49 protein-coding genes and 3 pseudogenes (1 of these 52 running past the window's edge) are annotated in these 57,671 nt (G+C 57.6%); 30 read left to right on the forward strand and 22 right to left on the reverse strand.

The genetic code is table 11. The annotated features are described in order from the left end of the window. Nucleotides 1–176 precede the first annotated feature (176 nt). Nucleotides 177–644, forward strand: coding sequence for a hypothetical protein (locus tag C1N69_RS17395; protein ID WP_053060164.1), 468 nt, complete (start codon nt 177–179; stop codon nt 642–644). 132 nt (nt 645–776) lie between these two features. Here C1N69_RS17395 and C1N69_RS17400 read toward each other — a convergent pair whose 3' ends face one another. From C1N69_RS17400 to C1N69_RS17415, 4 genes and pseudogenes are all read right to left on the reverse strand, one after another. Beyond that, the gene (locus C1N69_RS17400; RefSeq protein WP_155031941.1) at nt 777–1,823 is read right to left on the reverse strand and encodes a bifunctional transcriptional activator/DNA repair enzyme AdaA; all 1,047 of its coding nucleotides are present in this window, start codon (nt 1,821–1,823) and stop codon (nt 777–779) included. Continuing rightward, nucleotides 1,807–2,583 (reverse strand): isocitrate lyase/PEP mutase family protein, encoded by a 777-nt coding sequence (locus tag C1N69_RS17405; protein ID WP_155031609.1) that lies wholly within the window; start codon nt 2,581–2,583, stop codon nt 1,807–1,809. The genes C1N69_RS17400 and C1N69_RS17405 overlap by 17 nt, the downstream gene beginning before the upstream one ends. 115 nt (nt 2,584–2,698) lie before the next feature. Further along, nucleotides 2,699–2,957, reverse strand: a pseudogene (locus C1N69_RS17410) (nucleotidyltransferase domain-containing protein); the annotation flags it as partial. Between the two features lie 109 nt (nt 2,958–3,066). After that, a complete protein-coding gene (locus C1N69_RS17415) occupies nt 3,067–3,375 on the reverse strand; it encodes a hypothetical protein (RefSeq protein WP_155031610.1) in 309 nt (102 codons plus the stop codon). A 407-nt stretch (nt 3,376–3,782) separates the two neighbouring features. On the opposite strand from C1N69_RS17415, the gene C1N69_RS17420 reads away from it, so the two are divergent. Further along, entirely contained in the window at nt 3,783–4,139 is a 357-nt protein-coding gene (locus tag C1N69_RS17420) for a hypothetical protein (protein ID WP_155031611.1), read from the forward strand. A gap of 157 nt (nt 4,140–4,296) precedes the next feature. Further along, nucleotides 4,297–4,854 carry a YceI family protein gene (locus C1N69_RS17425; RefSeq protein WP_155031612.1) on the forward strand — a complete coding sequence of 186 codons (558 nt, stop codon included), beginning with the start codon at nt 4,297–4,299 and terminating at the stop codon, nt 4,852–4,854. Here C1N69_RS17425 and C1N69_RS17430 read toward each other — a convergent pair. From C1N69_RS17430 to C1N69_RS17440, 3 genes are read right to left on the reverse strand one after another with little or no spacing between them, the layout of a single operon-like run. Further along, complete coding sequence (locus C1N69_RS17430; protein ID WP_155031613.1) at nt 4,846–5,637, reverse strand: anti-sigma factor family protein; 792 nt, start codon at nt 5,635–5,637, stop codon at nt 4,846–4,848. The genes C1N69_RS17425 and C1N69_RS17430 overlap by 9 nt on opposite strands. Continuing rightward, the gene (locus C1N69_RS17435) at nt 5,634–6,164 is read right to left on the reverse strand and encodes an RNA polymerase sigma factor (protein WP_155031614.1); all 531 of its coding nucleotides are present in this window, start codon (nt 6,162–6,164) and stop codon (nt 5,634–5,636) included. Before C1N69_RS17435 ends, C1N69_RS17430 begins: the two co-directional genes overlap by 4 nt. 7 nt (nt 6,165–6,171) lie before the next feature. After that, complete coding sequence (locus C1N69_RS17440; RefSeq protein ID WP_155031615.1) at nt 6,172–6,699, reverse strand: tetratricopeptide repeat protein; 528 nt, start codon at nt 6,697–6,699, stop codon at nt 6,172–6,174. A gap of 763 nt (nt 6,700–7,462) precedes the next feature. Here C1N69_RS17440 and C1N69_RS17445 point away from each other — a divergent pair. The 4 genes from C1N69_RS17445 (at nt 7,463) to C1N69_RS17460 (ending at nt 23,479) form a co-directional block, all read left to right on the forward strand. Beyond that, nucleotides 7,463–18,625 (forward strand): BapA/Bap/LapF family large adhesin, encoded by an 11,163-nt coding sequence (locus C1N69_RS17445; protein ID WP_155031616.1) that lies wholly within the window; start codon nt 7,463–7,465, stop codon nt 18,623–18,625. Nucleotides 18,626–18,706: 81 nt separating this feature from the next. After that, entirely contained in the window at nt 18,707–20,110 is a 1,404-nt protein-coding gene (locus C1N69_RS17450) for a TolC family outer membrane protein (RefSeq protein WP_047959294.1), read from the forward strand. Further along, nucleotides 20,107–22,299, forward strand: coding sequence for a type I secretion system permease/ATPase (locus tag C1N69_RS17455; protein ID WP_047959295.1), 2,193 nt, complete (start codon nt 20,107–20,109; stop codon nt 22,297–22,299). Before C1N69_RS17450 ends, C1N69_RS17455 begins: the two co-directional genes overlap by 4 nt. A gap of 10 nt (nt 22,300–22,309) precedes the next feature. Further along, nucleotides 22,310–23,479 carry a beta-barrel domain-containing protein gene (locus C1N69_RS17460; RefSeq protein ID WP_088244439.1) on the forward strand — a complete coding sequence of 390 codons (1,170 nt, stop codon included), beginning with the start codon at nt 22,310–22,312 and terminating at the stop codon, nt 23,477–23,479. A gap of 92 nt (nt 23,480–23,571) precedes the next feature. Here C1N69_RS17460 and C1N69_RS17465 read toward each other — a convergent pair whose 3' ends face one another. Both C1N69_RS17465 and C1N69_RS17470 read right to left on the reverse strand, forming a co-directional pair. Then, nucleotides 23,572–23,898 (reverse strand): DUF1493 family protein, encoded by a 327-nt coding sequence (locus C1N69_RS17465; RefSeq protein ID WP_059386398.1) that lies wholly within the window; start codon nt 23,896–23,898, stop codon nt 23,572–23,574. After that, the gene (locus C1N69_RS17470; RefSeq protein ID WP_059386397.1) at nt 23,892–24,341 is read right to left on the reverse strand and encodes an STM2901 family protein; all 450 of its coding nucleotides are present in this window, start codon (nt 24,339–24,341) and stop codon (nt 23,892–23,894) included. Before C1N69_RS17470 ends, C1N69_RS17465 begins: the two co-directional genes overlap by 7 nt. Before the next feature lie 490 nt (nt 24,342–24,831). Between C1N69_RS17470 and C1N69_RS17480 the strand changes: the two genes are divergently transcribed. The 3 genes from C1N69_RS17480 (at nt 24,832) to C1N69_RS17490 (ending at nt 26,035) form a co-directional block, all read left to right on the forward strand. Further along, on the forward strand, nt 24,832–25,269 hold the full coding sequence (locus C1N69_RS17480) for a hypothetical protein (protein WP_059386396.1): 438 nt from the start codon (nt 24,832–24,834) through the stop codon (nt 25,267–25,269). Nucleotides 25,270–25,437: 168 nt separating this feature from the next. Continuing rightward, entirely contained in the window at nt 25,438–25,617 is a 180-nt protein-coding gene (locus C1N69_RS17485) for a type II toxin-antitoxin system RelE/ParE family toxin (RefSeq protein WP_072049135.1), read from the forward strand. A gap of 70 nt (nt 25,618–25,687) precedes the next feature. Next, entirely contained in the window at nt 25,688–26,035 is a 348-nt protein-coding gene (locus tag C1N69_RS17490; protein WP_045286350.1) for a HigA family addiction module antitoxin, read from the forward strand. 14 nt (nt 26,036–26,049) lie between these two features. Here the strand turns inward: C1N69_RS17490 and C1N69_RS17495 are convergent, their stop codons facing one another. Continuing rightward, complete coding sequence (locus C1N69_RS17495) at nt 26,050–26,808, reverse strand: helix-turn-helix domain-containing protein (protein WP_244956307.1); 759 nt, start codon at nt 26,806–26,808, stop codon at nt 26,050–26,052. 69 nt (nt 26,809–26,877) lie between these two features. On the opposite strand from C1N69_RS17495, the gene C1N69_RS17500 reads away from it, so the two are divergent. Next, a complete protein-coding gene (locus C1N69_RS17500; protein WP_059386395.1) occupies nt 26,878–27,297 on the forward strand; it encodes a hypothetical protein in 420 nt (139 codons plus the stop codon). A gap of 2 nt (nt 27,298–27,299) precedes the next feature. Here C1N69_RS17500 and C1N69_RS17505 read toward each other — a convergent pair whose 3' ends face one another. The 3 genes from C1N69_RS17505 to C1N69_RS17515 form a co-directional block, all read right to left on the reverse strand. Next, a complete protein-coding gene (locus tag C1N69_RS17505; RefSeq protein ID WP_059386413.1) occupies nt 27,300–27,818 on the reverse strand; it encodes a DUF6622 family protein in 519 nt (172 codons plus the stop codon). An 84-nt stretch (nt 27,819–27,902) separates the two neighbouring features. Further along, complete coding sequence (locus C1N69_RS17510) at nt 27,903–29,084, reverse strand: aminotransferase-like domain-containing protein (protein WP_059386394.1); 1,182 nt, start codon at nt 29,082–29,084, stop codon at nt 27,903–27,905. A gap of 20 nt (nt 29,085–29,104) precedes the next feature. Continuing rightward, the gene (locus tag C1N69_RS17515) at nt 29,105–29,992 is read right to left on the reverse strand and encodes a LysR family transcriptional regulator (RefSeq protein WP_155031617.1); all 888 of its coding nucleotides are present in this window, start codon (nt 29,990–29,992) and stop codon (nt 29,105–29,107) included. Between the two features lie 97 nt (nt 29,993–30,089). Between C1N69_RS17515 and C1N69_RS17520 the strand changes: the two genes are divergently transcribed. Then, the gene (locus C1N69_RS17520; RefSeq protein ID WP_025759711.1) at nt 30,090–30,692 is read left to right on the forward strand and encodes a short chain dehydrogenase; all 603 of its coding nucleotides are present in this window, start codon (nt 30,090–30,092) and stop codon (nt 30,690–30,692) included. Nucleotides 30,693–30,797: 105 nt separating this feature from the next. Here the strand turns inward: C1N69_RS17520 and C1N69_RS17525 are convergent, their stop codons facing one another. From C1N69_RS17525 to C1N69_RS17550, 6 genes are all read right to left on the reverse strand, one after another. Beyond that, nucleotides 30,798–32,177 (reverse strand): amidohydrolase family protein, encoded by a 1,380-nt coding sequence (locus C1N69_RS17525; protein ID WP_059386392.1) that lies wholly within the window; start codon nt 32,175–32,177, stop codon nt 30,798–30,800. Between the two features lies 1 nt (nt 32,178). Next, nucleotides 32,179–33,135 carry a carbamate kinase family protein gene (locus C1N69_RS17530; RefSeq protein WP_059386391.1) on the reverse strand — a complete coding sequence of 319 codons (957 nt, stop codon included), beginning with the start codon at nt 33,133–33,135 and terminating at the stop codon, nt 32,179–32,181. Then, the gene (locus C1N69_RS17535; protein WP_045286355.1) at nt 33,132–34,685 is read right to left on the reverse strand and encodes a hypothetical protein; all 1,554 of its coding nucleotides are present in this window, start codon (nt 34,683–34,685) and stop codon (nt 33,132–33,134) included. The genes C1N69_RS17530 and C1N69_RS17535 overlap by 4 nt, the downstream gene beginning before the upstream one ends. Before the next feature lie 11 nt (nt 34,686–34,696). Next, entirely contained in the window at nt 34,697–36,112 is a 1,416-nt protein-coding gene (locus tag C1N69_RS17540) for a YlbE family protein (RefSeq protein ID WP_170940854.1), read from the reverse strand. After that, nucleotides 36,112–37,653: an acyl-CoA synthetase FdrA gene (gene fdrA / locus C1N69_RS17545; protein ID WP_104557543.1), complete on the reverse strand. Its 1,542-nt coding sequence runs from the start codon at nt 37,651–37,653 to the stop codon at nt 36,112–36,114. The genes C1N69_RS17540 and fdrA overlap by 1 nt, the downstream gene beginning before the upstream one ends. A 107-nt stretch (nt 37,654–37,760) precedes the next feature. Further along, a complete protein-coding gene (locus C1N69_RS17550; RefSeq protein WP_059386388.1) occupies nt 37,761–38,366 on the reverse strand; it encodes an ankyrin repeat domain-containing protein in 606 nt (201 codons plus the stop codon). 318 nt (nt 38,367–38,684) lie between these two features. On the opposite strand from C1N69_RS17550, the gene C1N69_RS17555 reads away from it, so the two are divergent. Continuing rightward, nucleotides 38,685–39,614, forward strand: a complete 930-nt coding sequence (locus C1N69_RS17555) for a LysR substrate-binding domain-containing protein (protein WP_025759721.1) — start codon at nt 38,685–38,687, stop codon at nt 39,612–39,614. Here C1N69_RS17555 and C1N69_RS17560 read toward each other — a convergent pair. After that, the gene (locus C1N69_RS17560; RefSeq protein WP_045286357.1) at nt 39,611–39,769 is read right to left on the reverse strand and encodes a YqaE/Pmp3 family membrane protein; all 159 of its coding nucleotides are present in this window, start codon (nt 39,767–39,769) and stop codon (nt 39,611–39,613) included. The genes C1N69_RS17555 and C1N69_RS17560 overlap by 4 nt on opposite strands. A 178-nt stretch (nt 39,770–39,947) precedes the next feature. Here C1N69_RS17560 and C1N69_RS17565 point away from each other — a divergent pair, with 178 nt between their 5' ends. From C1N69_RS17565 to C1N69_RS17575, 3 genes are all read left to right on the forward strand, one after another. Continuing rightward, on the forward strand, nt 39,948–40,247 hold the full coding sequence (locus tag C1N69_RS17565; RefSeq protein WP_045286358.1) for an ArsR/SmtB family transcription factor: 300 nt from the start codon (nt 39,948–39,950) through the stop codon (nt 40,245–40,247). A 9-nt stretch (nt 40,248–40,256) separates the two neighbouring features. Beyond that, on the forward strand, nt 40,257–40,778 hold the full coding sequence (locus tag C1N69_RS17570; RefSeq protein WP_047959305.1) for a rhodanese family protein: 522 nt from the start codon (nt 40,257–40,259) through the stop codon (nt 40,776–40,778). A 79-nt stretch (nt 40,779–40,857) separates the two neighbouring features. Next, nucleotides 40,858–41,037, forward strand: a complete 180-nt coding sequence (locus tag C1N69_RS17575) for a hypothetical protein (RefSeq protein WP_025759725.1) — start codon at nt 40,858–40,860, stop codon at nt 41,035–41,037. A 38-nt stretch (nt 41,038–41,075) separates the two neighbouring features. Here C1N69_RS17575 and stpA read toward each other — a convergent pair whose 3' ends face one another. After that, complete coding sequence (stpA, locus tag C1N69_RS17580) at nt 41,076–41,480, reverse strand: DNA-binding protein StpA (protein ID WP_025759726.1); 405 nt, start codon at nt 41,478–41,480, stop codon at nt 41,076–41,078. 492 nt (nt 41,481–41,972) lie between these two features. Between stpA and alaE the strand changes: the two genes are divergently transcribed. Next, nucleotides 41,973–42,422, forward strand: a complete 450-nt coding sequence (gene alaE, locus C1N69_RS17585; RefSeq protein WP_104557545.1) for an L-alanine exporter AlaE — start codon at nt 41,973–41,975, stop codon at nt 42,420–42,422. Between the two features lie 32 nt (nt 42,423–42,454). On the opposite strand, the gene C1N69_RS17590 is transcribed toward alaE, so the two are convergent. Beyond that, nucleotides 42,455–42,799 carry a DUF2002 family protein gene (locus C1N69_RS17590; protein WP_008502568.1) on the reverse strand — a complete coding sequence of 115 codons (345 nt, stop codon included), beginning with the start codon at nt 42,797–42,799 and terminating at the stop codon, nt 42,455–42,457. Between the two features lie 160 nt (nt 42,800–42,959). On the opposite strand from C1N69_RS17590, the gene C1N69_RS17595 reads away from it, so the two are divergent. The 13 genes and pseudogenes from C1N69_RS17595 to leuA form a co-directional block, all read left to right on the forward strand. Then, nucleotides 42,960–43,286, forward strand: coding sequence for an ElaB/YgaM/YqjD family protein (locus tag C1N69_RS17595; protein WP_025759729.1), 327 nt, complete (start codon nt 42,960–42,962; stop codon nt 43,284–43,286). 252 nt (nt 43,287–43,538) lie between these two features. Continuing rightward, nucleotides 43,539–43,778, forward strand: a complete 240-nt coding sequence (gene nrdH / locus C1N69_RS17600; RefSeq protein ID WP_047959307.1) for a glutaredoxin-like protein NrdH — start codon at nt 43,539–43,541, stop codon at nt 43,776–43,778. Continuing rightward, nucleotides 43,775–44,185: a class Ib ribonucleoside-diphosphate reductase assembly flavoprotein NrdI gene (gene nrdI, locus C1N69_RS17605; RefSeq protein ID WP_021241965.1), complete on the forward strand. Its 411-nt coding sequence runs from the start codon at nt 43,775–43,777 to the stop codon at nt 44,183–44,185. Before nrdH ends, nrdI begins: the two co-directional genes overlap by 4 nt. Continuing rightward, nucleotides 44,158–46,302, forward strand: coding sequence for a class 1b ribonucleoside-diphosphate reductase subunit alpha (gene nrdE, locus C1N69_RS17610; protein WP_155031618.1), 2,145 nt, complete (start codon nt 44,158–44,160; stop codon nt 46,300–46,302). The genes nrdI and nrdE overlap by 28 nt, the downstream gene beginning before the upstream one ends. Before the next feature lie 9 nt (nt 46,303–46,311). Continuing rightward, on the forward strand, nt 46,312–47,271 hold the full coding sequence (gene nrdF / locus C1N69_RS17615; RefSeq protein WP_155031619.1) for a class 1b ribonucleoside-diphosphate reductase subunit beta: 960 nt from the start codon (nt 46,312–46,314) through the stop codon (nt 47,269–47,271). 330 nt (nt 47,272–47,601) lie between these two features. Then, nucleotides 47,602–48,812, forward strand: a pseudogene (proV, locus tag C1N69_RS17620) (glycine betaine/L-proline ABC transporter ATP-binding protein ProV). Continuing rightward, on the forward strand, nt 48,796–49,860 hold the full coding sequence (gene proW / locus C1N69_RS17625) for a glycine betaine/L-proline ABC transporter permease ProW (protein ID WP_155031620.1): 1,065 nt from the start codon (nt 48,796–48,798) through the stop codon (nt 49,858–49,860). Before proV ends, proW begins: the two are co-directional and overlap by 17 nt. A 9-nt stretch (nt 49,861–49,869) precedes the next feature. Beyond that, nucleotides 49,870–50,865 carry a glycine betaine/L-proline ABC transporter substrate-binding protein ProX gene (gene proX / locus C1N69_RS17630; RefSeq protein ID WP_047959310.1) on the forward strand — a complete coding sequence of 332 codons (996 nt, stop codon included), beginning with the start codon at nt 49,870–49,872 and terminating at the stop codon, nt 50,863–50,865. A 170-nt stretch (nt 50,866–51,035) separates the two neighbouring features. Further along, nucleotides 51,036–52,220, forward strand: a complete 1,185-nt coding sequence (locus C1N69_RS17635; protein WP_155031621.1) for an MFS transporter — start codon at nt 51,036–51,038, stop codon at nt 52,218–52,220. A 314-nt stretch (nt 52,221–52,534) separates the two neighbouring features. Further along, nucleotides 52,535–53,065: a transcriptional repressor MprA gene (mprA, locus tag C1N69_RS17640; protein WP_047959312.1), complete on the forward strand. Its 531-nt coding sequence runs from the start codon at nt 52,535–52,537 to the stop codon at nt 53,063–53,065. A 126-nt stretch (nt 53,066–53,191) separates the two neighbouring features. Next, on the forward strand, nt 53,192–54,364 hold the full coding sequence (gene emrA, locus C1N69_RS17645; RefSeq protein WP_094918856.1) for a multidrug efflux MFS transporter periplasmic adaptor subunit EmrA: 1,173 nt from the start codon (nt 53,192–53,194) through the stop codon (nt 54,362–54,364). Between the two features lie 97 nt (nt 54,365–54,461). Further along, nucleotides 54,462–55,926 (forward strand): annotated as a pseudogene (emrB, locus tag C1N69_RS17650) (multidrug efflux MFS transporter permease subunit EmrB). Nucleotides 55,927–56,072: 146 nt separating this feature from the next. Then, nucleotides 56,073–57,671: the 5' portion of a 2-isopropylmalate synthase gene (gene leuA / locus C1N69_RS17655; protein ID WP_095452134.1), read on the forward strand. It continues 57 nt past the right edge of the window; 1,599 of the gene's 1,656 nt are visible here — the first part of the coding sequence; the start codon lies at nt 56,073–56,075; the stop codon falls past the right edge of the window.

Below are 57,671 nucleotides of genomic sequence, written 5' to 3' on the forward strand. Positions count from 1 at the left end.
GAAAGGATGCAATCCAGGTTCCCGGCATGAACAACTTTGCGCGTATTCAGGCTTCAATGGATACCAGAAATTGCCAGACGGCCTTATCATTCAATAGGGGACGTTGGCACAACTATCGATGGCTTCGTCGGCAGTGCTTTTGCTGCATGGGAAACAGGACGTTTGTGGAAGTGATTATGCAACAGGTTAATTCAGTATCTCTGGTTCAGGTTCGCGAAGCTACCGATGTATCCCAGGCTCAATCTGACGTTGTGCTCAATGGTAAAAGCACCGGCATTCTTGTACCGGGGAAGGTGCTTGAAGCAGCAGTCCAGGTTAATGAACAGCGCTACATCCTGTTTCTGACGGATGACATTATTTTTGAAGAATCCCTGACAATTGCCCTTATTGACGTTCATGACGGGCTTAAAGAAATTGTTCATTTAGGAAATGAGTACTCGACAGGAACTTTTGCGGATCTCCAGGTTACTGACGATAGCGTGGATTTCAGGTTTATTGGGGATTATATCTGGACACTGAAAGTATCCGATTCACCTCGTCTGCGGCTTCCTTTTGTTTCGGATCCCAAAGGTGTTAAACGGGCGTCAGGTCTGAAAAAGTACATAACGGTAACTGCCGCACCGGCGTCGGAAAACGTAAGCTGAAGTCACTATTTAACAGAATGAAAAGGCTTTCCGCTAAGCTGGATAAATGCTCCTGAGAAGTATGCAGACTCAGCGACTGATGAAGACCTTAAAGCCCATAAAATTTCCCGGCCACACAGAAACATCACGCCATTAAACATTCTTCCTCTCATGCTCAATAAGCCATTCTTTGCGTGAAATTCCCCCTCCGTAACCCGTCATCGCGCCATCTTTTCCAATTATCCTGTGACAGGGGATCACAATCGCAATCCGGTTTGCCCCATTAGCAGCAGCGACGGCGCGCACAGCATTTGGCTTATTAAGCCTCAGTGAAATGGCCTGATAGTGTGATGTCTGTCCATAAGGAACTGCACGCAGTTCTTGCCAGACGGATTGTTGAAAATCACCGCCCGGAGCATCTAAAGAAAGATCAAACTGTCGGCGCGTTCCGGCAAAATACTCGCCAATCTCTTTTACTGCCTGCCGGGTATGGCTGTTTTCTCCGGTGACAATTCTGGCGTTAAATAACCGCTGAATATCGCGAAATTCTGTTTCTAACATCCGGCGATCGGTAAACTCCAGCAGGCACACTCCCCGCTCTGTTGCACAGACAAACATCGGCCCAAGCGTCGTGGTAAACCGGTGAATAACAATCACCTGGGTTGTCTGAGTCGGCGCTGCGCCAGTAAGCCGCTTGTAGGTATAACCAAACCCGCTCAGGGATTCATAGCCATTGTCCAGCGCAACGTCCGTCGCCGCGCGTCCGCTTTTCAGCTCCTGCAGGGCAATGTTGACCCGCTGCATTCGCTGGAAAGCCTGAAAAGTGATGCCGTGATGTTGCAGGAACCAGCGCCTTACCCGCTCCGGACTGATGCCATGCTGGCGTAGCTCCGCGTCGGTTACGCGGGATTTAATATCGCGCCTGACAAGCGCAAGCGCCTGTTCAACAAATAATGGCGCGCTGTGCGCATTTTCAGCGGGTCGGCAGACCTTACAGGGACGAAAGCCGGCCGCAAGGGCAGATTTGGCATCTTTATAAAACTCGACATTTTCGCGTTTGGGTTTTCGTGCCCGGCATACCGAGATACAGAATACGCCCGTGGTTTTGACGCCAACAAAAAACACGCCAGTATATTCTGAAGCACGCTCAAGTAATGCCTGATACCAGATATCGCATAAATTCTTATCGGTTATTTTCATCACTAAAAAGTCCTTCAAACGTCTGACGAGATCGGATCGCATGCATGACGTCAGACAGCGTTGACTGCATGGCCGAATGAACAAAATTGCCCATTGAAATGCGGCTTACCCCGGCCCGTTTCAGCCTGTCGAATGACGGAAGATCGGGCATGCACATCACATTCAGAGGCAGCCCCGTTGCCTCTGCAATGAGGCTGATGTCTTTCTCTGACGTCAGGCAGGGAACAAAAAGGCCGTCAGCCCCTGCAGCTTTATAGCGCTGACCCCGTGATATTGTCTCCTGCAACGCATCTTTATGCCCGAGCAGGTAAGTATCAGTCCGGATGTTCAGAAACAGGCGACAATTTTCGCTTCTCAGCGCATCACATACTGTGCTCAGAATACGGGAAAAATCAGAGACATCGTCAAGCTGACGCACCCCGTTTATGACTCTGCTGTCTTCAAGGTTAACGCCTGCTACGCCTGTCTGTGCAAGGCGCCTGAGGTTGGCTGCTATCTCTTCGGCTGAATCCCCATACCCTGCTTCCATGTCAACGCTCAGGGGCAGTTTACTGACAGCCTGGATACGGGTGACCATATAAAATAGCTCATCAAACGGCATTCCCTGCCCGTCTTCATATCCCAGTGTGGACGCGATTGCTGCGCTGGACGTTCCCAGTGCCTGATAACCTGCTTCTTGCGCTGCGACAGCACTGGCAGCATCCCAGACGTTAGCGATAAGAAGGGGATCATGCGGGTTGTGGAGGTCTGCAAAGTTCATATTCATATCCTCTCGATAGATTGAAAATGAATCTAAGCATTCCGCCAGAGTGTCACAACCGAAATTCAGACGACCATTTTTTCGCAAACGTCATCTGAACGCGGGGGCGAACCAGAGTGATACCTTTCAGGGTCACGTTCTGGCTTTCAGCATGGCAAGCACCGCCCAACAGGCAGATAAGCAGACGAGGCTCTCCGACATGTTCCCCGGTGAAAGCATGGAGCAGATGGCCCAGTGTTCCGGCGAGCGCAAAGCGCTGCGCCATGAACAAGCGAGCCGCCAGCGAGAAGGGAGTGGATCCGCGAATCAGCCTGAAATGTAAGCCTGAGTTGCTCTGCAAAACTTCTGTGTAACTCGGGTAATGTACTAAGCATACTTTTTCCTGTTCACAAAAAAGACAAAGCATTACAGAATATCGAGTGATTTATATTCAGGCCAGATATTTTTGAAGGAACAGTCATTTTTCATTAAATGAACAGAGGGCTAATTCACTCTTATTAAACGCCAGGCTTTATACGTTAATTTGAGGGGAGTCATCCAACAAAAGATCCCAAAGATAAAGAGTACAGCAACACCTGATGAAATGATATTTTCGCGGGAAGCGAAGCACACCGCCAGGATGAACAGAACCGTGAGTACGATTGAAAGGATGAAAGTACCTTTAAAACGGTTTGATAGTGCCGGAAGCAAAATATCCAATGTGATATTTTGTGTATCCACATAGCGTTTTAGCTTTTGCAGCTCTTCTTCGGTGAAACCCGATCTAAGCAACGTTTCTTCCGTTATTGCCATACCATTCCTCCTCCCTCTAATCAAAGCCAGTATACCGTTACCTTTACAAAAAAAACCGACCAATTGACCAGTACTTTATATTGCTCTCCCCATCCCTTTGACCAACATCAACGACACCTCCCCTTCCCCTGTGGAGAATAAAAAATCCACACCACCCAGCGCTACGGATTAGCCGCCAAACCCGGAAGGAACCTCACCATGTACAGACCCATCGTCGTCATTCTCTTCATTCTCCTGACCCTTGCCGCCCTCATTGAAACAGGCGTTTTATCCTTTGGATAATCCTCAAGAGAAATACCGCTCATCACGGCACATTGATCTCATTACAGTTTTTTCCTAAAGCCATCCCGTTTCGTCTGTGCCAGGCTGAATCACGCTCATAACCGATAACGTTAAATGAGGATATTATGAAAAAAACAATTATCGCATTATCTGCCGTTCTGCTGGCTTCTCCAGTATTTGCTACGACCACACATGCAACTGACGATACCGTCGCGGCGGCGAACGCAAACGCCAACGAGGCGAAGCAAAAACTGCATGAAGAGCAGAACAAAGGTGAAGAGCTGAAGCTGAAGCAGAAACACGCTGCGGAAGGTAAAAGCGAGAGCTTTGGCAGCAAGGTCAGCGAAGATTCCCAGAAAGCCTGGCATAAAACCAAAGAAGGCACCGAGAAAGGGTGGGATGCCACCAAAGAAGGCGCTGAGAAAGGCTGGAACAAAACCAAAGAAGGTGCCAGCGAGCTGGAAAAGAAAGTCACTGAGTAACCCCTCCGAAAGGCCGCCCACGCGGCCTTTTTTATTCCCTGCCGCTTTGCTTCCCAACGTCTACACTACTCACAAGACGCCTCTGATAACGCAAAAAAATCGAATAGATCCCGGGGGTGACGCGTTTACTCCCAGCCCCCCTGACTGAGATCCTGAGATGCTACGACGCCTGGTGATATTGCTGATTCTGGTTTGCCCGTGGGCGTTAGCTGCCCCGACAAGCTACCTTATCGACACCGAAAACACCGCCATTCGGCTTTCGTGGCATGCCTTTGGCGGTATTCTTTCCTGGGCGACATTCAGCGGCGTGACGGGTGCCGTAACGCTCAATCCGGAAAACGACCTCGACGACCATATCCACGTCACCATACCCGTGGCAACCCTGGTGGCCTCAAACAAGCTGCTCACCTGGCAGCTGAAAAGCGATATGTTTTTTGATGCTGAGCACTATCCGACTATCGAGTTCATCAGCTCCCGGGTGGTCGCCCAGGGCGCCGGGCGGTTCAGGGTGTTCGGCACGCTGACCGTACGTAACATCGCCCGCCCGGTGATCCTGGAGGCGGTGGTGAAAGACCCGCATGCGCAGGCCCTCACGCTGGATGCCACCACCGCGATATCTCGCGCGTCCTACGGGATGGATAAATTTGCGCTGGTCGTTGACGATCGGATTGCCATCGCCATTGCGATACAGACGAACACGGTGCCGTCATCCTGAGATCGCGCGCTGCAGCTGTTCCGCGTTTTCCCGCAGGTGAGACGACGGGTTGCGGCCAATCAGGACAAACTGGTAGCCCGCATCCTGCCACCACGCCAGGTTCATAGTGTGCCGCTGCTCCTGACGCAAAGAGGCCGTTGTCTTCTCATCGACAGGAGAGATACAGAGCGCCATCGGGCCGTAGTCGGCGTTGATCCACGCAACCTGCGCGATCGAGGTGGTTTCATAGCGCAGCATCCGCACCATTTTCAGCTCTGCTCCCTGCAGGGTAAGCTGCGCCATCTGCAGTTTTATACCGATATCCTGCGCGGCCCGTTCCAGCCCGCGCTGCAGGACCGGCGCTGCGCTGTCCATATCCAGCAGGGTCTCCACGCTGTACAGGGACATATATTGTGCTTCGAGGTCGCGGATATGGGCGTTCTCATCGTCAGGGGCGGAAGCAGGACGCAGCAGATACCCGAGTCCGGAACCCACCAGCAAAAAACTGACCGAGGCGGCAATCAACGCCCGCCTGCTGACGCCGGGCGGCGTGGAGGCCTGCGGGTCGGGAAGTGCCGCCAGACGCGCCTCCATCTCTGCCAAAGGCGCGTCGTCCAGCAGAGAGGCAAACGCCCCGGCGTAATCCTCGCTGCTTTTCATCAGCTCGGCGGTTCGCCCGGAGAGGCGTTCGTCACGCTTCAACTGTTGTTCAAACTGCTGCGCGTCGGCGCGGCACATCTCGCCATCTATCCATGCCACGATAGCTTCGTCGTTATAGGGCGGTGTAAAACGATGCGAGTTCAAGAGCGTTTCTCCTTTACCGGAGGCAATACATCGGCGGATCTGGCAAGCGTTGCCCGTGCCGTGGCCAGCCGGCTCATCACGGTACCGACTGGCACCGCCAGGGTGTCCGCCGCCTCCTGGTAGGTAAAGCCTTCGACATAAACCAAAAATACCGTGTTGCGCTGGGCTTCAGGCAGCGCGTTAACGCGCTGCATCACCTTCAGGTAATGCAGGTGCGTCTCAGCCTGCTCACGGGTGTCCGGTGCCAGAAGCTCGTCGCTGGCGACAAACCCCTGCCCCTGACGAACGTGCCGTGCCCGAAGCTCAGAGATCCAGATGGAGTGCAGGATCGCGAACAGCCACCTGTCGATGCGTGTACCCGGCGTATACTGGCTGCATCTTTCAAGCGCGCGCACGCAGGTGGACTGAACCAGCTCTTCGGCGATATCCCGGTTTCGCGACAACACCAGCCCATAGCGCCAGAGGCGCGGCAGGTGTGCGGCAAGCTGTTGACGAACCTCACGGCTAGCGATGGGTTTTCCCTCCACGAGAAAATCAGGATTCCGGATGTCCGTTGATGGCGGCCTGCAGGTCACGGTACTCCTCGCAGGAGTGGCCACAAATACCGGCAATCACCTTCAGTTGTTCTTTCGCGAGGTCAGGCCGTCCTTTCACCATCCACGCTTCACCGAGGTATTCCCGGGCTTTGGCATAATCCGGGGCGATAGCCAGCGCACGCTGGTAGTAACCAATCCCTTCATCCGTGCGGCCAAGCTTACGGGTGGCATACCCGCGATAGTTCCACGCTTCTGCCGTGTTGCCGTTTTTCAGGGAATCCAGCAGGTTCAGCGCCGCCTGGTACTCTCCTTTTTTCGCGAGATGGTACGCATAGTTGATTTTATCCTGGTCGCTGAGGCTGCTGCTCTTGTCCGGCACGCATTTCTGCGTGGCGCTGTCATACACCTGTCCGGACGGACAGTCAGGCGTTTTGCTCTCGGTACTATTATCGCCCATGGCCAGCGCCAGCGGAGACAGCAGGGAAAAAATCAGCAGCGGGACAAGACGAAACGAGGTGGTGTTCATATTTAGCTCCTGAGTCAGAAGAGAGTGACATCAGTAAACGCCCGACTGATGATTTTTATTCATTTTCCGGTGAATTTTTTTACGGTCTTAACATCAGGCTGACGTTATCGCGCAGTGAAAATGAATCAGGTTATATTCATTGTGTCTTCTTAACGTTATTCGTTTCGCGTGATAGCAGAAATTCAACCGGGCATAAGAATATATTTCATTTTTCAAGTGATATAATATATCTTATATCAAAAATGTTACCCTAACTTAAATGCACATTAAGCACGATTAAATAGTACCGTTTTTAATTATTTTTAACCCGCCTCCCTACCAATTATCACACTACATCAAAACAGGATTAAACAGCGCCTGGCCTTCACACAAAGATGTTTAAAAACATAAAGATAGATAAGTGATTTTATAAACAACATGAATGCATTAATACACCTTTGATTTTTACCTCGTTATTTCCCAACGCTTAAGTTGCAGATTCAGAGTTTTCTGGCTATATCATTTTTATATCCTCAAAAACCAATTCCTCTATTAATTACAGGGTTTTATACGACGCAAAACACGAATTAAAACTGATCGCTTTCATATGTCATTAGATTCGCTCTGATGTTGCCACTCTGAATCCTGGCGGGCATCGTGCGCCCTAAAAATAACGGTGAGTGCTGCTTTATAACAGCCACTCCGCCGGGAGCGCGCTTTACCCTTCACGCAGATGGCTCATCTCGCTCGCCGTTCACGACAACGCTGCTGGAGTCAAAAATAAATGAGCCAAATCTCTGTTATATCGAAACTTACCGGTGTGGAAACCACCACGGAAGGCACTCAGGTAACCCTGAACCATTCCTCTATCGTTGAGCTTAAGGTTGAGCGAGCTAATGTGGCCGATTTCGCCCGCAGCGGTAACGATCTGGTGATCACGCTCCACTCCGGCGAGGTGATTACCCTTAAAAATTTCTACGTCACCGATGCGCAGGGGGCGAGCCAGCTGGTTCTGCAGGACAGTGAAGGGGTGCTGTGGTGGGTCCAGGATCCCGCCGGTGCGGCCACCTATGAATCCATTGCCTCTACAGACGTCCTGCTTGCGGCGTCAGGCAGTGATGCCGGTGGTGCCGCCATCTGGCCGTGGGTACTGGGTGGCATTGTCGCCGCGGGCGGCATCGCGGCGGCGGCAAGCACCGGAGGCGGTGGTGGTGGAGGTGACGATGACAACAACTCGAACCCCGGCACGCCGACAAACCCTTCCGATCCGGATACCACGCCGCCGAATGCCCCAACCGGCCTTCAGTTCTCTGCGGACGGTAAAACCGTCACCGGTAGCGCCGAACCTGGCAGCACCATCACGCTGAAAGACGCCAACGGCAACGTGATCGGCACCGGCAAAACCGGCAGCGATGGTAAATTCACCGTCGACCTGGGAACACCGCTGACCAACGGCGAACAGATCACCGCCACCGCAACGGATCCGTCGGGAAATACCAGCCCGGGCACGACGGTGACCGCCCCGGACACCACCGCGCCGGATGCCCCGGATATCCTGATCGTGAACGACGATGCGGGCGCCACGGCTGGCCCGCTGGAAAACGGCCAGCGTACTGATGATGCCCGCCCGACCTTCAGCGGCATCGGCGAGCCCGGCAGCACCATCACCCTTTACGATAACGGCAAGCAGATTGGCACCACCAAAGTAGATGCCAAAGGGAGCTGGAGCTTTACCCCCACCAGCGATCTCGCCAACGGCAGCCACACCATCACCACCACCGCCACCGACGCGGCAGGCAATACCAGCCCGGCATCCGGTGCCGTGAACTTTATCGTGGATACGGTCGCGCCAGGCGCACCTGTTATCACCAGCGCAACGGATGATGTCGATCCGGTGACCGGATCAATCAGTAACGGCGGCAGCACCAACGATCGGCGACCACAACTCAGCGGCACCGCAGAAGCGGGCTCCACGGTGACCATTTATGATGGCTCTGTCGCCATTGGCACGGCGGTTACCGGCAGCAACGGCGTCTGGACCTTCACTCCGCCGGTGGATCTCAGCGAAAGCACGCATCAGCTTACCGTCCGGGCAACGGACGCCGCCGGTAACACCGGTCCGGCGTCCCCGGTCTACACCATTACTGTCGATCTCACCGCGCCAGGCACCCCGACTGCGATTGTGCTGAACGATGATACGGGCCTCATTAAAGGGGCGATTACCTCTGGCCTGTTCACCGATGCCTCTCAACCGATTCTGGCAGGGCGAGGCGAGCCCGGCGGGACCATCTCCCTCTACGATAATGGCGTACTGGTGGGCACAATTAAGGTCCAGCCTGACGGCACCTGGAGCATCAAGCCAGACAGCCCGCTTGCAGAGGGGGCCCACTCGATCACCGTACAGGTCACCGACGCGGCCGGTAACACCAGCGCGATGTCGCAGCCGATCACCTTCATTGTGGATACCACTCCGCCAGCCATGCCTGTCATTGCCCTTAACCCTGAGGGCACGCAGATCACCGGCACCGCCGAGCCTAACAGCACCATTGTGATCACCAACAGCGACGGCGTTGAGATCGGCCGCACGACGACAGACGGTAACGGTAATTTCGTTGCCACGCTGACGCCTGCGCAAACCAACGGCCAGGAGATCTCTGTCGTGGCCTCCGACGCAGCAGGTAACCAGAGCCCGGCCGCCACCGTCACCGCCACAGACACCACGCCGCCTCAGGCACCTGGTAACCTGCAGGTCTCGGAGGACGGGCAAAGCGTCAGCGGCACGGCGGAAGCTGGCAGCACCGTCACCATTAAAGGGCCGGACGGCACGGTTATCGGCACAACCACCGCCAATGATGATGGCACCTTCAGCACGCCGATCAGCCCGGCCCAGACCAACGGTGAGGTGCTGACCGTCATCGCGACCGACGGCGCCGGCAATGCCAGCCTGCCGAACACGGCCACGGCACCCGATAACACTCCTCCTCTGGCACCGGACAACGTGGTGGTCTCCGGCGATGGCACCACCGTTACCGGGACTGCCGAAGCGGGCAGCACCGTGACCATTCGCCAGGGGGATGTCATCGTGGGTCAGGCCGTTACCGACGACCAGGGCAACTTTAGCGTGACGCTGAATCCGCCAAAAGCCAACGGTGAAGCCCTGACCGCAGACGCAACCGACCCTGCCGGTAATACCGGGCCAACCACGCCAGCTCTCGCGCCGGACATTACCCCGGCGCAAACCCCGGTGATTGTCTCGGTTGTCGATGACGTCCCGGGCACCACGGGCACCATCGCTCAGGGCGGGCTGACCAACGATGCAACGCCAACCATCAGCGGCACCGGCGAGGCGGGCACGCGGATCTATATCTACAGCGGCAGCGATCAAATCGGCACATTTATCATTCCGGATTCCGGTCAGTGGAGCTTTACCCCAAGCGTACATCTGCATGAAGGCGGCCACGTACTGAGCGCGACGGCCATCGACGCGGCAGGCAACGCCAGTGGAACCTCTAACACCTGGAGTATTACGGTCGACAGCGTCGCCCCTGGCACGCCGGTCATCACGCAGGTGGTGGACAATGTTGAAGGCCGCACCGGTGCGCTTGACGTGGGTGAAACCACCAACGACCCGACCCCGACGCTCAACGGCACCGCCGAACCAGGCGCGACGGTCACCATTCGTCTGGACGGTAACAGCATTGGCACGGCGGTCGCCGACAGCAACGGCGCATGGAGCTTTACCCCCGCCACCCCGATTAACAATGGCCCACATACCTTAACCGTCGTCGCGACCGATGCGGCAGGTAACAGCAGTTCACCTTCCGGCGGCTTTACCTTTACAGTCGATATCACGCCGCCGCCTGCCGCGACCATCGCCACCGTGACCGATAGCGTGGGCGACGTGCAGGGCCCGCTCAGCAGTGGCGATACCACGGATGACACCCTGCCGCAGCTGCAGGGCAGCGCGCCAGCGGGTACCATCATCACCATCTATGACGGCGATACCCTGCTCGGTACCGCTGACCTCGACGGCAATGGCGGCTGGAGCTTTACACCAACGACTCCGCTCACTGAAGGCCCGCATTCGATCACCGTCCATGCCACGGATGCCGCCGGGAACACCACCGTCTCCGATCCGTTCGACCTGGTGGTAGACACCGTCGCGCCTGCCACGCCGGACACCCCGGCCGTCACCGTTAATCCGGATGACACAACGCCAACGCAGCTGAACCCGGGAGAAGTGACCCGCGATACCACCCCAACGCTGAGCGGCACCGGAGAGGCGGGTGATACCGTCGCTATCTATATCGGCGGCGTCAAAGTTGATGAGGTCCCGGTAGGCAGCGACGGCAACTGGAGCTGGACGCCAACGACCCCGCTGGATAACGGCACCTATGACATCACCCTCACCGTCACCAACAAGGATGGCGCGGGCAATGAAAGCGCCCCGTCCCAGCCGGTGACCATCACCATTGATACCGACGCACCGGCCACGCCTGATGCCCCTACCGTGACCGACAGCGTGAGCCAGATAACCGGCCCGGTTGCCGATGGCGAAACCACGAACGATCCGCGTCCGGTACTCAGCGGCACCGGTACGGCAAACGACGTGATTATTATTTATGACAGCATTAATAATCAGCCTGCCACCGAAGTGGGTCGCGTCACCGTAGACAGCAATGGCAACTGGAGCTGGCGTCCTGAGAGCGATATTGACGAGGGAAGCCACCAGTTTACCGCCACAGCGACAGATGAGGCGGGCAACGTTTCGGCCACCTCACCCGGCATTACGATTACCGTTGATACCGTGGCACCGGACGTTCCGGTCATTGGTGCCGTCGGCGGCGGAGCAAATGGCAGTACGATCACGGACGCCACGCCTACCGTCGGCGGAACCGGCGTCAACGGCGAGAAGGTGATCGTCTATAACAACGGCGCCGAGGTGGGACGTGTCGACGTAACCAATGGCGAATGGTCCTTCACCCTGCCGGCCCAGACCGACGGTCCGCTGAACATCACCGTGGCGGGCGTTGACGCGGCGGGTAACGTCAGCGCCACCAGCCCGGTCTTTACCGTCACGCTGGATACCGTTGCGCCTGAAATACCGCAGATTAACGCGATCTCAGACAGCCAGTTCGCAAACGGCACGCTTTACACCCGCGACAGCACGCCAACCCTCACCGGTACAGGCGAACCGAACAGTACGGTGATCGTCTCCGTGGACGGCGTACCATCACCTGTAGTGGTGACGGTACAGCCGGATGGCAGCTGGAGCTGGACCGCGGGCAGTACGCTGTCGGATACCCCCCACACCTTTACCGTCTCTGCGGTTGACCCGGCAGGTAACGCCTCCGGCAGTTCTGCACCGCTTAGCGTAACGGTGGATACCGTCGCGCCGGCAGACCCGATAAATATCAACGTGGCCGCGCAGGGCACGCCACTGACTGGTACGGCGGAAGAAGGTGCCACCATCACCGTAAAAGACGGTAATGTGGTCATTGGTACCGGTGTCGCCGCCGCTGACGGCAGCTTCTCCATCGCACTCAGCCCGGCCCAGCAGGACGGTAAAACGCTGACCGTGATCGCCACCGATGAGGCAGGCAATGGCAGCCCCGGCGCGAGCTATACCGTCACCGGTACGTTGCCGGGCCTGCCGGATGTACCGATCATCACCGACATCACTGACAATATCGGGGACGTAACGGGCAACGTACTGGGTAAAACCTCGGACGATACCGTCCCGGTCATCAGCGGAACGGCCCCTGCCGGCAGTCTCGTCACGCTCTACCTGGACGGCAGTTTGATCCCGCTGGCCACAATTACGGCGGGGTCAGGCGGCACATGGAGCTATCAGCTGCTCGTACCGCTGAGCGCAGGCGATCACTTCTTTGAAGCGACCACCACGGTCCTCCCCTTTACCAGTGGCCGTTCCCCGGCCGCCACGGTGACCATCGACCTCACCGCCCCAGACACCCCAACCATAGGCGCGGTGATTGATGATGTCGCGCCGGGCACCGGCCCATTGACCAACGGCCAGGCCACCAACGACAACCAGCCTACCCTTACCGGCACCGGCGCGGTGGGCGATACCATCTCCGTTTACAGCAACGGCGTGCTGCTGGGGACCACGCAGGTTGGCAGCACGGGCACCTGGAGTTACACGACGCCTGTGCTGGCTGAGGGTAATAACGTCCTGACCATCCGCGAGACCGATCCGGCCGGAAACCAGAGCGGAGATTCGACGGGCTTTACCATCGTGGTTGATACGCTCTCCACCACACCGGTGATCACCAACGTCACCGATAATGTCGGCAACGCCCCCACCACCGTGGTCAGCGGCGATCCGACTAACGACGCGACGCCAACGATTACCGGTACGGCAGATGCGAACAGCGTCGTGACGATCTTCGATGGCGGCACACAGATTGCGGTGGTCACCGCGGATGGCACCGGCGCATGGTCGTTTACCCCTGAAACCGCCCTCGGTGAAGGGCTGCACAGCTTTACCGCTATCGCCACCGATCCGCAGGGTAACGTCAGCCAGGTCTCCAATACCTGGGGCGTGGTGGTCGACCTGACGGCTCCCGGGGTTCCTGTGCTTGATACCGTCAGCGACAACGCGGCGGGCGGAATTGTCGGGAATCTCACGACCGGCCAGGTCACCAATGACGCTACGCCAACCCTCACCGGGAGAGGTACCGCGGGCAGCACCATCCACATTCTGAACAACGGCGTGGAAATTGGCACCGCCCCGGTAGACAGTAACGGCAACTGGAGCTTTACCCCTAACCCGGCGCTGGGGGATGGCAGCTATAACATCCGCATCAACGCCAGCGATGCCGCCGGTAACGTCTCCACCAACTCGCCGGTCTTCGTCTTCACGGTCGATACTACGGGCCCTTCCGCACCGGGGATCACCAGCGTGATTGACGATGTCGGCCCGGTGACCGGTACGCTCACGTCGGGCAACAGCACCAACGACGCGCGTCCAACCTTCAACGGCACGGGCGAAGTCGGTTCCACGGTGCATATCATTGTGGACGGTAGCGAAATTGGCACCGCGGTGGTCAACGCTCAGGGGAACTGGACGTTTACTCCGGGCACCGCGCTCGGCGAGGGGGCGCACGCCATCACCTTCAACGCCACCGACGCAGCAGGCAACACGGGCGCCACCACGGCACCGTTTAACCTGACGGTGGACACTGTCGCGCCGTCAGCACCGGTGATCTCCACCGCGGCGGACAATGCCGGCAGCGTGCAGGCCCCGCTCACCTCCGGCCAGAGCACCGATGACACCACGCCAACGCTGACGGGCACGGCGGCGGCCAATGCCACCATTACGATTTACGAGAATGGTCAGCCGGTCGGCACCGCTACGGCGAACGGCAGCGGCGCATGGAGCTTTACGCCGTCCACACCGCTGGCGAATGGCAGCCACACCTGGACCGCCACGGCCACCGATGCGGCGGGCAACGTCAGCCCGGCCTCCTCTGGCTTCACCCTGGTGGTGGATACAACCCCGCCAAGCGCGCCGGTTATCAGCCAGGCGATTGACGATGTGGGCAGTATCACCGGCGCACTCAGCTCCGGGCAGACCACCGACGACACCGTGCCGCGCCTTGTCGGAACCAGCGAGCCGTTTGCCACCGTCAATATCTATGAAGGTGCAACACTTGTGGGAACCGGCACCGCGGATGCCAGCGGAAGCTGGAGTATTCTGCTTAACACCACCCTGGCGACGGGCGCGCACAGCTTCACGGCCCGCGCGACGGATGCGGCAGGCAATACCAGCGTTCCGTCAGCGACCTTCAGCCTGACTATCGACACCACACCGCCTGCGCAGCCTTCGCTGAGCAGCATTGTGGATGACGTCGGTAATGCCGCCACGCCGATCGCCAACGGCGGATTAACCAACGATGCGCAGCCGACCCTGACCGGTACGGCGGAAGCGGGCGCGACGGTGAAAATCTTCGATAACGGCGTGCAGATTGGCAGCGTGACCGCCACCGGCGGGGCGTGGAGCTTTACGCCAACCACACCGCTCGCGAACGGCCAGCACAGCCTGACCTTCACCGCCACGGATGCGGCCGGCAACGCCAGCACTCCCACCACCGGGTATGTGATCAACGTCGATGCCACCGCGCCAGCGGCGCCGGTCATCAGCTCGGTCGTGGATGATGTGGGCAGCATCACCGGACCGATAACCGGCGGCAACCCAACCAACGACGCGCGTCCAACGCTGAACGGTACCGCGGAAGCCAATGCCACCGTGCGCATCTACGACGGTGCTACCCTGGTTGGCACGGTCACCGCCGATGCCAACGGCAACTGGACGCTGCCGCAAACCACCACCACACTGGCGGAAGGCTCGCATACCTTTACCGCCACCGCCACGGATGCAGCGGGCAACACCAGCGTGGCATCGGCCCCTACCACCATTACGGTGGATCTGACCGCGCCTGGTGCACCGGGCAGCCTTGCGGTCATCACCAACGGGACGCACGTGACCGGTACCGCCGAAGCGGGCAGTACCGTCACCATCACCAGCAGCACCGGCACGGTGCTCGGTACCGCAACGGCGGACGGCAGCGGCAACTTTAACGCGACCATCTCCCCGGCACAGACCGACGGTGAATCCCTGCTGGTCTACGCCACCGACAAGGCCGGTAACGCCAGCCTCAGCGCCTCGGTCACCGCGCCTGTTACGCCGATCCCGAACGCACCGGTTATCGCCAGCATCAACGATAACGTGGGCACCGTGACCGGCAATCTGACCAACGGCAAAACCACTGATGACACCACGCCAACCCTGAGCGGGACGGCCCTGGCGGGCTCCACCGTCACGCTGTATAACAACGGCGTGTCGATGGGCACCGTGGTAGCCGACGGTTCGGGCAACTGGAGCTTCACCACTCCGGCGTTAGGTGAAGGTGCTCACGCCTTTACCGCCACCGCGAGTAACAGCGCCGGTACCAGCCCGGTCTCCGGCGCGACCACCGTGATCGTCGATCTCACCGCCCCAACGGCGCCGACGGGCACCTTCAACGCCGACGGCAGCGTGTTGACCGGCAACGCGGAGGCCGGCAGCACTGTCTCCATCCGTCTTGCTGACGGCACCACGGTGACCACCACCGCGGGAAGCAACGGGACCTACAGCTACACCTTCCTCAACAAGCAGACGGAAGGCCAGACGCTGCAGATCACCGCCACCGATGCCGCGGGGAATACCTCGCAGCCGGGTTCAGCCCTCGCGCCGGTGGTGCCGCTCTCCGCCAGCAATAACGTCGAAGAGCTGGATCTCAGCACCACCGCCACCGTCACTAACAGCCAGTACAGCGATTACGGCTTCCTGCTGGTGGGTGCGGTGGGCAATGTCCTGACGCTGCTGGGGAATGACACCGCTCAGGTGGACTTCACGGTAGGCAGCGGCGGCAGTGCCGACATCGTGGTGAATGCCAACGCCACCGGCGCCGTGCTCTCTCTGCTCAACACCCTTGAGCTGGTGGTACAGCGTTTCGATACCGTCAATGGCACCTGGACCACGGTGGTCGATACCGGCCAGCCGCAGTTCGCCGACCTGCTAACCCTGGGGGCCACCGGCGTATCGCTGAACCTCACCGGGCTGGCGAACGGTGACTATCGCGTGCTGAGCTATAACACCAACCTGCTGGCCACCGGCTCGTACACCAGCCTCGACGTGGCGGTGAAAGAGACCAGCGCGGGCACCGTCACCGGCGACACCAGCCTGAACGGCAACGTGATCCTCGATACCGACCCCACCGCGGGGAGCGACAACGCCCCGGCAGGCACGACGGTCTCCGCCGTCACCAACGCGCTGGGGGTCACCACCAGCGTGAACGCTGACGGCACGGTCGTACAGGGGCAGTACGGTACGCTGACCATTAACCGCGACGGCAGCTACACCTACAACCTCACCGACACCAGCGCCGCGGTGATAGGCCGCACGGAGAGCTTCACCTACACCATTACCCATAACGGCATCAGCGCGTCGGCAAACCTCGTGCTGTCGCTCGGCGCGGGCAGCGTAACGAACGGCATTGTCGCCGTTGATGATACGGCTTCCCTGACCTTCGACACCAGCGTACACGCCATCGACAACGGTACCTCGTCGCAAAGCGGCTTTACTCTGGTGGGGATCAATCTCGGCAACACGCTCGGGCTGAACCTGCTGGACGACATGACCAACCCGATCATCTACAACGTGGAGGAAGGCACCACCCGCACCATGACCATCCAGGCCTCCGTCGGCGGCGTGGCGCTGGCGTCGGTATTCGATCTGTACGTCTATAAGTTCAACAACGCCACCCAGACCTTCGAGCAGGTTCGCGTTGAATCGGGCTGGCTGCGCGCCCCGCTGCTGGGCGGCACGTCACCTCAGCTGACGCTGAACCTGCCTGCCGGGGAGTATCTGTTCCTGCTCAATACCGCGGCGGGGATCACCGCGCTGACGGGCTATACGCTGAGCGTTCTGCAGGATCATGTCTACAGCGTGGCGAGTATCAGCGAGACAACCACGGGCGACGTGCTGACCAATGACCCGGTTCCGGCAGGGACGGTGGTCTCGGAAGTGAACGGCGTGGCGGTCAACAGCAGTGGCACCACCACCATTCAGGGGGAATACGGCACGCTGACCATCGATTCGTCCGGTCAGTACACCTATACCCTGAAGAGCGGCATGGGCGCGGACCATATCAGCACCCCGGATACGTTTGTCTACACCATCACCGCGCCAGACGGGTCGAAGGATACGGCGACGCTTAACATCACCCCAACCGCGCGGGCGATGGATGCGGTTAACGACGTCAGCGCCGCGATGGACGTGACCTCGGTACACCACACGTCGACCTACTCCGATACCACCGTGGGCAGCGCCCAGTGGACGACGGCGCTGTTATCGTCCACCCAGGGCAGTGGAAGCGGCACCTTTGTGGTGGATCCAAACACCGCGCTGCATAACGCGTCGCTGCACTTTAGCGTCTCCTCGCTGCTGGCGCTGGGCGGTCTGACGGTGAACTGGGCGATCAGCGACGCCAACGGGGTGATCCGTAACGGCTCCTTCAGCGGCGGTTCGCTGCTCGGCGGCAGTATCGACGTTCCGCTGACTGGGCTGGACCTGAGCGCCGGGACCTATACGCTGAGCTATACCGGCAGCGTACCGGGGCTGAGCGTGGGCACCATCACCATTACCCCGAGCGTCAACGGCACCACCTACTCGTTGACCCAGTTCGATTCAACCAGTGGCCACACGGTTGACGGCAACATCTTCGACGGCACGGATTCCGCCGGGGCGATGGATCAGCTGCACTCGGTGGACACCCGCGTAAGCATTACCGGGTACAACGGCGTAACCACCACGCTGGATCCGTATACCGGCAGCACCACGGTGAACGTGGTGGGCCATTACGGCACGCTGGCGATTGGCGCGGACGGCCACTACACCTACACCCTCAATACCGGGGTGTCGCTCTCATCCATCACCTCGAAGGAGACCTTCACCTACACCCTGACCGATGCCAACGGGAAAACGGACAGCGCCACGCTGACCATCAATATGGCGCCGCAGTTCATCAGCTCTGAACATAACGACGTCATAACCGGTACGGCCTACGGCGATACGCTGATTTACCAGGTGCTGAACAGCACCGCAGGCAACGCCACGGCGGGGAACAGCACCGGCGATCACTGGACCAACTTCTCGCTGGCGCAGGGGGACAAAATCGACATCGGCGATCTGCTGGTGGGCTGGAACGGTAGCGCCTCAACGCTCGGTAATTATCTCCATGTTACTAATAGTAATGGCAATACCGTGATCTCCATCGACCGTGATGGGACAGGAACCACCTACGCTAATAGTGCACTCGTTACGCTTGATGGCGTTCAGACCACCTACGACGAGTTAGTCAACCAGCACCACATCGTTACCTGATAGCACCTGTAGTACCTGACCCGGGCGCACAGCGCCCGGGCATAAACAATAAAGCTGTACTTATTTTATTAGGGACATGACATGGGAATGAAGATGCCTTACTGGTGGCTTTCGTGCTGCCTGATCTCTGTACCCGCTCTCTGCGCGAACCCGGCGGCAACCATCAATACCGGACAACTTCGCGAAACGCAGGAACTCCCCTCACTGAATGGCCGCGTGGCGCCTGTCGCGGGCAATGCCGCCCCCGGCACGCTGCAGCTGAGCGACGCCGTTAACCGCGCCGTGACCTGGCACCCGGCGATTAGCGAAGCGGTGGGAAAACTCTACCAGCAGAGCGAAGAGGTGGACGTCGCGAAATCAAAATACTATCCACAGATTAATGCCGGAATGGACAACGGCTACAGCCATGACGGCGACGATAACGGCTTTACCCCGTCGCTGGTTCTTTCTCTCTCCCAGATGCTGTATGACTTCGGCAAAGTGGCAAGCCAGGTGCGTGCCGAAAGCGCCGGAGTGGCCCAGCAGCAGGCGAACGTGCTGGTGAGCATCGACACCATCGCCCATGATACCGCCATCGCTATGGTGCAGGTGCAAACCTGGCAACAGATGGTCGACACCGCCAAAGAGCAGCTCGACGCCCTCTCCTCGATTGGCAAGCTGACCCGCCAGCGTAACGACGAAGGGGCGACTTCGCTTTCTGACGTGGTACAGACCGATGCCCGCATCGAAGGGGCCCGCGCCCAGTTGATGCAGTACCAGGCCAGTCTGGACAGCGCCCGCGCCACGCTGATGAGTTTTCTCGGCTGGAATTCACTGAACGAGGTAGGAAACGATTTTCCACAAAAGCTGGCCCGCAGCTGCGACGTCGCCGAGCCGGACGATCGTCTGGTGCCAGCGGTGTTAGCGGCATGGGCGCAGGCGAACGTCGCCCAGGCCAACCTTGACTATGCTGACGCGCAGATGACGCCCACCGTCTCGCTGGAGCCGGAGGTGCGCCATTACCTCAACGACCGCTACGCGGGAAACGAAACGCGGGATCGCACCCAGTACTCTGCGTGGGTGAAAGTGCAGATGCCGCTCTATCAGGGCGGCGGCCTCACCGCCCGGCGTAACGCCGCCGGACACGCGGTGGAAGCGGCGCAGTCCACCATCCAGCGCACCCGGCTCGAGGTACGCCAGAAGCTGCTGGAGGCGCGCAGCCAGGTGATGAGCCTGCTCAGTACCCTGCAGATTCAGGGCCGCCAGGAGGCGCTCAGCGCCCGCACCCGCGAGCTGTACCAGCAGCAGTATCTTGACCTGGGCTCACGCCCGCTGCTCGACGTGCTCAACGCCGAGCAGGAGGTCTATCAGGCACGTTTCACCCAGCAGCAGACCCTCGGCCAGCTGCACCAGCTGCAGCTCAACTGCCTCTACAACACCGGGCAGCTGCGTCATGCGTTTGACCTTGATAACCGCACCATCCAGACCGTGGAGATCCAGCCATGAAGCAGCGTGAGATTCCGCAAGGTGAAAACATGACGGATGAGGCTCTGGTCCAGTGGGCGCAGGCTTTTGGCTTTGTCGCCACGCGCTACCGCGTCGCCTGCTCCCCAGGCGCCCTGCTGGCAGGCGCGCCGTGGCTGAAAGGCAAACCGATGGTACCCGCTCTTACTCAGCTTGCCCGTGAGGCGGGGCTGTCGTTTCAGCTGCTCACAGCCGATAAGGCGTCGCTCAACAGCTGGCGTCTGCCGGTAGTCGTGGCGCTGAACGACGGCAGGATCGGGGTAATCGAACACTTCGACGGCGACGATACGCTGGAGGTCAGCTTTTTCGACGACCAGACCTACACCAACCGGCTGTCGATGACGGGGATGTTGCCCGCCATCCGTCACGTTATCGCCCTGCGTCCACTGGCAGCGCTGAAGGACAGCCGGGTGGACGCCTATATCTCGAAATACCGTCCGGACTGGCTCTACCGGCTGGTAATGCGCGACCTGCGTCCCTACAGCTGGGTGATGCTCGCCGCGCTGTTTATCAACGTGCTGTCGCTTTCGGGGATTGTCTTTTCCATGCAGGTATACGACCGGGTGATCCCCGCCCAGTCCTATCCGACGCTCTACGTCCTGACCATCGGGGTACTCATTGCCACCCTGTTTGGCTTCGTGCTGCGCGTGGCGCGCGGGCACATTATGGATCTGCTGGGCAAGCGCTCAGATCTGCGCGTCTCGGACCGCGTATTCGGCCACGCCCTGCGGCTGCGCAACAGCGCGATTCCGCGCTCCACCGGCAGCTTTATCTCGCAGCTGCGCGAGCTGGAGCAGATCCGCGAGATGGTGACCTCCTCCACCATCTCCACCATTGTCGATCTGCCCTTCTTCCTGCTGTTTGTTGTCGTGCTGGCGATCATCGCCCCGCAGCTGGCGTGGATCGCGCCGGTTGCCGCGGTGATCATGGTTTTGCCCGGTCTGCTGCTGCAGAAGAAGCTGGCGGCGCTGGCGAAGCAGTCGGCACATGAATCGACCCTGCGCAACGCGGTGCTGGTGGAGAGCGTGCAGGGGCTGGAAGACATCAAGCTGATGCAGGCGGAAAACCGCTTTTTGCAGCAGTGGAACAGCTATATCCAGATCACCGCGGAATCCGGCCTGCGCACCCGCGAGCTGACGCAGAACCTGATCAGCTGGGGGATGACTATCCAGAGCCTGGTTTACGCTGCCGTGATCGTGGTCGGCGCACCGATGGTGATCGACGGCACCCTGACCACCGGTTCGGTGGTGGCCGCCTCAATGCTGGCCTCGCGGATGATTGCCCCCATGGCGACGCTGTGCGGCGTGCTGGCCCGCTGGCAGCAGGTCAAAGCGGCAAAAGAGGGGCTGGACAGTATCATGCAGCTTCCCACCGAGAACCAGCGCGAAGAGACGCCGATCCGTCAGGACGTGCTGCGCGGGCACTATCTCTTTGAACAGGCGCAGTTCCGCTATCACCCGGAGGATCCGCGCATGGCGCTGCGCATCAACCGTCTGGAGATCAAACCGGGCGAAAAAGTGGCGATCCTCGGGCGCAACGGCGCCGGGAAATCGACCCTGCTGCAGGCGATGGCGGGCGGAATGGATCTGGCGGCCGGCGAACTGCGGCTCGACAACTTCAGCCTGCCGCATCTCGACGTCGCCGACGTGCGACGCAACGTCGGCTTTATGACCCAGAACGCGCGGCTGTTTTACGGCACCCTGCGTGAAAACATCACCCTCGGCATGCCGCGCGCCACCGACGAAGAGATTTTCGAGGCGCTGGAGCTGACCGGCGCGGCGGGCTTTGTTCAGAAGCTGCCGAAGGGGCTCGACTACCCGATCATGGAAAACGGCGTGGGACTCTCCGGCGGGCAGCGCCAGTCGATTCTGCTGGCGCGCATGCTGCTGCGCGACCCGAATATCGTGCTGATGGATGAACCCACCGCGTCGCTGGACGAGCACACCGAGCGGGAGTTTATCCAGCGGTTGGGCGACTGGCTCGGCAACCGCACCCTGATCGTCGCCACCCATCGCGTACCGGTGCTGGAGCTGGTCGAGCGGGTGGTGGTGCTCAAGGATGGCATGCTGGTGATGGATGCCCCGAAAGCGCAGGCGCTGAACAACAGTCGCATGCAACAACAGCAGGCAGCCGCCGCAAGGGAGTGGAAAAATGAAAATCAGTCAGCGTGACGTTGCGGCAATGGACGATCTGGATAACGCCCTCGACTCCGAAAGCGGCTACACCGGCGCGCGTCGGATCGTGATCTTTTCGTTGCTGATGTTTGTGGTGCTGGGGGTCTGGGCGTGGTTTGGCGTGCTGGACGAGGTATCCACCGGCTCCGGCAAGGTGATCCCCAGCTCGCGCGAGCAGGTATTACAGTCGCTTGACGGCGGGATCCTCACCGAGCTGAATGTCCACGAGGGCGATCAGGTGCAGGCCGGGCAGGTGCTGGCGCGCCTTGATCCTACCCGTTCCGAGTCGAACGTCGGCGAAAGCGCGGCGCGCTACCGCGCGTCTCTGGCTTCCAGCGCCCGCCTGTATGCCGAAGTGAACGATCTGCCGCTGAAGTTTCCTCCTTCGCTGGCGAAATGGCCGGATCTGATTGCCGACGAAACGCGGCTCTACAACTCGCGACGTGCGCAGCTGGAGGATACCCAGCGGGAGCTGCGCGCCGCGCTCGATCTCGCCAATAAAGAGCTGGCCATCACCCAGCGGCTGGTGAAAACCGGTGCCGCCAGCCACGTGGAGGTGCTGCGCCTGCAGCGGCAGAAAAGTGATCTGGAGCTGAAGCTCACCGACGTGCGTTCGCAGTATTACGTGCAGGCGCGCGAGGCGCTTTCCAAAGCCAATGCGGAAGTCGATATGGTCGCGGCGGTTCTGAAAGGTCGTCAGGATTCCGTCACGCGGCTGACGGTGAAATCCCCGGTGCGCGGGATCGTGAAAAACATCAAGGTCACCACCATCGGCGGCGTGATCCCGCCCAACGGCGAGCTGATGGAAATTGTGCCGGTGGACGACCATCTGCTGATCGAAACCCGCCTCTCGCCGCGGGACATCGCGTTTATCCATCCAAACCAGGAAGCGCTGGTGAAGATCACGGCCTACGACTACGCCATTTACGGCGGGCTGCACGGCGTGGTCGAGACCATTTCCCCGGACACCATCCAGGACGAAGCCAAGCCGGAGGTGTTCTATTACCGGGTGTTTATCCGAACCAGCCAGGATTATCTGGTGAATAAGGCGGGCAGGCGCTTCTCGATTGTGCCTGGGATGATTGCGACGGTGGATATCAAGACTGGTGAGAAAACGGTGCTGGATTACATGATTAAACCGTTTAACCGGGCGAAAGAGGCGCTGAGGGAGCGGTGAGAATTGTGGGGAAGGGTTTGGCCGCCCTTCCCCTCGTCCCTTTGGCGATTTTGGTCGTTAATGAACCGGTACGGCCTTCATTCATCACTTTATTAATCATATAACCACCTGCCAGCCTTTGCGGATTCGGCAAACATCCTGACGGTTAACGGCTTTGAAATCTGTTTTACGGGTTTATTAGTAAACCACTTCCTGAAAAACCATGTGCGAAACCAGGGGTAGTAAGCGTTGTAATTCATCCGCGTGATATCAACATGGAACTGAATACTGAATTTATCCATACAAAAAGCCAGATCATCATCTTCTGTATAATCCTGCAGGATATCATCTAACTGCAAGGGAATAAGTTTTCCGGTGAACGTTCCCAGCACCGGTAACTCATTCCGGAAAAATGTTAAAACGTCTTGTTCATTTACCATATGCGATCTTTCTTATGTGCAATCGTGTTGTATTTTATAAGTGTTTTATAGCATATTTGAGCCAAATCGCTGGCAACCAATGTCCAGCCGAGCACTGGCAGGCTTCTGCCAACAAAGGCTCCCAGATTTGTAACATACTTCGGTTTTAAGGTGGTAATGCTCGCTTCTGTTAACGTCGGTAATCTTACTGGTAATGCTACGTTGAGATATTGACGCAAATACTTTGAAGCTATCGAGGTGCCTGCTGTCGTTCCGTAGGGTTTATTTCTGGTCTTTAATAGCGGTAATCCTAAAATGATACAACTCATCATTACAGCATCCTCTATACCGCCAAACTGCTCTTCGATCACATCTAATAGAATCCAGAAAAATAATTCACCAGCCGATATATTGCAAATTCCTTTATAGAAATATGTCCCATTGAGTTCCTCGACCGTATCCATACATGCCTTCATATCAGTATTTATTAATCACATATACCTTACGCCACTTCAGCTGATATGTTGATAAAAGCGATCTTTATAAATTCCTAATTTCTCCCCGGCGTAATTTACACATACGACAACAGATAATGATTTATTGATTTGAACAATTATTAATGAAACACGTTATTTATTATCCTTTTTTCTGAAGCAGCCTCGCAGAATGTTACTTCTTCTTTCAAACTCTCTTTTGCTTAGGATTTAACGGGCGTATGTTTCTCCCACGCCAGCAAAATCTGGCGTCGGGATTGGCATCCCGGTTAAACTTAATGGCGGCGTAAGCGCTTGTTGCGCCGTGCGTCTGGCTACATTCCAATGGTGGGCTGGACGGGGGCGTCGCAAGACGCGCCGGTGTCCATTAAGGCCGGTAATGCCAACTCCGTTCAGTCCTGCCACCCGGGAAATTGGCATTTCTCTGGCAGTGTCTTAATCACTTAATGGAAACTGTCATATGACCACCAGTAACACACTTTTCACGACCCCTTTCGACCACAATACCGACTTCACCGAACTTGCCGACAACTCCCAACGCTATTGCGAAGCGCTGGTGGAAGAGACCGATCCTGCAAGAAAAATAGCGCTCTGCGGTCGTCTTGCCTCAACTCTCGCCCTGCTCCGCCCGATGCTGCTGGAGCCAATCCCTGAGCACTTAGAGGAACCTCTTACCGTCGATGTGTTTCCTGAACCTGAACCTGCATTCCACGCCGAGTCCGATCAACTCTGCCGCTACTGTGAGGAAATTACACAACTGCTGATAGCAGGCGTGCTCTCACCTGAATCTGCCCGTGTGATGGGGGATTTACTCTTTGAGCTGACGGGCTACTTTGCCGACCAGCTCACCGCCCCGCGCTGGCTGAGAACGGAAGCTGGCGTCGCGTTGCTGGGTTGAGTCTGGATTGCCGGGTGACGGCTTCGCCTTACCCGGCCTACATTCCCGTAGGCCCGTGCAAGCGTAGCGCCGCCGGGCATTAAGCCGCATGCCAGCCGAAGTGGAATCCACCTCGGAGAATTTACTCTTAGTCATACATCCCGCCTCCTTTCAGCCACCACTCGGGTAATATTTCCTGCAGACAAAATACACCTGCGCACAGTGCAAGGGTGCATTATCATTCATGTAGCAACCTCGCACCGGGATTTGCGATCGCCACCGGGTAACATGTATGAAGCATTGAATCCTCCGTTGAAAGGCTATTTTTCAATCCGGGTCAACAAACAATACAGGCTCGTTTTTCGCTGAACTGCGGGTAAAGCAGACGATCTCTACCTCTCTCCACACAAGTACACGCAACACAAGTGAGGCATCATCTATGACACTTCAGCAGGCACTCCGCAAACCCACCACGCCGGGCGACGTGTTGCAGTACGAGTACCTTGAACCGCTCAATCTTAAAATCAGCGATCTGGCGGAGATGCTTAATGTCCACCGCAACTCCATCAGCGCACTGGTCAATAACAATCGCAAGCTTACTGCCGATATGGCAATAAAACTGGCAAAAGCCTTTGATACCACTATTGAATTTTGGCTGAATTTACAACTGAACGTCGATATCTGGGAAGCGCAATCTAACTCCAGGACACAGGAGGAATTAAGCCGTATAAAGACCGTTGCAGAAGTCATGGCTAAAAGGAAATCTGGTCAGCCGGATGTCGCCTGATCCAGCCACGCGCATTACCTTCGCCCAAAAGGGACTTCTTTAACCGCCCACTGTCCCGGCGTTTTACCGGTCCATGCTCTGAAAACCTCAATAAATGCGCTGACGCTGCTGTAACCGCACGACAGCGCGATCCACCCCACCGGTTTTCCCGCCGCGAGCCACTCCATTGCCTGCATAACGCGCGCCAGCTGCCGCCAGTTGACGAAGTTCATGCCGGTCCCGGCACGAAACCGACGGTTGAACGTACGCACGCTCATCCCCGCCTGGCGGGCATGGTTCTCAACCGTCTGGTTATCATCGACGAACTGCAGCAGATGCCTGACCACGCGCTTCAGGCGCGAATCTGTCGGTACAGGCAGGTAATAACGGACCTGTGGTGCCAGGGCAAGTTCATCCAGCAGCAGAGCGAGCTTTCGCGGATCGCCTTCACTTCCTCCCGCGCTTACACGCGAAAAGAGCGCATGCGTGAGATCGTCGGGTTCGAAAAGCGCAGGCGCACCGGGAAGCGCAGCACACTGCTCAGGATCGAGGTAGATCGCGCAGCCTTCAACGGCGCTTTCCGCAAAGGCGGCGTGCTGCTGGCCGGGCGGGATCCAGCCGATATGTTTTGCCGGTACCACCGCACGCCCCTGCTGCGTCTCAATCACCAGCAGCCCTGTTTGAATGCGCCAGAGCTGGCCGGGATGATGACTGTGCCACGGAGTACGATAGCCGCCGGGATGACTGAGTATCTCAGTGCTGAACATCGCATTTGACCGAAAATCGTTATTCATCGACGTATTACAGAAACTGTGCCTTCCTCTGTCAAGGATAATGGTGGCTCACCCACACAAGGAGTCATCATGCGTATTATCACATCCCTGCTCGCCCCTGCAGAAAACAGCGCACAGCGCGAGAACATGGCCTGCCTGCTGACGGGTCTCTTTAAAGGCGAAATCGATCCGGCAGAGGTATTCACTGCCGACTACCAGCAGTTCACAGACGGCCATGCGCTTGATTATCAGGGTTTTGTGCAGCACCTGAACCACGTTCGCGCGCAGATCCGCGAGATCGCATTCACCGTGGAGGAGATAAGCTGCCAGAACCACCTTCTGGCAGACCGCCATATCGTAACGGTGACCTATCCGGAGGGTCATCAGGCCGTACTGGAGGTGTACATGTTTGCGGCGCTGCGTGAAGGAAAAATCTGGCGGATCCATGAAGTCACGCGAGCCCTCAGCGGTAATGCCTCAGACCGCGCGCTGGCCCACGCGACACAGTAACGTCACTCCGCCGGGTTCAGGGCGACGCTGTTATACACCCCGACATAGCGCACAAACTTACCGATAAATACGCCCGCAAAGACGCCGCCGGAGACAATTGCCAGCGCGCTCATCGCGGGCTGCTGCAGGGTCTGGGGAGAGATGGCGCTCATGACGCCCAGCACATATTTCACCCCAAACGCCAGCATCATAAACGGCAGCGCCGTGTAATCAGCCTGACGGAACAGGGTGCGCGGCGCATCCGTACGCGTGACAACCGTCCGCTTAATCAGGACATACCCCAGCGCCGCGCCGATAACGATCCCTGCAAACCACAGTGCTACCGTCACAAGGGTCAGCTGGCGATAGACCACCAGATCGTAGATATCCCAGACAAGAAAGATCCCTGGAATGATGGCAAGCCGCTCCAGGGTCACGGTCGCGGGCTTGCGGGCTTTTATGCCGCGAGAGAGAAGGAAGAGAAACAGCACCCACACCCAGACGGGGGTGTGCGTCACAACACCGATCAGAAATTCAAACATGGAGATCACCATGAACGATCGCGGCTTTGCCGCCCTGAACGCCTGTTGCGCATAACGGCAGAACCACCGTTATGCGCAGGTCTTTTACAGCGATTTTTTCAGGCGACGAACCGCCTCTTTCAGATCTTCATCCGTTGGCGTGACAAACGACATACGCAGCGTTGAAGGGTCTGGCTCATTGCAGTAGAAAAATTCGCCCGGTACAAAGACTACGCCATTACTTAACGTTTTTTCCAGCCAGCGGGTAGTGTTCATGCCGTTATTCATTTTCGCCCACAGGAACATGCCGCCCTTTGGCTTGTGGAACGACATCACATCGCCCAGCTCCGCCTCCAGTTCCGTCGCGAAGGTCTGGAATTTCTGACGATAGGCCTCACGGATCATTTTAATCTGATCCGGCAGACGGCCGGTTTTCAGGTATTCGTAGGTCATCAGCTGCGACAGGGTGCTGGTGTGCAGGTCGGTGGTTTGCTTCAGATTCACCACCGCGCGCTTCAGCCACTCCGGCACCAGCACCCAGCCTACGCGCGTGCCCGGCGCGAGAATTTTAGAGAAGGTGGAGGTATACACCACGTTCTCTTCGTTACCGATAGCTTTGGCATGGGCAATTAACGGACGGAAGAGCTCATCGGTGTAGTTAATTTCGCTGTACGGATCGTCTTCGATGATCACGAAGTCATGGCGCTTCGAGAGTTCCACCAGCTTCTTACGACGCGCTTCAGAAAGCGTAACCCCGCCAGGGTTGCCGAAGGTCGGCACAATATAAACCGCTTTAATGGCTTTTTTGGCCACCAGCGCTTCGAGTTCGTCGACGATCATGCCGTCGCCATCAGTGCCTACGGATTCAAAATTCGCCTGCGCCAGGCCGAACACCTGCAGGGCAGCGAGATAGGTTGGGCGCTCGACAACGACGGTATCGCCGGGGTTAATCAACGCCCGCGCCAGCACGTCCAGGGACTGCTGCGAACCAGATGTCACTACCACGTCATCAGCTTTACAGGCAATGCCGCGCCCTTCACAGATGCGCTGAATTTCTTCGCGCAGTCCCGGCACGCCTTCGGTCAGACCGTACTGAAAGGCTTCGCCAAAATGCTGTGAGAGTACGGCATCCGCGGCCATTTTCAGGCCTTCGTGATCGAATAAGGCCGGGTTAGGGATCCCCCCGCCCAGCGATATAACGCCTGCCATTTTGCTATGTTTTAATAATTCACGGATGGCAGATGATTGCAGGCCCTGCGCACTGCTGGCGAGTTTATTCACAGACATTGTTTGCTTACCTTCTTTTTTTATAGTGTGCCCAATCTTAGCAGAATATGAGCGATAAATTCCGTAAGCTTAGGCAGCGGGCGTAAATCCTGGCGCCACAGCAGATGCACCGGCCTCGGCTGCGGGATGTAATTTTCCAGCACCCGCACCAGCCTGCCGCTTGCCAGCTCTTCCGCCACCAGCACTTCCGGCTGCAGCAACAGCCCCGCTCCGGCGCGTGCCGCCATCCGCAGCCCGTAACCGTCGTTGCATCTTAATACCGCATCCCGCTTCCAGCGCACCTCCCCTTCGACACCCGGTAGCCGCCACTCGTTGCGCTCAGTCCATACGCTGTGGGAGAGGCAAAGGTGATTCACCAGGTCGGCGGGCGTTTGCGGCGTGCCGAAGCGCGCCAGATAGTCCGGCGCGGCGCAGATCACCATCCGGTATGGGCAGAGATATTTCGCCACCAGATCGTCGTGATGAATATCCCCAATGCGAATGGCCAGATCGACACCCTCCTCAACCAGATCCACCATCCGGTTGGTCAGGTCCAGCTCCACGCGCACGTCAGGGTAGCGCTGCAAAAACGTTGCGGTCAGCGGGGCAATAACACAGCCCCCAAACGAGGTAGGTGCCGTCACGCGCAACGTACCGGCCGGTGCGGCGCGCAGACGCTCCACCGCGCTTTCGGCAATCGATACCTGCTCCAGCACCCGCTTTGCTTCGTCATAATAGACCCGTCCGGCGTCGGTCAAACTTTGCCGCCGCGTATTACGCTCCAGCAGACGGGTGCCGAGCTGCGATTCCAGTAATGCAATGTACTTCCCCACCATCACCGACGACATTTCCAGCCGGGATGCGGCACCGGTAAAGCTGCCGCTTTCCACGACGGCGATGAAGATCTCCATGCCGCGAAGCTTATCCATATTCCAAACCTCTGGTTAGCAATCTTCAAACTTTAGCCCAGTTTATCCGGTTTTTAATTTATTAAAGAATGGAGGCTCACAACAGAAGGAGTCGGCTATGAAAATCGTCATTATTGGTGCCAGCGGTACAGTGGGTCGTGCGGTAAGTGAAGAGCTGAGTCGTCGCCACGAGGTGATCCGCGTGGGCCGCACGCAGGGTGACTATCAGGTGGATATTACCTCGCAGGCAAGCGTCCAGGCGCTGTTTGAAAAAATCGGCCCGGTGGATGCCATTGTCTCCGCCAGCGGCGGACTCTACTTTGGCCCGCTGGCCACCATGAAGGACAGTGACTTCAATCAGGGCTTACAGGATAAACTGCTCGGGCAGGTGCGCCTGGCGCTGACCGGCCAGCACTACCTGAACGAAGGCGGCTCTATCACCCTGATAAGCGGCATCGTGGCGCACGAGCCGATCGCTCAGGGCGTGAATGCCACCACGGTGAATGCGGCCCTGGAAGGGTTTGTGCGCGCTGCGGCCTGCGAGCTGCCGCGCGGGATCCGTATCAACCTGATTAGCCCGACGGTGCTCACCGAATCAGTCGAAACGTATGATGGCTTCTTCCCGGGCTTCGAAAGCGTGCCTGCCGCGACGGTGGCGCAAGCCTATCGCCGCAGCGTGGAAGGCGTGCAGAGCGGGCGGGTGTATAAGGTGGGCTACTGAGGCGCAGTGCACAGCAGTAAACTGCATTGTCGGGTGGCGGCTGCGCCTTACCCGACCTACGATTCAAATGTAGGCCGGGTAAGCGCAGCGCCACCCGGCTCGCTTTTAGCCCACCGTGCCCCAGACCAGATTGCCGTTGTGGAAGGTCGCGGTACGCGGGGAGATGCGCGCCACGGCTTCGGCGGAGCAGGAGGCGTCCACCAGCACAAAGCTGGCGTCGTCCTGCGCTTTCGGCCACACGCGCTCGCCTTTGTCGTTCAGCGGCAGCACGTCGCCGGTGGCAATACCTAATGCGCGAGAGAGTGTCTGCTCGTTCGGGCGGATGTAGAGCTGGGCATAAAGATTGGCTTTTTCCAGCATGTCCCCCAGACCGTATGGCGACCAGTGGTCGATCACGCTGTCGGTGCCCGTCATCACAAACACGCCTTTATCCCGCAACTGCTTCAGTGGCATATGCAACGTGCCAATTGGCACGGTAGAGGCGATGGTCACCTGCTGCGCCGCCATGCGGATGGCGATGTCATCCACCTGCTGTTCGTTAAGCGTCGCCAGCGCAAAGGCGTGACTGATGGTCAGTTTGCCCTTCAGCTCCGGCGTTTTTTCCACGGTTTCCACCATGTAATTCACCGCCGCCACGCCCGCCGGGCTGGTTTCATGCAGATGAATATCCACCCCTTTGTCGTAGTCCAGCGCAATCTGGAACATGGTGTCGAGGGATTTCTCCATCGCGCCGTCAACGTTGGTAGGGTCCAGCCCGCCCACGTAGTGCGCCCCGGCCTGCATCGCCTCACGCATCAGCTTTTCGGAATTTGACAGCAGCAGCCCGTGCTGCGGGAAAGCGACAATTTCACAGTTAAAGCCGGGCTTGCGGCGCGATAAAACCGCCTGCAGGTTTTCCAGATTCTTCAGGCCGGAGGTCGGCTCGATATTGCAGTGGCTGCGGGCGATGGTAGAGCCTTTCGACTGGATGAGGTCGATCAGCTTTTCCGCCCGCGCCTGGGTGTACGGCTGCAGCTCCGGCAGCAGCTTCTGCTCAAGACGGATCATGTCCTGAATGGTGGTGCCCGCCGGGCGGTTGAGCGACCGCCATGGTCCACCGTAAAAGGTTTTATCCAGGTGGATATGCATATCGCGCATTGCCGGAAGCATCAGCTTGCCGCCCGCGTCATAGTGCGGCAGCGAGGCGACCGCGTGGCTTTTATTGTCGCGCAGGGCGACGATCTTGCCGTCTTTAATCTCCAGCGTTTTCAGCTCGGTGCGGGTACTTGTCGCCACGCTGCCGTCAAAGTTGAACCCGGCTTCAAGCAGCACGTTGTCCAGATAGTAATGTTTCGCGGTGATGGTCATCGGTTTACCGGTCTCGCAGAGTGGCTTTGCGGAATCAGCAGCATACGCGACGGATCCGGTCGCGCCAAACAGCGCGCAGGCGGTGACCATTTTGCCACTCTGGCTAATGAATTCACGGCGGCTTTTATTCTCACTCATCTTATCTTCCTTCATTAACAATGTGGGTGCCGGTTTCCCCGCGCAGCGCGGCGGGCAGACAGTCCGGCGAGGTGATGATCACGCGCTTGCCGCCGTGGTGTAAAAACGCCAGCGAGGCGACAATTTTGGGCAGCATGCTGCCCGCCGGGAAATGCCCCTCTTCCATGTAGCGCATCATCTGCGCCACGTTGACGGTGTCCAGCGCCTGCTGGTTCGGCTTGCCGAAGTTGACGCACACCTTCTCCACCCCGGTGGTGATAACCAGCACGTCGGCGCGGATCTCGCGCGCCAGCAGCGCGGTGGAGAGATCTTTATCAATCACTGCATCCACGCTCTGGTAATCGCCCTGCGCCGAACGCACAACGGGGATCCCGCCGCCACCCGCGCCGATCACCACAAAGCCTTTTTGCGTCAACGCCTTGATAGCCTCCGCTTCAACGATGCGCAGCGGCTGGGGGGACGCCACCACGCGGCGATAGCCCCGGCCTGAATCTTCAACAAAGTGCCAGTCCGGGTGCGCCTGCTGCAGTTCATCACGCTGCGCCTCACTGAAGAACGCGCCGATGGGTTTGGTCGGATGGCTGAAGCCGGGATCGTTTTTATCCACCTCCACCTGCGTGACGACCGTGACCGCTTTTTGCTCCCCGCGGGCGGCCAGGCGATTGTTGAGCGCCTGCTGGATCAGATAGCCGATTCCTCCCTGCGTGTCCGCCACGCAGTTCGCCAGCGGCGTCAGCGGCAGCCCTTCCCGCTCGTGGGCGATTTCGGCGCGGCGCAGATCCAGCCCGACCTGAGGTCCGTTACCGTGGGTCAGCACGATGTCATAGTCCGAGGCCAGCATTTCCAGCACAGACTCTGCCACCGCTTTTACCGCCTGCGCCTGATGCTCAACCGACTGGCTGGCGTTGTCTTTGATAATGCTGTTGCCGCCAATGGCGACGACCATAAGCGCTTTCATACGTTTTCCTTCACAATCGGGCCGGGTTCGACGCTCGCCGTTTCGCGGCTATCCAGTACATGCTTCACCACAAACATACCGCCCATCATCAGGTAGGCCGTCACGAACATCAGCGAACTGCCTTCGGCAAAGCCCACTACCGGGGCGTGGATGACGCCAAACAGCGCCAGCAGCGCGCCCCCCGCGGCGGCGACAGCCCCGCGCAGCGGTTTGTTGATGATGGCAAAGATGGCGATACAGCCCCAGAGCATACTGGCCAGCGGCGCGCCGTTGCCGAGATGCATCAGCCCTTCGTAGTAGATCCCTTTGCTGTGCAGCACGTCGGTGCCGATTTTCGCCGCACTTGTCCCTGCCGCGCCCATCACGCTGTTCATCATGGTCAGCGCCCAGTTGGCGATCCACGGGAACAGGCAGATGAAGATGACGGGGACCTCCACCTTCGGCGTTTCCCGCACCACCTGGTTGGCGGTGACGACGCCGATAAACACCAGAATCGGCACGATGGCGGTCATCGGAATGATGGCGAGCATAAACGCCCCCAGCCCGAACAGCGGCACGATGAACATGGTCACGCCGGAAGCCAGCGTGTAGCCGATGCTCGCCCCCATCGCTTTCCAGCCCGGATGGCCGACATAGACCGTGACCGGGAACGGATTGCCCATCAGGCAACCAAGCATCGACGCCAGACCGTTCGCCAGCATCACTTTACGCGTCGGGTATTCGTCCCCCGCCGCGTGGGCGCTTTCGATGTTCTCCAGGTCAAAGATATAGTTCGCCAGGCCCAGCGGAACTGCCGAGGCAAGATACGGCAGCGCGTGCGGCAGCCCCTGCAGGAACCCTTCCACATGCACCTGCGGCGGGTTAAAGCCGAACGATGACATCGAGGCTTTAATCGCCTCCGGGCTTTGCAGGCCGGAGATCCACGCCAGGGCCGTGCCGGCAATCAGCAGCAGCAACCCTGTCGGGATGCGGGCAAAAATAGGCTTTTTACCGAACCAGTTGATGAAGATCAGCAGCAGGACGATGAACGACACGGTGGGCGCTTCGAACGCCTGCAGCATCGGGTTCATCGCCAGCAGCAGCAGGCCCAGGCCGGACAGGCACGACAGCAGCACGGTACGCGGGATCATCTTGCGGATGGTTTCCCCTAAAAACGAACCGCCCGCCAGGATCATCGCCTCAACAAAGCACCACACCAGGCCAATCTGAATGGCGAACTCCGCATCACCCGTTTGCTGATACACCGGCATCAGGACCAGGAAGGTCACGGTAAAAATTGACGGCGCGCTGGGGCCGGACGGCAGCGCGGTCACATCCGTGCGCCCGGTCTGGCGCGCCATCTGCATGCCGAACCATGCGTAGCAAATACTCGCCGCCAGCACCGCCAGCCCGAAGGCGGGCGCAATGCGTCCATAAACAATCTCCTTCGGGATGCCGACGACAAAAATGAGCAACCCCATCATGGTCAGCAAATTGGTCAGGTTGTTGGTCATCAACCCGAAATAGGCCGCCCAGTCACCTCTTTTCCACTCCAGTTTCATGTTTTTCATGGATGCATGCCTTATAAAAAGTAGCGATCGCGGAAGGTCAACAGCGCCTTTTCAAAACAGCTAAACGGCGGGTGGACAATGCCCGCCCCAATCATGCCGATGCCCGCGTCTTTGTGGGCAATGGCGGTGTTGATGACCGGCAGAATGCCGCTGCCGGCGACTTTGGTGATGTCGATGGCGCTCGGGATGCCCATAAACGAGAGCAGCGGAATGGTGACGTTCGGGTTTTCGCCGAGGGTGATTTCACGCATCTGGCGGGAGAAGTCGATGGCTTCCTCCACCGTGCCACCCACAAGGGCGACAATCGCCGGGGCCGTTGCCATCGCAAAGCCGCCGATGCCGTAGGTTTCGGTAATTGCACTGTCGCCAATGTCCAGCCCGGAATCTTCCGGCTTATAGCCCGCAAACATAGGGCCAATCACCTGCTGCGCCGGGCCGGTGAACCACTGTCCCGGCAGGCCGGAAATGCGCAGACCAAACTCGTAGCCGTTACGCGCCATGGTGGTGACCACGGTGCTGTATTCAATACCGTGGGCGGCATCCAGCGCGGCCTTACACATTGCCATCCACGTCGGGCCGGAGAAGTAGTCGCTGCTGGCAACAAACTCAAACACCTCGCGCTGCTGCTCAACCGGGTAGCCCGCCTGAATCAGCCCCGGCGTCAGCGCCTGGATCAGGAGCGTAGTGCCCGCGTTGTTGCGGTTGTGGCACTCATCGCCCATATGCAGTGCCTGGGCCAGCATCAGGCGCAGGTCGATTTCACCGATAATCTTCATGGCGTCGCGCAGCATCGGGCCGAGCACGTCGCGCATCCAGTTCAGACGGTCGATCACGCTCTGGTCGTTGGCGCCCATGCGCAGGATCTTCGCCATCTGTTCGCTAAGGTTGGTGAACGCGCGGTTGCCATAGGTTTTGTTCTCAACGATGTGCATAAACATCGACGCGGAGGTGACGCCCGCCATGGAGCCCACGCAGTCGTGCTCGTGGCACGGCGAGAAGGTGATGTCGCCTGAGGCCGCCAGCCTGGCCGCGTCCTCCAGATCCGTCGCCAGCCCTTCAAACACCAGCGCGCCGGTGACGGCACCTTTCATCGCTCCGCACATGTTTTCCCAGGCCACAGGCGGACCAGCATGCAGGATGGTAGTGCGGGTCATCCCCGGCACAACGTTAATCGCCTGGTCATAGCCCACCAGCACCGGATGAGACTGAATGATGCGCTCAAGAGCGAGTTGGTTGGCGGCGGCGATCTTCTCCGCCAGCGGTTTTTGTGCCAGCTGGTCGAGCGCCTCAACAACCTGCATATTGCCCTGCCCCGGCGGCGTCCAGTCGAGCTGGGTGACGGGTACGTGCTGTTTTTTGAGATCGTCACTGAACATCGCGATGCCGACGTTAATCACGTCCAGCGGCTGGTTAAATAAGGTAGTCATTATGCTTTCTCCCCTTTGCAGACAAATTCACGGGCCAGTAATCCGGTGTTGGTACTGCTGCTGGCCCAGATGACGCCGGCATCGGTGAGCCGCTGGCACTGCTGCGCCAGCTGCTGCGGATCCTGATCGGTACCCAGCACGTAGCCGAGGATCTCCAGCGGACGGTTATCGGCTTTCGCAATGGCCTGCGCCTCTTTGATGGCGTCGAGCATCACCCCGACCGGATCCTCGTGCGCGCCGAAGCCCAGCACGAAGTCCATCACAATCACCCCCACTTCCGGATCGCGCGCTTCCTGCAGCAGGCGGCTGATGCGGTTGGTCGGGTCGATCATCGGGTGCGGCTTGCCGTTGGTGAAATCGTCATCGCCAAAATCGAGGAAGGTATGGGCCTGGCTGACGTTGATATCGCGCAGGCGCTTCGCCGGATCCGGCTGAATGTTGCTGTAGACGTCGTCGAATTTTTCCAGCGCCGCGAACATCGCTTCATCGCACAGGGTGCCGCCGCAGAACAGGCCGCGAATGTATTTCTGCTGCGGGGTCAGGCGGGCGCGCACCGCTTCAATCAGCTGCCAGTTGAGCGGGTGCAGGTCCAGGGACGCTTTTTTGATGCCGGTAAGCAGGACGGCCTTCAGGGCCGCCTCTTTGGTGCCGCGCGCAAACTGCAGCCCGTCTTCATCTGCTGGCGGCTCATTGCGCCCAAGGAAACAGACGACAACGGGCTTGCGGCAGGCGCGCGCGCGGGCCAGCACTTTTTCGGCCACGGCGGGGGCCGGCGGCTTGGAGATCAGCGCAATCACCTCTGTGCCCTCGTCGGCCTCCAGCATCCCGATGGCGTCGAGCATCATCAGGCCGCCGATCTTCTCGCTGAGATCGCGCCCGCCGGTGCCAATCAGCTGCGATACGCCGCCGCCAAATTCATGGATGCGCACGCTCAGCTCCTGGCTGCCGGTACCGGATGCGCCGACAATCCCAATGGGCCCGCGGCGTACCGCGTTGGCAAAGCACAGCCCCGCGCCGTTGATAATGGCGGTGCCGCAGTCTGGCCCCATCATCAGCAAGCCTTTCTGGTGAGCCAGCTGCTTCAGCGCCAGCTCGTCGTCGAGCGACACGTTATCGGAGAACAGCATCACGTTAAGATCGTTTTCCAGCGCCTGACGCGCTTCACGGGCGGCAAAGGTTCCGTTGACCGAAATGACCGCAAGATTTGCATCAGGACGATGGGTTTTGGCGCTGGCAATCGTGGCGTAGCGTGCTTCATGAGCGCCCTGGCGTTCTTTACGCGTGAACAGCGCCTCAATCGCCGCCAGGGTTTCATCATTGGCCGCGTCGCCTTTAATCACGATCATCAGATCGCCGTTTTTAGCCTCATTTAATTCCGGCGTTAACAGTCCGAGGTTTTTTAAGACGCCTTTATTCATCTCCGTCGCCATGGCCACAAAGGCCTGCTCGACGCCCGGCAATTTATTGGCTTTGGTGGAAACGGACATTAATGAGACGGAGTCAAAATACGTGTTCTTTTTAATCACGATTTTCGTGGGCATTATTTTCTCCTGAGAGCGGATAAAAGGGGGCCGCCGTCGTGCGAAATACACGTCGGTAAAAATGCGTTTTTAATTACTGGCCAGCCGGAAAAGGCTGGCCGAATACGTTATGCGCCCGCCGCCAGCAGCAGGTCGGCTATCTCGTGGTAGCCTTTTTCACGCGCCAGTTCGAGCGGCGTTTTGCCGTATTTGTCGGTCATATGCGGGTTCGCGCCGTGTTCCAGCAGCAGCTTCACAATCTCCTGCTGCTTCGCTCCGCCGTCATTTAATACGATGGCTTCCAGCAGCGGCGTCCAGCCGACAAAGTTGGTGTGGTTGACGTTAATATCGGTTTTTTCCAACAACTCACGCACAATATCCACGTGCCCTTTTTCACTGGCAGGGGTAATGCCCACGCCGCCGAAGCGGGTCAGGCGGTCGAGGTCCGGGTTCGCGGATAATATCAGCCGCAGGAGGGTGATATCGTTGGTCAGGCAGCTAATCAGGAAGGGGTTAAAACAGGTCTGGTCCTGTTTATCAATATCCGCGCCGGCATCAATTAATAAGGACACACAGGAATAATGTTTGTTCAGGCTGGCAAGAATAATAGCGGTTCTTTTCTGACGGTTGGTGGCGTTAATATCCACACCTTTCTCCAGACAGGCTTTTAGCGCGTCGGCATTGCCCTGCTCTGCCGCCAGCAGAAATTCAGTAACGAGTTCGTTCGCAGACATAAAGACTCCCGATGATGTGTTGCTGATGACCTGAGAATAGCAACAGCCCTTTCAGAAAAGAATCCGCTTAAAAATCATTCATCGACAGTCAATTCATTGTTGAGTTAAATTCAATAGTTCAGCTAAAACGTGCGTCTGAGCAACCTTTTCCTTATGGCTGGCCGCTTTTTATCGCCGCAGACGACATTCTTCTTATGGCTGATAAAGCCTTGCACGACAAGGCTTGTAGCAAATCATCAGAACTGTGACCGGCGTCAAATACCGTGTTGCGAGGCTGTTAAAATATGTTCAAAACTGATGGCAACCTGGAGCCGTAATATGAATTCCATCTTTACTGAAGAGAATTTGCTGGCCTTCACGACCGCGGCACGTTTCGGCAGCTTCAGCAAGGCGGCTGCCGAACTGGGCGTGACCACTTCGGCCATCAGTTACACCATTAAGCGGATGGAGACCGGGCTGGACGTGGTGCTGTTTGTCCGTAACACGCGCAGCATTGAGCTGACCGAGTCCGGTTTTTACTTTTATCGCAAAGCGACCGACCTGCTGAATGATTTTCATGCCATCAAGCGCGGAATTGATACCATTTCTCAGGGCATCGAAGCGCGGGTGCGCATCTGTATTAATCAGCTGTTATATACCCCGCGCCATACCGCGCGGCTGCTGCAGGTGTTGAAAAAACAGTTTCCTACCTGCCAGATCACCGTCACCACCGAGGTGTATAACGGCGTCTGGGACTCGATCATTAATAACCAGGCCAATATCGCCATTGGCGCCCCGGACACGCTGCTCGACGGCGGCGGGATTGATTACACCGAGATCGGCGCCATCCGTTGGGTGTTTGCCATCGCGCCGGAACACCCGCTGGCCTTCGTCCCGGAACCGATAGCGGAGAGCCAGCTGCGCCTGTATCCCAACATCATGGTGGAAGATACGGCACATACCATTAACAAGAAGGTTGGATGGCTGCTGCACGGACAGGAGGCGATTCTGGTGCCGGACTTTAATACTAAATGCCAGTGTCAGATCCTGGGGGAAGGGATAGGATTTTTGCCGGAATATATGGCGCGGGAAGCGGTGGAAGACGGGCTGCTGGTGACGCGACGTATCAATAACCCGCGTCAGGACTCGCGCATGCTGCTCGCCACGCAGCATGCCGCAACCGGCCAGGTCACGCGCTGGATCAAACAGCAGTTTGGCCCACAGGGCGTGCTGACCGGGATCTACAGCGACTTACTCTGGCGCGCTTAGCTTTTGCTTTGTACCCAAAACGCGTGAATGAGGCCGGGGAAGTAGCCCAGCAGCGTCAGAAGAATGTTGATGATAAACGCCCAGCCAAATCCTTTGCCCAACAGAACGCCCAGCGGCGGCAACAGGATGGTAAAAACAATACGCCAAAAACCCATAAAAACTCCGTGCAAGCTAATCCATTGAAAATAATAAAAGAACACCCTCTAAGCGTAGTCAGTTTATCGGTCTGCGCCAGCTCCATGCCTCGCTTTTACCCTCTTTTACGCTTTTGACACTGGCTTAATGCCCGCAATTACTTTAGCATTACCTTAATTAAGTAAATGCTAAATTATCATGACTGAACTCGAACAGCTTCAGGCCAGCGCAGAGCAGGCCGCCACCCTTTTAAAAGCGATGAGCAATCCACGCAGGCTGCTGATCCTCTGCACACTCTGTGGCGCGCCGGGGACCAGCGCAGGCGAACTGGCCCGCGCGACCGGCCTTAGCGCCTCTGCCACGTCGCAGCATCTGGCGCGTATGCGTGAAGAGGGTCTGATCGACAGCACCCGCGACGCGCAGCGCATTCTCTATTTCATTAAAAACGATGCGGTGCATCAGCTCATCAGCACCCTGAAAACCGTTTATTGTCCGTAAGGAGCCGCCATGTCACTTCCTCTGATTTCACCTCAACAGGCCAGCGCGCGCGTCGCAGAAGGGGCAAAACTGATTGATATCCGTGATGCCGACGAATACGCCCGCGAGCATATTCCTGTCGCCCAGTCCGTGCCGCTGGATACCTTGCCTGCAGGGCTTAAAGCCGGGGCCGGTGACACGATAATTTTCCACTGCCAGTCCGGTGCCCGGACCTCGGGGAATGCCGATCGCCTTGCCCGGGCAGCCTCGCCCGCTCAGGCATTTGTGATCGAAGGGGGGATTCAGGGCTGGAAGCAGGCCGGGCTGCAGACCGTCGAAGACAGATCCCAGCCGCTGCCGCTGATGCGTCAGGTGCAGATTGCCGCCGGGCTGCTCATTCTGTGCGGCGTGGTGCTGGGCTATAGCGTCTCCGGCGGCTTTTTCCTGCTCAGCGGTTTTGTCGGAGCCGGGCTGCTGTTCGCCGGTGTGACGGGCTTTTGCGGTATGGCGAGACTGCTCAGGGTGATGCCCTGGAACCGGCGTACCTCGTAATCCGTCATCGGTGAAATACGCTGTACCCGACGTCATACGTGGGCTAAGGTGAAGATCGCTAAAACGATGAGGAGGTTCTATGTTTGCTGTCGGTGATTATGTACAACCGCGTCAGGGCGGGCCAAAACTGAAAGTGCTCGACGTGAAGGGGGATAGCATTGTGGCGGTGCAGGCCAGCAATGAAGAGGGTGAGAAATTTACCCTGAAAGCAGCAGAGGTCGTGCTGTATAGCGAAGAAGGTGATTTCGGCGTCTGCTAAACAGACATCCGGGCGGACGCTTCCGCCCGGCTCACGGATTAGATCAGAAAATCATCCAGTGATTTACCGTTAGCCAGTGCGCTGGCAATAGGCTTCGGCGTACGCCCCTGGCCGGTCCACGTTTTCTCTTCACCGTTCTGGTCAATAAAGCGATATTTCGCTTCACGCGGTTTACGTTTTTTCACCGTTTTACCCGCCAGCGCCCGTTCAGAGTTCAGCAGTTCGGTTGGAGAAATACCATCGGCTTTCATCAGTTCCAGCAGGGCATTAATTTTTTCCTGCTGCTCAGCGCGCTGCTGTTCTAATTCCGCCAGCTCACTACGTTTCTCTTCGGCAACGACCCTGACCTTTTCCAGCATTTCCTCAAGAACGTCCAGGGATAATTCACGCGCCATGGCGCGCAGAGTTCGGATATTATTAAGATTCTGTAACGTCAAAGACATATTATTTGAAAACCTTTTCTTTGGGGTAAATAGTTAAATCACCGAAAGAATAATTCATTTCAGTGAAAATATCTACCCACGGGTCCGCTCTGTCAATAATGCCAATACTTTATATGTCACCCTTTATATTATCATATCCGGTTTGCGGGTTATGTTTTCATTGGCCTCTGACCCACTATAAATGGTCAACCTTAAGCCAAATCACAGCATTCCGTGCCACCCGGAACGACACTTATACACACGTCAGCACCACCACCAATAACCAATTGTTTTTAAATAAAAAAATATTAAGCGGGACAGATTATAACGAACCGGTCAAAAAACAATCATTTTTAGAGAATTTTGTGGACAAAACGCGATTAAATAAAAATTAATCACTAGTTGTTAGTTCAAACACAGAGATATACGCTATACACGTCAAACAAACCAACCTAAAGCACTATACGCTGCGGGAAAATCGTTTCTTTTGTGTTCTTCTCAAGGAGTTCAGCCATGTTCTCACCGCAATCACGCCTGCGCCATGCGGTAGCGGATACTTTCGCGATGGTTGTCTACTGTTCCGTCGTGAACATGCTGATTGAAATATTCCTCTCCGGAATGACCTTTGAGCAGTCACTTTCCTCTCGTCTGGTGGCAATCCCGGTCAATATTATTATTGCCTGGCCTTACGGTTTATACCGCGATGCGGTAATGCGTCTTGCGCGGCGACTCAGCCCCGCAGGCTGGGTGAAAAACCTGGCAGACGTTCTGGCGTATGTGACCTTCCAGTCTCCGGTTTACGTGGCCATTCTGCTGGCGGTTGGGGCGGACTGGCACCAGATCGCGGCGGCGGTCAGCTCAAATATTGTGATTTCAATGCTGATGGGGGCGGTGTATGGCTATTTTCTCGACTACTGTCGCCGCCTGTTCAGGGTCAGCCAGTACAGCCAGGCAAAAGCGTAATGTGAAGCGACTGGCGAACGCCAGTCGCAAGTTTACTGTACGTCGCCAAACAGGCCTTTCAAAAACCGTTCCAGCGCCATACGCGAGCTGAAGCCATGCGGAATACCATAATGCTCATGCGTCTCGCCGCCTAAATAGAGCGGGAATTGCTGATAATGATCGCAGGTTTTAATATCCGAGGCTGGTTCAGCAAATGACAAACTTCTGTCTTTCAGCGTCGGGTGAATAATGAGAGCGGTACGTCCCATTCTTGCTTCACGATTAACGTAAACGTAATTCTCGCCACGGCGATAACCATACGCTTTTGGTGTCACCTCATCCATGGTGAATCCCTCTTTTTCAAGAACGCGCGCCACCTCATCAGGTCGTAAATACATATCTTTTCCTCGTTATCTTTTCCTGCCCGGCAACCTTACAGTATTCAGCATTAGCAGGGCTTTCAGAATAGTCCATAAACTGCCGGATAACGCGTGATGCGCTTCAGATATTAAATTTCTGAACTAAACTGAACGGGAACACAAGATTACGGAGGAACGTATGTTTAACAGACCGAACCGAAACGATATTAATGACGACGCGCAGGATATTCGTAATGATGTCAGCCAATTAGCGGATTCGCTGGAAGAGGTGCTGAAATCCTGGGGAAGTGGCGCGAAGGACGAAGCGGATGCCGCTAAACGTAAGGCTCAGTCTCTGCTCCGTGAAACCCGTGCGCGTCTGAACGGGCGTACCCGTACGACTCAGGCGGCCTGCGATGCGGTCAGCTGCGCAACCACCTTCGTGCGCGAAAAACCGCTCTGCACGCTGGGCACGGTCGCGGCAGTCGGGATCTTCGTCGGAGCCCTGCTTAGCCTGCGTAAATAACGCCTTGTGAGTAGTTTTTCTGCCCCGGTGGCCAGCAGCTGCCGGGGCTTTTCTTTTCCCGAACGCCTGAAAAACCCGTACAGCCCGCCCTGCCCCGCTGTGCTCATCACAGGGGCGATATCAATCTAAATTTCCCATATCTTGTATGGTTGAAAGTTAAGACAACTACATCTAGTATTCCTTTTAGCAAGAGACACACAACCTGACGCGATGATTCGCGCCGCTCTCTCATTTTAAATGGAAATACGAATCATGAGCATTATTATTTACACACGTAACGATTGTGTTCAGTGCCACGCCACAAAACGTGCGATGGAAAGCCGTGGGGTGGCTTTTGAAATGGTGAATATTGACCAGCAGCCCGAGGCCGCCGACACCCTGCGCGCGCAGGGGTTCCGTCAGCTTCCGGTCGTTGTCGCCGGGGAGCTTAGCTGGTCTGGTTTCCGCCCGGACATGATCAACCGCCTGAGCGCGCAGGCCGTCCGGGCATGAGTGGGCTGGTTTTCTTCTCCAGCAGCTCGGAAAACACGCTTCGTTTTATTGAGCGCGTCGGGCTGCCTGCGGTGCGCATTCCGCTCAACGAGCGGGAGCGCATCCGGGTAGAGGAACCGTACATTCTGGTAGTGCCGAGCTATGGCGGCGGCGGCACGGCGGGGGCCGTTCCCCGTCAGGTGATCCGCTTTCTCAACGATCCTCATAACCGCGGGCTGATCCGCGGCGTGATTGCGGCGGGCAACCGCAATTTCGGCGATGCCTTTGGCCGCGCCGGGGATGTCATCTCTCAAAAATGCGGCGTGCCGTATCTCTATCGCTTCGAGCTCATGGGGACACAACAGGACGTCGAAAACGTGCGTAAAGGAGTGAACGAATTTTGGCAACGACAACCGCAGAACGGGTAATTCAGGCGACGCCGGATTACCACGCATTAAACGCAATGCTTAACCTCTACGATCGTCAGGGGCGCATTCAGTTCGGGAAAGATCGCGAGGCGGTGGACGCCTTTTTTGCCGCCCATGTGCGGCCCAACAGCGTGACCTTTGCGAGCCAGAATGAGCGCCTCGACTATGTGATCAAAGAGGGCTACTACGACGCACGCGTCCTGTCCCGCTATCAACGCCCCTTCGTTGTGAAGCTTTTTGAACGCGCGCACGCCAGCGGTTTTCGTTTCCAGACCTTCCTTGGCGCATGGAAGTACTACACCAGCTACACCCTGAAAACCTTTGACGGTAAACGCTACCTGGAAAGCTTTGAAGATCGCGTAGTGATGGTGGCGTTGACGCTGGCGCAGGGTGACGAAGCGCTGGCGCAACAGCTAAGCGATGAGATTCTCTCCGGGCGCTTCCAGCCCGCCACGCCAACCTTCCTCAACTGCGGCAAGGCCCAGCGCGGCGAGCTGGTCTCCTGCTTCCTGCTGCGCATTGAAGACAATATGGAGTCAATTGGCCGCGCGGTGAATTCAGCGCTACAGCTTTCCAAACGTGGCGGCGGCGTGGCGTTTTTGCTCTCTAACCTGCGTGAAGCCGGGGCGCCGATCAAGCGCATCGAAAACCAGTCCTCCGGGGTGATCCCGGTGATGAAGATGCTGGAAGATGCCTTCTCCTATGCCAACCAGCTTGGCGCGCGTCAGGGTGCAGGCGCGGTTTACCTGCATGCGCACCATCCGGATATTCTGCGGTTTCTGGATACCAAACGCGAAAACGCCGACGAAAAAATCCGTATCAAAACCCTGTCGCTGGGGGTGGTGATCCCGGATATCACCTTCCGGCTTGCCAAAGAGAATGCTGAGATGGCGCTCTTCTCGCCGTATGACATCGAGCGAATTTACGGCAAAGCCTTTGGCGATGTGGCCATCAGCGAGCGCTACGACGAACTGGTGGCCGACGATCGTATTCGCAAAAAATATATCAACGCCCGCGATTTCTTCCAGCGGCTTGCCGAAATTCAGTTTGAGTCCGGCTATCCGTACATCATGTACGAGGACACGGTGAACCGCGCCAACCCGATTGCCGGGCGCATCAACATGAGCAACCTGTGCTCGGAGATTTTGCAGGTCAACAGCGCGTCAACCTACGACGAGAACCTCGACTACGCGGAGATCGGCAAGGATATCTCCTGTAACCTCGGGTCGCTGAATATTGCCCATACCATGGATTCCCCCGACTTTGGCCGCACGGTGGAGACGGCCATTCGCGGCCTGACGGCGGTGTCGGACATGAGCCACATCCGCAGCGTGCCGTCCATTGAAGCAGGTAACGCCGCGTCGCACGCTATCGGCCTTGGGCAGATGAACCTGCACGGCTATCTGGTGCGGGAAGGCATTGCCTACGGCAGCCCGGAAGGGCTGGATTTCACCAATCTCTATTTTTACACCATCACCTGGCATGCGCTGCACACCTCGATGATGCTGGCGCGCGAGCGTAACCAGCGCTTCGCGGGCTTTGAGCACTCCCGCTACGCCAGCGGAGAGTATTTCAGCCAATACCTGGAAGGCGACTGGCAGCCAAAAACAGCGCGAGTGCGTGAGCTGTTTGCCCGCGCCGGGATCGTTCTGCCGACGCACGAGATGTGGCAGCAGTTGCGAGATGACGTGATGCGTTACGGCATCTATAACCAGAACCTGCAGGCGGTGCCGCCAACCGGGTCAATCTCCTACATCAACCACGCCACGTCGAGCATTCACCCGATTGTGTCAAAAATAGAGATCCGTAAGGAAGGTAAAACCGGGCGCGTTTACTACCCTGCCCCGTTTATGACCAATGAGAACCTGCCGCTGTATCAGGACGCGTACGAGATCGGCCCGGAGAAAATCATCGATACCTACGCCGAGGCGACAAAACATGTGGATCAGGGGCTGTCGCTGACGCTCTTCTTCCCGGACACCGCCACCACGCGGGATATCAATAAAGCGCAGATCTACGCCTGGAAAAAAGGCATTAAAACGCTCTACTACATTCGCCTGCGCCAGCTTGCGCTGGAAGGCACCGAAATTGAAGGCTGCGTGTCCTGCGCGCTGTAAGGAGAAAGGATGAAACTGTCACGCGTGAGCGCCGTTAACTGGAACAAAATCCAGGACGACAAAGATCTGGAAGTGTGGAACCGGCTGACCAGCAACTTCTGGCTGCCGGAAAAAGTCCCGCTCTCCAACGATATTCCGGCCTGGCAAACGCTCAGCCACGCCGAACAGCGGCTGACGATCCGCGTCTTTACCGGTCTGACGCTGCTGGACACCATCCAGAATACCGTCGGCGCACCCGCCCTGATGCATGATGCGCTGACGCCTCACGAAGAGGCGGTGATGTCCAACATCAGCTTTATGGAGGCGGTGCACGCCCGCTCCTACAGCTCGATATTCTCCACGCTGTGCCAGACCAAAGATGTGGATGCAGCGTACCGCTGGAGTGAGGAGAGCGAGTCATTGCAGCGCAAGGCCCGCCTGGTGCTGGACTATTATCAGGCTGATGAGCCGCTGAAGAAGAAAATCGCCAGCGTGTTCCTGGAATCTTTCCTCTTCTATTCCGGCTTCTGGCTGCCAATGTACTGGTCGAGCCGCGGCAAGCTGACCAACACCGCCGATTTGATTCGCCTTATCATCCGCGATGAAGCGGTACACGGGTATTACATCGGCTATAAGTATCAGAAAGGACTTGAGAAAGTCAGCGAGACGAAGCGTGAGGAGCTCAAAGGGTTTGCGCTCGATTTGCTGATGGATCTGTACGACAACGAGCTGAGCTATACCGAGGAACTGTACGCCGGTACCGGCTGGGAGGAGGACGTGAAGGCCTTCCTCTGCTACAACGCCAACAAGGCGCTGATGAATCTGGGGTACGACGCGATGTTCCCGCCGGAGATGGCGGAGGTCAACCCGGCGATTCTGTCCGCGCTGTCGCCCAACGCCGACGAAAACCACGATTTTTTCTCGGGCTCGGGGTCGTCGTACGTGATGGGTAAAGCGGTGGAAACGGAGGACGAAGACTGGGATTTTTAATGAACGCTAACGTTCGTTAATTTAATATAAACCCAACATTTTTCTCTCGAATATTTACAAAGCGACTACACTGTCATTTCCACGTCATATTCGCCTGAATCGTCATGTTCAGGCGAAATTCCCCGATGCCGCAGCAAAAAATTGAGAAAAATTCAAACCACGCTCAGCCCTTTACTCATGGGAAATTCAGCCGTTTCGCTTACCTGAAAATTCACGTCATAAGCAAACACAGGGTTGTCTCAGATTCTGAGTATGTTAGGGTTATGCCCGTTAACAATTTACCATGGTAATCATATCGACATAAACAAATAACAGGACACTCTCTATTGCATGGCAATTAAATTAGAAGTGAAAAATCTTTATAAGGTATTTGGCGAGCATCCACAGCGCGCATTCAAATATATTGAGAAAGGCCTTTCGAAAGAGCAAATTCTGGAAAAAACCGGGCTATCGCTTGGCGTGAAAAACGCCAGTCTGGCCATTGAAGAAGGCGAGATTTTTGTCATCATGGGATTATCCGGTTCGGGTAAATCCACTATGGTTCGCCTTCTCAATCGCCTGATTGAACCCACCCGCGGACAGGTGCTGATTGACGGCGTGGATATCGCCAGAATATCCGACGCTGAGCTTCGCGAGGTGCGCAGAAAGAAGATTGCGATGGTGTTCCAGTCATTCGCGCTGATGCCGCACATGACGGTGCTGGATAATACCGCCTTTGGCATGGAATTGGCCGGTACGCCCGCTCAGGAACGTCAGGAAAAAGCCCTTGATGCGCTGCGTCAGGTCGGGCTGGAGAATTATGCCCATGCGTACCCGGATGAACTTTCCGGCGGTATGCGCCAGCGCGTGGGATTAGCCGCGCATTAGCCATTAATCCGGATATTTTATTAATGGATGAAGCCTTCTCGGCCCTCGACCCATTAATTCGCACCGAGATGCAGGATGAGCTGGTAAAATTACAGGCGAAACATCAGCGCACCATTGTTTTTATTTCTCACGATCTGGATGAAGCCATGCGAATTGGCGACCGTATTGCCATTATGCAAAATGGTGAAGTGGTGCAGGTCGGCACGCCGGATGAAATTCTCAATAATCCGGCCAATGATTATGTGCGCACCTTCTTCCGCGGCGTGGATATTAGCCAGGTCTTTAGCGCCAAAGATATTGCCCGCAGAATGCCCAACGGCATTATCCGTAAAACGCCCGGTTTTGGCCCGCGCTCGGCCCTCAAGCTGCTGCAGGACGAAGACCGTGAATACGGTTATCTGGTTGAACGCGGCAATAAATTTGTTGGCGTTGTCTCCATCGACTCTCTGAAAACCGCCCTTGGCGAAAACCAGGGAATCGATGCGGCGTTAATTGATGCTCCGCTTGCCGTGGACGCCGAAACGCCGCTCAGCGAGTTGCTCTCTCACGTCGGCCAGGCGCCATGCGCCGTGCCGGTCGTGGGTGAGGAACAACAGTACGTCGGCATCATCTCAAAACGCATGTTGCTGCAGGCTTTAGATCGCGAGGGAGCAAACAATGACCGATCAATCTAACCCGTGGGGTACCACTGAAGCCGTGGACAGCGCGGCGCAATCTGCCGATGCGTGGGGCTCCACGCCAGCTCCTGCCGATGGTGGGGGTGCGGCAGACTGGCTGAACAGCGCGCCCGCGCCTGCGCCAGAGCATTTCAATATTATGGATCCGTTCCACAAGACGCTGATCCCGCTGGACAGCTGGGTCACGGAGGGGATCGACTGGGTGGTCACTCACTTCCGCCCGCTCTTCCAGGGGATCCGCATCCCGGTGGATTACATCCTTAACGGCTTCCAGCAGCTGATGCTGGGCATGCCGGCGCCGGTGGCGATTGTGCTGTTTTCCCTGATCGCCTGGCAGTTTGGCAGCGCGGGGATGGGGATCGCCACGCTGATCTCATTGATTGCGATCGGTGCCATCGGAGCCTGGTCACAGGCGATGATCACTCTGGCGCTGGTGCTGACCGCCCTGCTCTTCTGCATTGTTATCGGCCTGCCGATGGGGATCTGGCTGGCGCGCAGTCCGAGGGCGGCGAAGATCATTCGTCCCCTGCTGGATGCGATGCAAACCACGCCAGCGTTCGTCTATCTGGTACCTATCGTCATGCTGTTCGGCATCGGCAACGTGCCGGGGGTCGTGGTGACCATTATCTTCGCCCTGCCGCCGATTATTCGTCTGACCATTCTGGGCATTAACCAGGTCCCTGCGGATCTGATCGAAGCGTCACGCTCGTTTGGTGCCAGCCCGCGTCAGATGCTGTTTAAGGTTCAGCTCCCGCTGGCGATGCCGACCATCATGGCAGGCGTTAACCAGACGCTGATGCTGGCGCTGTCGATGGTGGTCATTGCCTCGATGATTGCCGTTGGCGGTCTCGGTCAGATGGTGCTGCGCGGCATTGGCCGTCTCGACATGGGGCTGGCTACCGTTGGCGGCGTCGGGATTGTGATCCTCGCCATTATTCTTGACCGCCTGACCCAGGCCGTCGGTCGTGATTCACGCAGTCGCGGCAACCGTCGCTGGTACACCACCGGCCCCGTCGGGTTACTCACCCGCCCATTCATTAAATAAGGAACAACGATGCGACAGAGCGTACTTTTTGCCACAGCGTTTGCCACCCTTGTCTCCACCAGCGCATTCGCCGCTGACCTGCCGGGTAAAGGCATTACCGTGCAGCCGGTGCAGAGCACCATTTCGGAAGAGAGCTTCCAGACCCTGCTGGTCAGCCGCGCGCTGGAGAAGCTGGGCTACACGGTTAACACGCCGAGCGAAGTGGATTACAACGTCGGCTACACCTCGATTGCCTCCGGTGATGCCACCTTTACCGCCGTAAACTGGCAGCCGCTGCACGACGATATGTATGCCGCCGCCGGTGGCGATAAGAAATTCTACCGCGAAGGCACTTTTGTAACCGGTGCGGCCCAGGGTTATCTGATCGACAAGAAAACCGCCGACCAGTATCACATCACCAATATTGCACAGCTGAAAGATCCGCAGATCGCGAAGCTGTTCGACACCAACGGCGACGGTAAAGCCGACATGATGGGCTGCTCGCCGGGCTGGGGCTGTGAAGCGGTGATTAACCACCAGAACAAAGCATTTGATCTGGCGAAAACGGTCGAGGTGAGCCACGGCAACTATTCGGCGATGATGGCCGACACCATCGCCCGCTTCAAAGAGGGCAAACCGGTGATCTACTACACCTGGACGCCATACTGGGTAAGCGACGTGCTGAAGCCGGGTAAAGACGTGGTGTGGCTGCAGGTGCCGTTCTCCTCCCTGCCGGGCGAGCAAAAGGATATCGACACTAAACTGCCGAACGGCATGAACTACGGTTTCCCGGTGAACACCATGCACATCGTCGCCAACAAAGCCTGGGCAGAGAAAAACCCGGCGGCGGCGAAGCTGTTCTCGGTGATGAAGCTGCCGCTGGCGGACATTAACGCCCAGAACGCAATGATGCATGCGGGCAAATCCTCTGAGGCGGATGTGAAAGGTCATGTGGACGGCTGGATCAAAGCCCACCAGCAGCAGTTTGACGGCTGGGTGAAAGAGGCGCTTGCGGCGCAGAAGTAAAAATACAGACCAGCCCCCTCACCCCGGCCCTCTCCCCTGTAAAGGGGAGAGGGTTAGGGTGAGGGGCCCAAACCGCACAATCCATCACGTAACAATCCCCCACTATTCACAATCATTAGCTATTATGGTTTCCGGAAAAATAATCACTTCACTAACGATTCCTGAAACTAATGACCAAAACAACTCAAGGGCTTAGCCCCGCACTCATCCTTTTAATGTCCGTGGCAACGGGTCTGGCGGTCGCCAGTAACTACTACGCACAACCTCTTCTCGACACTATCGCCCGCGCGTTCAACCTCTCAGCCAGCTCCGCAGGCTTTATTGTTACGGCCGCGCAGCTCGGCTATGCCGCCGGGCTGCTGTTCCTGGTGCCGCTGGGCGATATATTTGAACGCCGGATGCTGATTGTCTCAATGACCCTACTGGCCGCCGGCGGGATGCTGATCACCGCCAGCAGCCAGTCGCTGACGATGATGATCGTCGGTACCGCGCTTACGGGGCTGTTCTCCGTGGTGGCACAAATTCTGGTGCCTCTCGCGGCGACCCTCGCCTCCCCGGAAAAACGCGGTAAGGTGGTGGGTACCATTATGAGCGGCCTGCTGCTGGGGATTTTGCTGGCGCGTACCGTTGCAGGGCTGCTGGCAAGTCTCGGCGGCTGGCGCACCGTTTACTGGGTAGCGAGCGTCCTGATGGTCGTTATGGCACTGGCGCTGTGGCGCGGGCTGCCGAAGGTGAAGCAGGAGAACCATCTGAACTATCCGCAGCTGCTGGCCTCCGTGTTTAGCCTGTTCACGCAGGATAAACTTCTGCGCACCCGCGCCCTGCTCGGCTGTTTCACCTTCGCTAACTTCAGCATTCTGTGGACGTCGATGGCGTTTCTGCTTGCCGCCCCGCCGTTCAATTATTCCGAAGGGGTGATTGGTCTGTTCGGTCTGGCCGGTGCCGCTGGCGCGCTGGGCGCGCGTCCCGCAGGTGGGCTGGCCGACAAGGGCAAATCTCACCTGACCACCTCCGCAGGGCTGGTTTTACTCCTGCTCTCCTGGGCGGCAATCTGGTACGGGCACGTCTCGGTGCTGGCGCTGATCGTCGGTATTCTGGTGCTCGATCTCACCGTGCAGGGCGTTCATATCACCAACCAGACCGTGATTTACCGCGTGAAGCCAGAGGCACGTAACCGCCTCACGGCCGGATACATGACCAGCTACTTTATTGGCGGCGCAGCGGGTTCGCTCATTTCCGCCTCGGCGTGGCAGCATGCCGGCTGGTCCGGCGTGTGTGGGATTGGCGCCATCGTTGCCGCACTCAACCTGGTGGTCTGGTGGCGCGGTTACCATCGCCAGGAGGCAATTCATTAAGTTTTACATTGCGTTGGGCCTCTTAGGGTGTAAAGAGGCCCCTCAGTCTGTTAATGTAAACGTAATCATTTATCCCAGAAATTTTAATGTGGGTGACATATTTACAATCGGCATGAACAGTTCAGACCCCCGTCCTCACATCCTCTCTTCAGCGGGTTTACACCCTACCCTTTCTGTGCTCACCGGGTCACGGACTTACCCGGCGCTTTCTGATGGTGACATTAATTTGGCGGATATAACCGCACAAATAATTCATTTACATTATTTGTCACCGTCGTTACTATATCGGCTGTAATTAATGAGGTTATGCCCAAATGGATAGTTCGTTTACGCCCATTGAACAAATGCTTAAATTCCGCGCCAGTCGCCATGAGGACTTCCCGTACCAGGAAATCCTGCTGACTCGCCTGTGCATGCACATGCAGGGTAAGCTACTGGAGAACCGTAATAAAATGCTGAAAGCTCAAGGGATTAACGAGACGTTGTTTATGGCGTTGATTACGCTGGAGTCTCAGGAAAACCATAGCATTCAGCCTTCCGAATTGAGCTGCGCGCTGGGCTCCTCCCGTACCAATGCGACCCGTATTGCCGATGAGCTTGAAAAGCGTGGCTGGATTGAACGCCGTGAAAGCGACAACGATCGCCGCTGCCTGCATCTGCAACTGACCGACAAAGGTCACCAGTTCCTGCGTGAGGTGCTGCCACCTCAGCACAATTGCCTGCACAAACTGTGGTCCGCCCTCAGCGCTGCCGAGCGCGACCAGCTTGAGCACATCACTCGCAAACTGCTCACCCGTCTGGACCAGATGGATGAAGACGGCGCCGTTCTTGAGGCGCTGCGCTAACGCGACGACACGCTCAACAATCCAGATTCATAAGAAAACCGACAGGCCAGCACGTCACACTGCTGGCCTTTCTGACAACAGGTCGGCTCAGCCGATGTGAAAATAAGAAGATCGTGGAGAACAACAATGAGCGCAAATGCGGAGAGCACTACCCCGCAGCAACCGGTCAATAAGAAAGGCAAACGTAAGAGCGCCCTTCTTCTGTTGACCTTGCTCTTTATCATTATTGCCGTGGCATATGGGATCTATTGGTTTTTAGTACTGCGTCATGCTGAGGAAACAGACGACGCCTACGTGGCAGGGAACCAGGTACAAATTATGGCGCAGGTGTCGGGCAGCGTGACGAAAGTCTGGGCTGACAATACCGACTTTGTGCAAAAAGGCGATGTGTTGGTGACCCTCGATCCGACCGACGCCCAGCAGGCATTTGAGAAAGCGAAGACCGCGCTGGCCTCCAGCGTCCGTCAGACCCGCCAGCTGATGATCAACAGCAAACAGCTGCAGGCCAACATCGACGTGCAGAAAACCGCACTCGCCCAGGCGCAGAGCGACCTGAACCGCCGCGTACCGCTCGGCAGCGCCAACCTGATTGGCCGTGAAGAGCTGCAGCACGCGCGTGACGCCGTTGCCAGCGCTCAGGCACAGCTGGATGTCGCCATTCAACAGTACAACGCCAACCAGGCGATGGTGCTGGGCACCAGCCTCGAAAATCAGCCAGCTGTACAGCAGGCCGCGACTGAAGTCCGCAACGCATGGCTTGCCCTGCAGCGTACCAAAATCGTCAGCCCGATGACCGGCTATGTCTCCCGCCGTTCCGTCCAGCCAGGGGCGCAGATTAGCCCTACCACCCCGCTGATGGCAGTCGTGCCGGCGGACAATCTGTGGGTTGATGCCAACTTTAAAGAGACGCAGCTCGCCCATATGCGTATCGGCCAGACCGCGACGGTTGTCAGCGACATCTATGGCGATGACGTGAAATACACCGGGAAAGTGGTTGGTCTGGATATGGGGACCGGCAGCGCCTTCTCCCTGCTGCCCGCGCAGAACGCCACCGGTAACTGGATCAAAGTGGTTCAGCGTCTTCCTGTGCGTATCGAACTGGATGCCAAACAGCTGGCGGATCACCCGCTGCGTATCGGCCTCTCCACGCTTGTGACGGTCGACACCGCCAACCGCGACGGTCAGATCCTGGCAAGCCAGGTGCGTAGCAGCCCGGCGTATGAGAGTAACGCCCGTGAAATTAGCCTCGATCCGGTCAACAAGCTGATCGATGACATCGTGAAGGCAAACGCCGGTTAATCCGAAGGTGAGCGTTATGCAACAGCAAAAGCCGCAAAAACCGCTGGAGGGCGCGCAGCTGGTCATTATGACCATTGCGCTGTCGCTGGCGACATTCATGCAGGTGCTGGACTCCACCATCGCAAACGTGGCCATCCCGACCATCGCCGGTAACCTTGGCTCGTCCCTGAGCCAGGGGACCTGGGTCATCACCTCGTTTGGGGTGGCAAACGCCATCTCCATTCCGATTACCGGCTGGCTGGCGAAGCGCGTCGGGGAAGTGAAGCTGTTCCTCTGGTCCACGGTGGCGTTTGTGCTGGCCTCCTGGGCCTGCGGCATGTCCAGCAGCCTGACGATGCTGATTTTCTTCCGCGTCATTCAGGGGATAGTCGCGGGGCCGCTGATCCCGCTCTCCAGAGTTTGCTGTTGAGCAACTACCCTCCCGCAAAACGCTCCGTCGCGCTGGCGCTGTGGTCGATGACCGTTATCGTCGCGCCTATCTGCGGACCGATTCTGGGTGGCTACATCAGCGATAACTACCACTGGGCTGGATCTTCTTTATCAACGTCCCGATTGGTGCCGTCGTGGTGCTGATGACGCTGCAATCCCTGCGCGGCCGTGAAACGCGTACCGAGCAGCGGAGTATCGACAGCATCGGTCTGGCGCTGCTGATCCTCGGCATCGGCAGTCTGCAGATCATGCTCGACCGTGGTAAAGAGCTCGACTGGTTCAACTCGCAGGAAATTATCATCCTGACCATTGTCGCGGTGGTGTCGCTGAGCTTCCTGATTGTCTGGGAGCTGACGGACGAAAACCCGATAGTCGATCTCTCGCTCTTTAAGTCGCGAAACTTCACCATCGGCTGTCTGTGTATCAGCCTCGCCTATATGCTCTACTTCGGCGCGATTGTTCTGCTGCCGCAGCTGTTGCAGGAGGTGTATGGCTATACCGCAACCTGGGCGGGTCTGGCGTCCGCACCGGTCGGGGTGATCCCGGTCCTGCTGTCACCGATTATTGGCCGCTTTGCCCACAAGCTCGACATGCGTCGGCTGGTGACCTTCAGCTTCATTATGTATGCGGTGTGCTTCTACTGGCGTGCGTATACCTTTGAGCCGGGAATGGACTTTGGCGCCTCTGCGTGGCCGCAGTTTATTCAGGGCTTCGCGGTTGCGTGCTTCTTTATGCCGCTGACCACCATCACGCTCTCTGGCCTGCCGCCTGAGCGTCTGGCGGCCGCGTCGAGCCTGTCGAACTTCACCCGTACGCTGGCGGGCTCCATCGGGACGTCGATCACCACCACGCTGTGGACAAACCGTGAATCGATGCACCACGCGCAGCTGACCGAAGCGGTGAATCCCTACAACCCGAATGCGCAGCAGATGTATAGCCAGCTTCAGGGAATGGGCATGACGGAGCAGCAGGCGTCCGGCTGGATTGCCCAGCAGATCACCAACCAGGGGCTGATTATCTCGGCTAACGAGATTTTCTGGATTTCGGCAGGGATCTTTATCGTCCTGCTGGGGCTGGTGTGGTTTGCCAGACCGCCGTTTGGTGCCGGTGGCGGGGGTGGCGGCGCGCATTAGTTCTCTGCGCGGGTTGCCGGGTAAGGCGTAGCCGCCACCCGGCAACCATCACCTCCCTGTCCAAAACGCGACAGCAATTGTCAGTTCCGATAAAGCAGCGCGCCTGAAATCCCTTCACGATAGTGAAAAGACAACAGGAGCGCATCATGCTGAACACCCCCGCCGACAAGTACCAGCCTTATCCCGCTATTTCGCTTCCCGACCGCCGCTGGCCGGAGCAACGCATTACCCGCGCGCCGCGCTGGCTCTCCACCGACTTACGCGACGGCAACCAGGCCCTTGCCGAGCCGATGGACAGCGCGCGCAAGCTGCAGTTCTGGGATCTGCTGCTGAGCTGCGGGTTTAAAGAGATCGAGGTCGCTTTCCCCTCCGCCTCGCAGACGGATTTCAACTTTGTCCGCCAGCTGATTGAAGAGAACCGCATTCCGGATGACGTCACGATTCAGGTGCTTACTCAGGCGCGGGAAGATCTCATCCATCGTACTTTTGAATCCCTGCGCGGCGCGAAGCAGGCCACCGTCCATCTGTATAACGCCACCGCTCCGCTGTTCCGCCGCCTGGTATTCGGCATGGAGAAAGGGCAAATCGTTGAGCTGGCGACGCGCGCCACGCGTCTCATCCGTAAGCTGTGCGAGGAAAATCCCGACACCCGCTGGCAGTACGAATACTCTCCGGAGACCTTCTGCTTTACCGAGCCGGAATTTGCGCTGGAGATTTGTGAAGCCGTGGCGGAGATCTGGCAGCCGTGTGACGAACGCCCGATGGTGATCAACTTACCCGCGACCGTCGAAGTGAGCACGCCGAACGTCTATGCCGACCAGATCGAGTATTTCTGTCGCCACTTTAGCCGCCGCCGCGATGTCTGCATCAGCGTGCATCCGCATAACGACCGCGGCACCGGCGTCGCCAGCGCCGAGCTGGCCGTGATGGCGGGCGCTGACCGCGTGGAGGGCTGCCTGTTCGGGAACGGGGAACGTACAGGCAACGTCTGCCTGGTGACGCTGGCGATGAACCTTTACAGCCAGGGTATTAGCCCGAATCTGGACTTTAGCGATATGAACCGGGTGGTGGAAGTGGTGGAAACCTGCAACCAGCTGCCGGTGCATCCGCGCCATCCGTGGGCCGGACGGCTGGCCTATACCGCCTTCTCCGGCTCGCACCAGGACGCCATCAAAAAAGGCTTTGATGCCCGCAGGCCAGGCGACCGCTGGGAGATGCCCTACCTGCCCGTGGACCCGCAGGATATCGGCTGCACCTACGAAGCGGTGATCCGCGTGAACAGCCAGTCAGGGAAAAGCGGCAGCGCGTGGCTTATCGAGCAGAATCATGGTCTGAAATTACCCCGCGCCCTGCAACAGGATTTCAGCCAGCATGTACAGCAGGAAACCGACCGTCACGGAAAAGAGATGACGCAAAACGCGCTGTGGCAGCTGTTCCGCACCCGCTACGGCCTGGTGGCAACGCCGCCGTTAGCGCTGCAATCCTATCGCAGCGATGGCCAGCAGGACGGTCAGCTGCGTTTGACGGCAAGCATCTGTACGCAGGGGGGAACGCGCCAGCTCGAAGGTCAGGGTAACGGCCTGCTGTCCGCCGCCGCTCAGGGGTTAAGCCGCTGGGTCAACGCGCCGTTCGTGATTAAGGACTATCACGAACATTCGTTAGGCGAACGCAGCGACAGCCGTTCGGTGGCGTACATTCGCTGCCTGTTTCAGGACGGCAGCAGCCGCTGGGGCGTGGGAATTGAC

Source organism: Enterobacter sichuanensis (genome assembly GCF_009036245.1).
Lineage (GTDB): Bacteria > Pseudomonadota > Gammaproteobacteria > Enterobacterales > Enterobacteriaceae > Enterobacter > Enterobacter sichuanensis.

Coding starts and splice junctions, on each gene's coding strand:
- C1N69_RS17395 (WP_053060164.1), top strand. CDS start 177: ATGCAACAGGTTAATTCAGTATCTCTGGTTCAGGTTCGCGAAGCTACC.
- C1N69_RS17400 (WP_155031941.1), bottom strand. CDS start 1,823: ATGAAAATAACCGATAAGAATTTATGCGATATCTGGTATCAGGCATTA.
- C1N69_RS17405 (WP_155031609.1), bottom strand. CDS start 2,583: ATGAACTTTGCAGACCTCCACAACCCGCATGATCCCCTTCTTATCGCT.
- C1N69_RS17415 (WP_155031610.1), bottom strand. CDS start 3,375: ATGGCAATAACGGAAGAAACGTTGCTTAGATCGGGTTTCACCGAAGAA.
- C1N69_RS17420 (WP_155031611.1), top strand. CDS start 3,783: ATGAAAAAAACAATTATCGCATTATCTGCCGTTCTGCTGGCTTCTCCA.
- C1N69_RS17425 (WP_155031612.1), top strand. CDS start 4,297: ATGCTACGACGCCTGGTGATATTGCTGATTCTGGTTTGCCCGTGGGCG.
- C1N69_RS17440 (WP_155031615.1), bottom strand. CDS start 6,699: ATGAACACCACCTCGTTTCGTCTTGTCCCGCTGCTGATTTTTTCCCTG.
- C1N69_RS17445 (WP_155031616.1), top strand. CDS start 7,463: ATGAGCCAAATCTCTGTTATATCGAAACTTACCGGTGTGGAAACCACC.
- C1N69_RS17450 (WP_047959294.1), top strand. CDS start 18,707: ATGGGAATGAAGATGCCTTACTGGTGGCTTTCGTGCTGCCTGATCTCT.
- C1N69_RS17455 (WP_047959295.1), top strand. CDS start 20,107: ATGAAGCAGCGTGAGATTCCGCAAGGTGAAAACATGACGGATGAGGCT.
- C1N69_RS17460 (WP_088244439.1), top strand. CDS start 22,310: ATGGACGATCTGGATAACGCCCTCGACTCCGAAAGCGGCTACACCGGC.
- C1N69_RS17465 (WP_059386398.1), bottom strand. CDS start 23,898: ATGGTAAATGAACAAGACGTTTTAACATTTTTCCGGAATGAGTTACCG.
- C1N69_RS17470 (WP_059386397.1), bottom strand. CDS start 24,341: ATGGATACGGTCGAGGAACTCAATGGGACATATTTCTATAAAGGAATT.
- C1N69_RS17480 (WP_059386396.1), top strand. CDS start 24,832: ATGACCACCAGTAACACACTTTTCACGACCCCTTTCGACCACAATACC.
- C1N69_RS17490 (WP_045286350.1), top strand. CDS start 25,688: ATGACACTTCAGCAGGCACTCCGCAAACCCACCACGCCGGGCGACGTG.
- C1N69_RS17495 (WP_244956307.1), bottom strand. CDS start 26,808: ATGAATAACGATTTTCGGTCAAATGCGATGTTCAGCACTGAGATACTC.
- C1N69_RS17500 (WP_059386395.1), top strand. CDS start 26,878: ATGCGTATTATCACATCCCTGCTCGCCCCTGCAGAAAACAGCGCACAG.
- C1N69_RS17505 (WP_059386413.1), bottom strand. CDS start 27,818: ATGTTTGAATTTCTGATCGGTGTTGTGACGCACACCCCCGTCTGGGTG.
- C1N69_RS17510 (WP_059386394.1), bottom strand. CDS start 29,084: ATGTCTGTGAATAAACTCGCCAGCAGTGCGCAGGGCCTGCAATCATCT.
- C1N69_RS17515 (WP_155031617.1), bottom strand. CDS start 29,992: ATGGATAAGCTTCGCGGCATGGAGATCTTCATCGCCGTCGTGGAAAGC.
- C1N69_RS17520 (WP_025759711.1), top strand. CDS start 30,090: ATGAAAATCGTCATTATTGGTGCCAGCGGTACAGTGGGTCGTGCGGTA.
- C1N69_RS17525 (WP_059386392.1), bottom strand. CDS start 32,177: ATGAGTGAGAATAAAAGCCGCCGTGAATTCATTAGCCAGAGTGGCAAA.
- C1N69_RS17530 (WP_059386391.1), bottom strand. CDS start 33,135: ATGAAAGCGCTTATGGTCGTCGCCATTGGCGGCAACAGCATTATCAAA.
- C1N69_RS17535 (WP_045286355.1), bottom strand. CDS start 34,685: ATGAAAAACATGAAACTGGAGTGGAAAAGAGGTGACTGGGCGGCCTAT.
- C1N69_RS17540 (WP_170940854.1), bottom strand. CDS start 36,112: ATGACTACCTTATTTAACCAGCCGCTGGACGTGATTAACGTCGGCATC.
- fdrA (WP_104557543.1), bottom strand. CDS start 37,653: ATGCCCACGAAAATCGTGATTAAAAAGAACACGTATTTTGACTCCGTC.
- C1N69_RS17550 (WP_059386388.1), bottom strand. CDS start 38,366: ATGTCTGCGAACGAACTCGTTACTGAATTTCTGCTGGCGGCAGAGCAG.
- C1N69_RS17555 (WP_025759721.1), top strand. CDS start 38,685: ATGAATTCCATCTTTACTGAAGAGAATTTGCTGGCCTTCACGACCGCG.
- C1N69_RS17560 (WP_045286357.1), bottom strand. CDS start 39,769: ATGGGTTTTTGGCGTATTGTTTTTACCATCCTGTTGCCGCCGCTGGGC.
- C1N69_RS17565 (WP_045286358.1), top strand. CDS start 39,948: ATGACTGAACTCGAACAGCTTCAGGCCAGCGCAGAGCAGGCCGCCACC.
- C1N69_RS17570 (WP_047959305.1), top strand. CDS start 40,257: ATGTCACTTCCTCTGATTTCACCTCAACAGGCCAGCGCGCGCGTCGCA.
- C1N69_RS17575 (WP_025759725.1), top strand. CDS start 40,858: ATGTTTGCTGTCGGTGATTATGTACAACCGCGTCAGGGCGGGCCAAAA.
- stpA (WP_025759726.1), bottom strand. CDS start 41,480: ATGTCTTTGACGTTACAGAATCTTAATAATATCCGAACTCTGCGCGCC.
- alaE (WP_104557545.1), top strand. CDS start 41,973: ATGTTCTCACCGCAATCACGCCTGCGCCATGCGGTAGCGGATACTTTC.
- C1N69_RS17590 (WP_008502568.1), bottom strand. CDS start 42,799: ATGTATTTACGACCTGATGAGGTGGCGCGCGTTCTTGAAAAAGAGGGA.
- C1N69_RS17595 (WP_025759729.1), top strand. CDS start 42,960: ATGTTTAACAGACCGAACCGAAACGATATTAATGACGACGCGCAGGAT.
- nrdH (WP_047959307.1), top strand. CDS start 43,539: ATGAGCATTATTATTTACACACGTAACGATTGTGTTCAGTGCCACGCC.
- nrdI (WP_021241965.1), top strand. CDS start 43,775: ATGAGTGGGCTGGTTTTCTTCTCCAGCAGCTCGGAAAACACGCTTCGT.
- nrdF (WP_155031619.1), top strand. CDS start 46,312: ATGAAACTGTCACGCGTGAGCGCCGTTAACTGGAACAAAATCCAGGAC.
- proW (WP_155031620.1), top strand. CDS start 48,796: ATGACCGATCAATCTAACCCGTGGGGTACCACTGAAGCCGTGGACAGC.
- proX (WP_047959310.1), top strand. CDS start 49,870: ATGCGACAGAGCGTACTTTTTGCCACAGCGTTTGCCACCCTTGTCTCC.
- C1N69_RS17635 (WP_155031621.1), top strand. CDS start 51,036: ATGACCAAAACAACTCAAGGGCTTAGCCCCGCACTCATCCTTTTAATG.
- mprA (WP_047959312.1), top strand. CDS start 52,535: ATGGATAGTTCGTTTACGCCCATTGAACAAATGCTTAAATTCCGCGCC.
- emrA (WP_094918856.1), top strand. CDS start 53,192: ATGAGCGCAAATGCGGAGAGCACTACCCCGCAGCAACCGGTCAATAAG.